At 72.6% G+C, this 56940-nt stretch carries 47 protein-coding genes, 1 tRNA gene, 1 pseudogene and 2 riboswitches (2 of these 51 running past the window's edge); of the genes and pseudogenes, 30 read left to right on the plus strand and 19 right to left on the minus strand.

Annotation, left to right across the window (positions count from 1 at the left end):
* A protein-coding gene (locus AB0G56_RS14300; RefSeq protein ID WP_360968664.1) for a class I SAM-dependent methyltransferase crosses the window boundary here: on the minus strand, nucleotides 1-24 show its beginning. Its footprint begins 711 nt before the window's first position; 24 of the gene's 735 nt are visible here — the first part of the coding sequence; its start codon is at nucleotides 22-24; the stop codon falls past the left edge of the window.
* Nucleotides 18-1451 (minus strand): glycosyltransferase family 4 protein, encoded by a 1434-nt coding sequence (locus tag AB0G56_RS14305; RefSeq protein ID WP_360968667.1) that lies wholly within the window; start codon nucleotides 1449-1451, stop codon nucleotides 18-20. Before AB0G56_RS14305 ends, AB0G56_RS14300 begins: the two co-directional genes overlap by 7 nt.
* Before the next feature lie 279 nt (nucleotides 1452-1730).
* Between AB0G56_RS14305 and AB0G56_RS14310 the strand changes: the two genes are divergently transcribed.
* From AB0G56_RS14310 to AB0G56_RS14345, 8 genes are all read left to right on the plus strand, one after another.
* A complete protein-coding gene (locus AB0G56_RS14310) occupies nucleotides 1731-2348 on the plus strand; it encodes a TetR family transcriptional regulator (RefSeq protein WP_360968670.1) in 618 nt (205 codons plus the stop codon).
* An 88-nt stretch (nucleotides 2349-2436) separates the two neighbouring features.
* Nucleotides 2437-2613, plus strand: a riboswitch (TPP riboswitch).
* 41 nt (nucleotides 2614-2654) lie between these two features.
* Nucleotides 2655-3116, plus strand: a complete 462-nt coding sequence (locus AB0G56_RS14315) for a nuclear transport factor 2 family protein (RefSeq protein WP_360968673.1) — start codon at nucleotides 2655-2657, stop codon at nucleotides 3114-3116.
* A 122-nt stretch (nucleotides 3117-3238) separates the two neighbouring features.
* Nucleotides 3239-3310, plus strand: a riboswitch (cobalamin riboswitch).
* Nucleotides 3311-3441: 131 nt separating this feature from the next.
* On the plus strand, nucleotides 3442-4692 hold the full coding sequence (locus tag AB0G56_RS14320; protein WP_360968676.1) for a prenyltransferase/squalene oxidase repeat-containing protein: 1251 nt from the start codon (nucleotides 3442-3444) through the stop codon (nucleotides 4690-4692).
* A gap of 62 nt (nucleotides 4693-4754) precedes the next feature.
* Nucleotides 4755-5432 (plus strand): SCO2322 family protein, encoded by a 678-nt coding sequence (locus AB0G56_RS14325; protein ID WP_360969097.1) that lies wholly within the window; start codon nucleotides 4755-4757, stop codon nucleotides 5430-5432.
* Nucleotides 5425-6609 (plus strand): CbiQ family ECF transporter T component, encoded by a 1185-nt coding sequence (locus AB0G56_RS14330; RefSeq protein WP_360968678.1) that lies wholly within the window; start codon nucleotides 5425-5427, stop codon nucleotides 6607-6609. Before AB0G56_RS14325 ends, AB0G56_RS14330 begins: the two co-directional genes overlap by 8 nt.
* Nucleotides 6606-8402 carry an ATP-binding cassette domain-containing protein gene (locus AB0G56_RS14335; RefSeq protein WP_360968681.1) on the plus strand — a complete coding sequence of 599 codons (1797 nt, stop codon included), beginning with the start codon at nucleotides 6606-6608 and terminating at the stop codon, nucleotides 8400-8402. Before AB0G56_RS14330 ends, AB0G56_RS14335 begins: the two co-directional genes overlap by 4 nt.
* Nucleotides 8399-9319: an ECF transporter S component gene (locus AB0G56_RS14340; protein WP_360968684.1), complete on the plus strand. Its 921-nt coding sequence runs from the start codon at nucleotides 8399-8401 to the stop codon at nucleotides 9317-9319. The genes AB0G56_RS14335 and AB0G56_RS14340 overlap by 4 nt, the downstream gene beginning before the upstream one ends.
* Before the next feature lie 287 nt (nucleotides 9320-9606).
* Nucleotides 9607-10023, plus strand: a complete 417-nt coding sequence (locus tag AB0G56_RS14345; RefSeq protein WP_360968687.1) for a transglycosylase SLT domain-containing protein — start codon at nucleotides 9607-9609, stop codon at nucleotides 10021-10023.
* 137 nt (nucleotides 10024-10160) lie between these two features.
* Here AB0G56_RS14345 and AB0G56_RS14350 read toward each other — a convergent pair whose 3' ends face one another.
* On the minus strand, nucleotides 10161-11453 hold the full coding sequence (locus AB0G56_RS14350; RefSeq protein ID WP_360968690.1) for an alpha/beta hydrolase: 1293 nt from the start codon (nucleotides 11451-11453) through the stop codon (nucleotides 10161-10163).
* A gap of 104 nt (nucleotides 11454-11557) precedes the next feature.
* Between AB0G56_RS14350 and AB0G56_RS14355 the strand changes: the two genes are divergently transcribed.
* Both AB0G56_RS14355 and AB0G56_RS14360 read left to right on the plus strand, forming a co-directional pair.
* Nucleotides 11558-12259, plus strand: coding sequence for a YoaK family protein (locus AB0G56_RS14355; RefSeq protein WP_360969100.1), 702 nt, complete (start codon nucleotides 11558-11560; stop codon nucleotides 12257-12259).
* 94 nt (nucleotides 12260-12353) lie between these two features.
* Nucleotides 12354-12700, plus strand: a pseudogene (locus AB0G56_RS14360) (transposase); the annotation flags it as partial.
* 36 nt (nucleotides 12701-12736) lie between these two features.
* On the opposite strand, the gene AB0G56_RS14365 reads toward AB0G56_RS14360, so the two are convergent.
* Entirely contained in the window at nucleotides 12737-13015 is a 279-nt protein-coding gene (locus AB0G56_RS14365; RefSeq protein ID WP_360969151.1) for a hypothetical protein, read from the minus strand.
* On the minus strand, nucleotides 13015-19107 hold the full coding sequence (locus AB0G56_RS14370; RefSeq protein ID WP_360968693.1) for an RHS repeat-associated core domain-containing protein: 6093 nt from the start codon (nucleotides 19105-19107) through the stop codon (nucleotides 13015-13017). The genes AB0G56_RS14365 and AB0G56_RS14370 overlap by 1 nt, the downstream gene beginning before the upstream one ends.
* Nucleotides 19108-19907: 800 nt before the next feature.
* On the opposite strand from AB0G56_RS14370, the gene AB0G56_RS14375 reads away from it, so the two are divergent.
* Together AB0G56_RS14375 and AB0G56_RS14380 are read left to right on the plus strand one after the other, a co-directional pair.
* A complete protein-coding gene (locus tag AB0G56_RS14375) occupies nucleotides 19908-20765 on the plus strand; it encodes a hypothetical protein (RefSeq protein WP_360968696.1) in 858 nt (285 codons plus the stop codon).
* Nucleotides 20735-23182: a hypothetical protein gene (locus AB0G56_RS14380; RefSeq protein ID WP_360968699.1), complete on the plus strand. Its 2448-nt coding sequence runs from the start codon at nucleotides 20735-20737 to the stop codon at nucleotides 23180-23182. The genes AB0G56_RS14375 and AB0G56_RS14380 overlap by 31 nt, the downstream gene beginning before the upstream one ends.
* A gap of 82 nt (nucleotides 23183-23264) precedes the next feature.
* Here AB0G56_RS14380 and AB0G56_RS14385 read toward each other — a convergent pair whose 3' ends face one another.
* The 4 genes from AB0G56_RS14385 to AB0G56_RS14400 all read right to left on the minus strand — a co-directional run bounded on the left by AB0G56_RS14385 (nucleotide 23265) and on the right by AB0G56_RS14400 (nucleotide 25686).
* On the minus strand, nucleotides 23265-23834 hold the full coding sequence (locus AB0G56_RS14385; protein WP_360968702.1) for an isochorismatase family protein: 570 nt from the start codon (nucleotides 23832-23834) through the stop codon (nucleotides 23265-23267).
* A gap of 220 nt (nucleotides 23835-24054) precedes the next feature.
* Entirely contained in the window at nucleotides 24055-24621 is a 567-nt protein-coding gene (locus AB0G56_RS14390) for an isochorismatase family protein (RefSeq protein ID WP_360968705.1), read from the minus strand.
* On the minus strand, nucleotides 24618-24878 hold the full coding sequence (locus AB0G56_RS14395) for a DUF397 domain-containing protein (protein ID WP_360968708.1): 261 nt from the start codon (nucleotides 24876-24878) through the stop codon (nucleotides 24618-24620). Before AB0G56_RS14395 ends, AB0G56_RS14390 begins: the two co-directional genes overlap by 4 nt.
* Nucleotides 24859-25686, minus strand: coding sequence for a helix-turn-helix transcriptional regulator (locus tag AB0G56_RS14400; RefSeq protein WP_360968711.1), 828 nt, complete (start codon nucleotides 25684-25686; stop codon nucleotides 24859-24861). The genes AB0G56_RS14395 and AB0G56_RS14400 overlap by 20 nt, the downstream gene beginning before the upstream one ends.
* 144 nt (nucleotides 25687-25830) lie before the next feature.
* Here AB0G56_RS14400 and AB0G56_RS14405 point away from each other — a divergent pair, with 144 nt between their 5' ends.
* The gene (locus AB0G56_RS14405; RefSeq protein ID WP_360969103.1) at nucleotides 25831-26220 is read left to right on the plus strand and encodes an ATP-binding protein; all 390 of its coding nucleotides are present in this window, start codon (nucleotides 25831-25833) and stop codon (nucleotides 26218-26220) included.
* On the opposite strand, the gene AB0G56_RS14410 is transcribed toward AB0G56_RS14405, so the two are convergent.
* Entirely contained in the window at nucleotides 26214-30383 is a 4170-nt protein-coding gene (locus AB0G56_RS14410; RefSeq protein WP_360968714.1) for a S8 family serine peptidase, read from the minus strand. The genes AB0G56_RS14405 and AB0G56_RS14410 overlap by 7 nt on opposite strands.
* 153 nt (nucleotides 30384-30536) lie before the next feature.
* On the opposite strand from AB0G56_RS14410, the gene AB0G56_RS14415 reads away from it, so the two are divergent.
* Nucleotides 30537-31511 carry a helix-turn-helix domain-containing protein gene (locus AB0G56_RS14415; protein ID WP_360968717.1) on the plus strand — a complete coding sequence of 325 codons (975 nt, stop codon included), beginning with the start codon at nucleotides 30537-30539 and terminating at the stop codon, nucleotides 31509-31511.
* Nucleotides 31512-31540: 29 nt separating this feature from the next.
* On the opposite strand, the gene AB0G56_RS14420 is transcribed toward AB0G56_RS14415, so the two are convergent.
* A complete protein-coding gene (locus tag AB0G56_RS14420) occupies nucleotides 31541-32560 on the minus strand; it encodes an aldo/keto reductase (RefSeq protein WP_360968720.1) in 1020 nt (339 codons plus the stop codon).
* 155 nt (nucleotides 32561-32715) lie between these two features.
* Between AB0G56_RS14420 and AB0G56_RS14425 the strand changes: the two genes are divergently transcribed.
* Complete coding sequence (locus AB0G56_RS14425; protein WP_360968723.1) at nucleotides 32716-33312, plus strand: helix-turn-helix domain-containing protein; 597 nt, start codon at nucleotides 32716-32718, stop codon at nucleotides 33310-33312.
* Between the two features lie 29 nt (nucleotides 33313-33341).
* Here AB0G56_RS14425 and AB0G56_RS14430 read toward each other — a convergent pair whose 3' ends face one another.
* Both AB0G56_RS14430 and AB0G56_RS14435 read right to left on the minus strand, forming a co-directional pair.
* The gene (locus tag AB0G56_RS14430; RefSeq protein ID WP_360968726.1) at nucleotides 33342-34940 is read right to left on the minus strand and encodes a glycosyltransferase family 39 protein; all 1599 of its coding nucleotides are present in this window, start codon (nucleotides 34938-34940) and stop codon (nucleotides 33342-33344) included.
* A 1-nt stretch (nucleotide 34941) separates the two neighbouring features.
* Nucleotides 34942-36975: a phosphatase PAP2 family protein gene (locus AB0G56_RS14435; protein WP_360968729.1), complete on the minus strand. Its 2034-nt coding sequence runs from the start codon at nucleotides 36973-36975 to the stop codon at nucleotides 34942-34944.
* A gap of 691 nt (nucleotides 36976-37666) precedes the next feature.
* On the opposite strand from AB0G56_RS14435, the gene proP reads away from it, so the two are divergent.
* Both proP and AB0G56_RS14445 read left to right on the plus strand, forming a co-directional pair.
* The gene (proP, locus tag AB0G56_RS14440; RefSeq protein WP_360968731.1) at nucleotides 37667-39034 is read left to right on the plus strand and encodes a glycine betaine/L-proline transporter ProP; all 1368 of its coding nucleotides are present in this window, start codon (nucleotides 37667-37669) and stop codon (nucleotides 39032-39034) included.
* Nucleotides 39035-39291: 257 nt separating this feature from the next.
* Nucleotides 39292-39963: an O-methyltransferase gene (locus tag AB0G56_RS14445; RefSeq protein WP_360968734.1), complete on the plus strand. Its 672-nt coding sequence runs from the start codon at nucleotides 39292-39294 to the stop codon at nucleotides 39961-39963.
* 37 nt (nucleotides 39964-40000) lie between these two features.
* Here the strand turns inward: AB0G56_RS14445 and AB0G56_RS14450 are convergent, their stop codons facing one another.
* The gene (locus AB0G56_RS14450) at nucleotides 40001-40393 is read right to left on the minus strand and encodes a hypothetical protein (RefSeq protein ID WP_360968737.1); all 393 of its coding nucleotides are present in this window, start codon (nucleotides 40391-40393) and stop codon (nucleotides 40001-40003) included.
* A gap of 150 nt (nucleotides 40394-40543) precedes the next feature.
* Here AB0G56_RS14450 and AB0G56_RS14455 point away from each other — a divergent pair, with 150 nt between their 5' ends.
* Together AB0G56_RS14455 and AB0G56_RS14460 are read left to right on the plus strand one after the other, a co-directional pair.
* Nucleotides 40544-40978, plus strand: coding sequence for a DUF1992 domain-containing protein (locus AB0G56_RS14455; RefSeq protein ID WP_360968740.1), 435 nt, complete (start codon nucleotides 40544-40546; stop codon nucleotides 40976-40978).
* 41 nt (nucleotides 40979-41019) lie between these two features.
* The gene (locus tag AB0G56_RS14460; RefSeq protein WP_360968742.1) at nucleotides 41020-41610 is read left to right on the plus strand and encodes a GNAT family N-acetyltransferase; all 591 of its coding nucleotides are present in this window, start codon (nucleotides 41020-41022) and stop codon (nucleotides 41608-41610) included.
* 130 nt (nucleotides 41611-41740) lie between these two features.
* Here the strand turns inward: AB0G56_RS14460 and AB0G56_RS14465 are convergent, their stop codons facing one another.
* On the minus strand, nucleotides 41741-43699 hold the full coding sequence (locus AB0G56_RS14465; RefSeq protein WP_360969106.1) for a DHA2 family efflux MFS transporter permease subunit: 1959 nt from the start codon (nucleotides 43697-43699) through the stop codon (nucleotides 41741-41743).
* Between the two features lie 435 nt (nucleotides 43700-44134).
* Between AB0G56_RS14465 and AB0G56_RS14470 the strand changes: the two genes are divergently transcribed.
* From AB0G56_RS14470 to AB0G56_RS14485, 4 genes are all read left to right on the plus strand, one after another.
* Entirely contained in the window at nucleotides 44135-45496 is a 1362-nt protein-coding gene (locus AB0G56_RS14470) for a peptidoglycan-binding domain-containing protein (RefSeq protein WP_360968745.1), read from the plus strand.
* A gap of 214 nt (nucleotides 45497-45710) precedes the next feature.
* Entirely contained in the window at nucleotides 45711-46235 is a 525-nt protein-coding gene (locus AB0G56_RS14475) for a hypothetical protein (protein ID WP_360968748.1), read from the plus strand.
* A 203-nt stretch (nucleotides 46236-46438) separates the two neighbouring features.
* Nucleotides 46439-47581: a histidine kinase gene (locus AB0G56_RS14480; RefSeq protein ID WP_360969109.1), complete on the plus strand. Its 1143-nt coding sequence runs from the start codon at nucleotides 46439-46441 to the stop codon at nucleotides 47579-47581.
* Nucleotides 47578-48261 (plus strand): response regulator transcription factor, encoded by a 684-nt coding sequence (locus AB0G56_RS14485; RefSeq protein WP_360968751.1) that lies wholly within the window; start codon nucleotides 47578-47580, stop codon nucleotides 48259-48261. Before AB0G56_RS14480 ends, AB0G56_RS14485 begins: the two co-directional genes overlap by 4 nt.
* A 156-nt stretch (nucleotides 48262-48417) precedes the next feature.
* Here AB0G56_RS14485 and AB0G56_RS14490 read toward each other — a convergent pair whose 3' ends face one another.
* Together AB0G56_RS14490 and AB0G56_RS14495 are read right to left on the minus strand one after the other, a co-directional pair.
* The gene (locus AB0G56_RS14490; RefSeq protein WP_360968754.1) at nucleotides 48418-49077 is read right to left on the minus strand and encodes an HAD-IA family hydrolase; all 660 of its coding nucleotides are present in this window, start codon (nucleotides 49075-49077) and stop codon (nucleotides 48418-48420) included.
* A 385-nt stretch (nucleotides 49078-49462) separates the two neighbouring features.
* Nucleotides 49463-50041, minus strand: a complete 579-nt coding sequence (locus AB0G56_RS14495; protein WP_360968757.1) for a TMEM165/GDT1 family protein — start codon at nucleotides 50039-50041, stop codon at nucleotides 49463-49465.
* Nucleotides 50042-50427: 386 nt separating this feature from the next.
* On the opposite strand from AB0G56_RS14495, the gene AB0G56_RS14500 reads away from it, so the two are divergent.
* The 3 genes from AB0G56_RS14500 to AB0G56_RS14510 all read left to right on the plus strand — a co-directional run bounded on the left by AB0G56_RS14500 (nucleotide 50428) and on the right by AB0G56_RS14510 (nucleotide 53132).
* Entirely contained in the window at nucleotides 50428-51099 is a 672-nt protein-coding gene (locus tag AB0G56_RS14500) for an HNH endonuclease family protein (RefSeq protein WP_360968760.1), read from the plus strand.
* Nucleotides 51100-51714: 615 nt separating this feature from the next.
* Nucleotides 51715-52167 carry a DoxX family protein gene (locus AB0G56_RS14505; RefSeq protein ID WP_360969112.1) on the plus strand — a complete coding sequence of 151 codons (453 nt, stop codon included), beginning with the start codon at nucleotides 51715-51717 and terminating at the stop codon, nucleotides 52165-52167.
* A gap of 335 nt (nucleotides 52168-52502) precedes the next feature.
* Nucleotides 52503-53132: a VTT domain-containing protein gene (locus tag AB0G56_RS14510; RefSeq protein WP_360968763.1), complete on the plus strand. Its 630-nt coding sequence runs from the start codon at nucleotides 52503-52505 to the stop codon at nucleotides 53130-53132.
* 126 nt (nucleotides 53133-53258) lie between these two features.
* Here the strand turns inward: AB0G56_RS14510 and AB0G56_RS14515 are convergent, their stop codons facing one another.
* A complete protein-coding gene (locus AB0G56_RS14515; protein WP_360968766.1) occupies nucleotides 53259-53495 on the minus strand; it encodes a DUF2277 domain-containing protein in 237 nt (78 codons plus the stop codon).
* Nucleotides 53496-53592: 97 nt separating this feature from the next.
* Nucleotides 53593-54123 (minus strand): GNAT family N-acetyltransferase, encoded by a 531-nt coding sequence (locus tag AB0G56_RS14520; RefSeq protein ID WP_360968769.1) that lies wholly within the window; start codon nucleotides 54121-54123, stop codon nucleotides 53593-53595.
* Between the two features lie 114 nt (nucleotides 54124-54237).
* On the opposite strand from AB0G56_RS14520, the gene AB0G56_RS14525 reads away from it, so the two are divergent.
* From AB0G56_RS14525 to AB0G56_RS14540, 4 genes are all read left to right on the plus strand, one after another.
* Nucleotides 54238-54606: a hypothetical protein gene (locus tag AB0G56_RS14525; protein WP_360968772.1), complete on the plus strand. Its 369-nt coding sequence runs from the start codon at nucleotides 54238-54240 to the stop codon at nucleotides 54604-54606.
* A 77-nt stretch (nucleotides 54607-54683) separates the two neighbouring features.
* Nucleotides 54684-54755: transfer RNA gene (locus tag AB0G56_RS14530), tRNA-Val, on the plus strand.
* Between the two features lie 393 nt (nucleotides 54756-55148).
* Nucleotides 55149-55919 carry a DUF4097 family beta strand repeat-containing protein gene (locus tag AB0G56_RS14535; protein WP_360968775.1) on the plus strand — a complete coding sequence of 257 codons (771 nt, stop codon included), beginning with the start codon at nucleotides 55149-55151 and terminating at the stop codon, nucleotides 55917-55919.
* Between the two features lie 314 nt (nucleotides 55920-56233).
* On the plus strand, nucleotides 56234-56940 hold the 5' portion of the coding sequence (locus AB0G56_RS14540; protein WP_360969115.1) for a hypothetical protein. 589 nt of this gene lie beyond the right edge of the window; only the first 707 of its 1296 coding nucleotides appear in the window; it begins with the start codon at nucleotides 56234-56236; its stop codon lies beyond the right edge, outside the window.

The following is a 56940-nucleotide window of genomic DNA, read 5'->3' on the forward strand; positions in this document are numbered from 1 at the left end:
CCGGGAGAAGTCGACGGTCAGCACGTGGCCCTGCTTTCGTATGCGTCTGCTGCTGGTGCGTCCGGTGCCGCCGCCGCTGGTGCGTCGTGGGCGGCGGCGGGCGCGGAGCGGTACGGGGACGGGGACCTGGGCGCGGGGCGGGCGGCGCCCTCGATGGCCTCGCGGTAGCGGGCCACCGTGCCCTCGGCGGCCCGGGCCCAGGTGAAGTGGCGCAGCACGCGCTCGCGTCCGGCCCGGCCGAGCCGGTCCCGCAGCGCGGGGTCCCCCAGCAGCCGGGTCAGGGCGGCGGCCAGCTCGCCCGCGTCGCCCGGCGGCACCGCCAGGCAGGTCTCCCCGTCCCGCCCGGCGACCTCGGGGATGGCGCCGCCGGTCGTGGCGACCAGCGGTGTTCCCGTGGCCATCGCCTCGGCGGCCGGCAGCGAGAAGCCCTCGTAGAGCGACGGCACGCAGGCGACCTCGGCCGAGCGGACCAGGTCGACCAGTTCGGCGTCCGAGATGCCCTTGACGAACTCGACGGCGTCCTTCAGGCCGTAGCGCTCGACGGCCTGGGCGACCGGCCCCTCGGCGGGCTGCTTGCCGACGACGACCAGGTGCGCGCTGGGGTGTTCCGCGCGGACCTTCGCCAGTGCCTCCACGAGGAAGACGAGGCCCTTGAGGGGTACGTCCGCGCTGGAGGTGGTCACGATCCGGCCCGGCACCTGCGGCACGGACGGGTCGGGCGAGAACAGGTCGGTGTCGGCGCCGATGTGGACGACGTGGATGCGGTCGGGGCGTACGCCGAGGTGGTCGACGATCTCCTGCCGGGACGTGCCGGAGACGGTGAGCAGGGACGGCAGGCGGCGCGCGACCCGCTTCTGCATCCGGGTGAAGGCGTACCAGCGCCGCACCGACCACTGCCGCTGGCGGGTCGTCGCGGCGTCCAGCTCCAGCTGCCGGTCCACGGTGATGGGGTGGTGGACGGTGGTGACCAGGGGGGCGCCGACGTCGCCGAGGAGGCCGTAGCCGAGGGTCTGGTTGTCGTGGACGACGTCGAACTCGCCGCGGCGGGCGCGCAGGTGGCGGCGGGCGCGCAGCGAGAAGGTCAGCGGCTCGGGGAAGCCGCCGGTCCACATGGTGGCGACCTCCAGCGCGTCGATCCAGTCGCGGTACTCGCCGCGCTTCGGAGTGCGGAAGGGATCGGGCTGGCGGTAGAGGTCGAGGCTGGGCAGTTCGGTCAGGCGCAGCGTGCCGGCGTGGTCGTCGTCCTCGTCGAGGACGGGGTACGGCTGGGCGCCGATGACCTCGACGCGGTGGCCGAGGCGGGCCAGTTCGCGCGAGAGGTGGCGTACGTAGACGCCCTGGCCGCCGCAGAACGGGTTCCCCTTGTAGGTGAGGAGCGCGATCCTGAGCGCTCGGCCGCCGTCCTGGGCGGGGTCCGCCGGGGACCCGGCCCAACTGGCCTCAGCGGTCACTTAGGGCCCCCTTCTGACTGCACCGTCCCGCGAGATTACGCCGGGACGCTAATCTAGAACAAGTTTCAGACTTGATCGTCTTGATCGTTCAGGAGGCTCCGAATCTACCGGCAGGTAGCCGCGCTGTGAGCCGGGGAGCGGGTGATTCGCGCCACGGCTCGGGCCATGGCCCCGGGCCGCGCGCTGCCCGGTCCGGCCGCGGCCGTGCGCTCCCCCGGCCGGAGTCCTGCCACGCCGTCCGATCCCCCGCCCTCGACCGACTGCCACGGAGCGCGACCCATGCCTGCGCAAGCCAGTACCTCCCGGTCGGACGCGCCGCCGCTCACCGAGCGGCAGGAGGCGCGCCGCCGCCGCATCCTGCGCGCGAGCGCGCAGCTGGCCTGCCGGGGCGGCTTCGACGCGGTGCAGATGCGAGAGGTGGCGGAGTCCTCGCAGGTGGCGCTCGGCACGCTGTACCGGTACTTCCCGTCCAAGGTGCACCTGCTGGTCGCCACGATGCGGGACCAGCTGGAGCGGCTGCACGGCACGCTGCGCAAGCGGCCACCGGCCGGTGACAGCGCGGCCGAGCGGGTGGCGGAGACGCTGATGCGCGCGTTCTTCGCGCTCCAGCGCGAGCCCGAGCTGGCGGACGCGATGGTGCGCGCCCTGACCTTCGCGGACCGCAGTGCGAGCCCCGAGGTCGACCAGGTCTCCCGGCAGACCACGACGATCATCCTGGACGCGATGGGCCGGGACGACCCGGGTCCGGAGCAGCTCGCCGTGGTCCGGGTCGTCGAGCACACCTGGCTCTCGGCCCTGATCACCTGGCTCTCGGGCCGCGCGTCCATCGCGCAGGTCCAGGTCGACATCGAGACGGTGTGCCGGCTGATCGACCTGACCGAGGGCGAGCGCGAATAGCCGGTATGCCGATGTATGCCGATCAGTCGGATTTTCCCGGCTTCAGGTATTGCGTCAGGCTGTGCGCGTTCTATCCTGGAAGTGCCTACGAGGCGAGTGAGGGAGTCCGACCGGAGTAGCCGACTTCCGCGAGACGCTACGGCATCCGCTGGGGCCGACGTCGACGGTAGGGCTGAGAGGCCGGAAGGTTCGCAGCAGAACCGGAAGGCGACCCCCATCACCTGATCCGGACCATACCGGCGAAGGGAACCCGTCTCGTAGGTTTTTCGCGCGCCCGCGCCCATGCGCGGCTGCTATGCAGGGCCCATGGACATGGCCCCTCTTGAGCGCCTCCGCGCCGAACGCGCCTGCGAACGACTGATCGTCGACTTCGTCCACCGCCTGGACCTGGGCGATCCGGCCTCCGTGGCCGAGCTGTTCGTCCCGGACGGGGTGTGGCAGTGGCCGCCGCCCGGGGACGGCAGGCGGGTGGAGGGGCGTGACGCCCTGCGGACGTACTTCGGCTCCCGCCCGGCGGGCCGGCTCTCGCGCCGCGTGATGTCCAACGTCCTCGTCACGGTGGCCTCCGCGGACACGGCGACGGCCACCTCGTACTTCACCACCTACCGCGTCGACGGCCACAGCGCCGCCCGCGGCATGGTGCCGCCCGGCCCGCCCGTCCAGGTCGGTGACTACGCCGACGTCTTCCGCCGGACCGGCGACGGTGAGTGGCTGCTGGTCTCCCGGACCCTGCGCCTGCCGTTCGGCGGACCCACCCCGGGTCTGTAGCCACAGCGCCCGGGCCCGTAGCCCCAGCGCCCGCCGGCCCGTGGCCGCAGGCCCCCACGGCCACCCCGTGGCCGCCGCCGGCCGGGCCGGTAGAGTGGCCCGGTCGTTTCACGCCTGTCCGGGGGGAAGCCGGTGCGAATCCGGCGCTGACCCGCAACCGTAGACCGCCCACGTGGCGGCGAGCCGGAATGCCCCGGGCGCGCGCGTGAGCGGCTCGCGTACGCCGGCAGCCCGCCGCCGTACGGCACCGTCGAGGGATACGGAGCCGAGCCGCCGGGGTGTCCCGTGCTGTCCGGCTCCCCACAGGGAGAGGCTTCCGCCGATCATGAACATACGCCGCAGCGCAGCGGCCCTGGCCGCCGTCGCCGCCGTCGCCGTGATCGGTGTCCCGGCGCAGGCCGCCGTCGCCGACTCCTCCCCGTCCCCCTCCGCCTCCCCCGCGCTCCCGCCGGGGCTGTACGGAAGCACCGACCCGAAGTACGACGGCGTCTGGCGGCAGTCCCTCGCGCTGCTCGCGCAGCACACCGTGGGGGTGCGGCCCGCCGCGCGGGCCGTGGACTGGCTGGCCGGGCAGCAGTGCGCGAGCGGCGCGTTCGCGCCCTTCCGCGCCGACCCGGCGCACGGGTGCGACGCCAGGACGGCCGTCGACTCCAACAGCACGGCCGCCGCCGTCCAGGCGCTCGCCGCGCTCGGCGGCCACGACGCGGTGACCGGCAAGGCCGTCTCCTGGCTGAAGTCCGTGCAGAACAAGGACGGCGGCTGGGGGTACGCGCCCGGCGGGCCCAGCGACGCCAACTCGACCTCGGTCGTCGTCGGCGCCCTCGCCGCCGTGGGCGAGAAGCCCGCGTCCGTCGTCAAGGACGGCAAGTCCCCCTACGACGCCCTGCTGAAGCTGGCCCTGCCGTGCACGGGTGACGGTGCGGGCGCGTTCGCCTACCAGCCCGACAAGCACGGCAAGCTCGCCGCCAACGCGGACGCGACCGCCGCCGGTGTGGTCGCCGCGCTCGGTCAGGGACTGGCCGCCACGCCGCAGAGGAAGACGGGTGACGCGGCCCGCTGCACCGGCTCCGGTACCGCCACCCCGGCGCGGGCCGCCGCGGGCGGCGCCGCCTACCTCGCACACGCCGTCGCCAAGGACGGCCACCTCACCTCGGCGCTCCCCGGCGCCACCGCCCAGCCCGACTACGGCAACACCGCCGACGCGGTCGTCGCGCTCGCCGCGCAGGGCGGTGCGGGACAGGCGCGGAGGCCGCTGGAGTGGCTGAAGAAGAACGCCGGGAGCTGGGCGGCGCAGAGCGGTCCGGCCGCCTACGCCCAGCTGGTCTTCGCCGCCCACGCCACCGGCACCGACCCGCGCGCCTTCGGCGGCCTCGACCTGGTCAAGGCGCTGAACGCGACCGGCCCGGCGCCGCAGCAGGCCGCGACGGGCAGCACGAGCGGCGACGCGACGCAGAAGAGCGACAGCTCGTCCCACACCACCTGGTGGATCGTCGGCGGGGTCTGCCTGGTCGTCGTCCTCGGCGCCGCCGCCTGGCTGGGCACACGCGGCAGCCGCGCCAAGAGGCAGCAGCCGTGACACACCGCCGCCTCCGCGCCCTGCCCACGCCGACCGCCGGCTCCCCGCTGTCCGCACTGTCCGTGGTGTCCGCGCTGCTGCTGGCCGCCGTGGTCCTGCTGTCGGCGGCCGTCGCCCCGGCCCAGGCGGCCGGGTACCGCTACTGGTCCTTCTGGGACCGCGACGGCGGCAGCTGGACGTACGCCACGCAAGGGCCGTCCACGGCCCGGCCCGCCGACGGTGACGTGCAGGGCTTCCGCTTCGCGGTGAGCCAGGACTCGAAGGACGCGGCCAAGCCTCGCGGGACGGCTGACTTCGCGGCCATCTGCTCGGGCACCCCGGCACGGGGCGGTGCCAAGCGCGTCGCACTGGTCCTCGACTTCGGCGTCCAGGCCGATGCCCCCTCCGGGGAGACCCCGCCCGCGCCCCGCACGGCCTGCGCCCTCGTGCCCTCCGACGCCACCACGGCGGACGCCCTCGCGGCCGTCGCCAAGCCCCTGCGGTACGACACCAACGCGTTGCTGTGCGCGATCTCCGGATACCCGCGCCAGGGCTGCGGCGAGCAGGTCGCGGCGGACGGCGGAGCGAAGGCCACGGGCAGCAAGCCGACCCCGGACACGGCCGGCACGGCCGGCACGGCCGGCACGGCCGCCAAGAACGGCGACGGCGGCCCGTCCGTCGGCTTCATCGCGGGCGGCGCCCTGATCGTCGTCCTCGCCGGGGCGGCCCTCTGGCAGGCCCGGCGGCGCAGGAATGCGTGACGGGACCGGGACCGGTGGCGCGGGCGCCCACCGGACCGGCCCACGCGCCCACCGGACCGGCCCCCGCACCCGCCTGGCCGGTCCGCGCATCCACCGCTCCGGACCCCGTGTCCACGCGGGGGCCTGGTGGCTGTGGGCGCTGGCCCTCGGCACCGGCGCCACCCGCACCACCAACCCGCTCCTGCTCGCCCTGCTCCTCGCGGTCTCCGGCTACGTCGTGGTGACGTGCCGTCCGAACACCCCCTCGGCCCGCTCCTACAGCGCCTTCCTGCGGCTGGCGCTCGCCGTCCTGGCCGTCCGGCTGTTCTTCGCCGTGGTCCTCGGTTCGCCCATCCCCGGCACGCACGTGCTCGTCACCCTCCCGGAAGTCCCGCTGCCGCACTGGGCGCAGGGCATCCGGCTGGGCGGCCGGGTCACGGCCGAGGGACTGCTGTTCGCCCTCTACGACGGCCTGAAGCTGGCCGCGCTGCTGATCTGCGTGGGCGCCGCCAACGCGCTGGCCGCACCGGCCCGGCTGCTCAAGTCCCTGCCCGGTGCGCTGTACGAGACGGGCGTGGCCGTCGTCGTCGCGCTCACGTTCGCCCCGCACCTGGTGGCCGACGGACGCAGGCTGCGGGCCGCCCGCAGGCTGCGCGGCCGGCCCGACCGGGGCGTGCGCGGCCTGCTGCACGTGGGACTGCCGGTCCTGGAGGGCGCGTTGGAGCGTTCGGTGGCGCTCGCCGCCGCGATGGACGCCCGCGGCTACGGCCGCACCGCCGAGGTCGCGCCCGCCGTGCGCCGCACCACCGCCGCCCTCACCCTGGGCGGCCTGCTCGGGGTCTGCGCGGGAACGTACGGGCTGCTCACCGCCGAGGGCGGCAGCTACGGGCTGCCGGTGCTGCTGGCCGGGCTCGCCGCCGCGCTCGCCGGGCTCTGGCTGGGTGGCCGGCGCTCGGTGCGCACCCGCTACCGCCCCGACACCTGGAACCCGCGCTCCTGCCTGGTGGCCGGCTCGGGCGTGGCCGTGGCGGCACTGCTGACGCTGGCCGCCGCCCGCGACCCGGAGGCCCTGCACCCGGGTGGGGTGCCGCTTCTCGCCCCCACCCTGCCGGTGTGGCCCGCGGCGGCCGTGCTGCTGGGCCTGGTCCCCGCGTTCGTGGCACCCGCGGACGCCGCCTCGCGCAAGGAGACGCCGTGATCCGTTTCGAGGACGTCTCCGTGACGTACGACGGGGCCGCCGAACCCACCGTCCGCGCCGTCGACTTCGAGGTGCCCGAGGGCGAACTCGTCCTCCTCGTCGGCCCGTCCGGGGTCGGCAAGTCCACCGTGCTGGGCGCGGTGAGCGGGCTCGTGCCGCACTTCACCGGCGGCACCCTGCGCGGCCGGGTCACCGTGGCCGGCCGCGACACCCGCACCCACAAACCGCGCGAGCTGGCCGACGTCGTCGGCACGGTCGGGCAGGACCCGCTGTCCCACTTCGTCACCGACACCGTCGAGGACGAACTCGCCTACGGCATGGAGTCGCTGGGGCTCGCCCCGGCCGTCATGCGGCGCCGGGTGGAGGAGACCCTGGACCTGCTGGGCCTGGCCGGGCTGCGCGGCCGCCCGATCGCCACGCTCTCGGGCGGCCAGCAGCAGCGGGTCGCGATCGGCTCGGTGCTCACCCCGCACCCGAAGGTCCTCGTCCTGGACGAGCCGACCTCGGCGCTCGACCCGGCCGCCGCCGAGGAGGTCCTCGCCGTCCTCCAGCGGCTCGTGCACGACCTGGGCACGACGGTCCTCATGGCCGAGCACCGCCTGGAACGGGTCGTGCAGTACGCCGACCAGGTCGTCCTCCTGCCCGAGCCGGGCGCCGCCCCGCTGCTGGGCGCCCCGGCGGACGTCATGGCCGTCTCGCCGGTGTGCCCGCCGGTGGTGGAGCTGGGCCGGCTGGCGGGCTGGGCGCCGCTGCCGCTGACGGTACGGGACGCCCGGCGCCGCGCGGCGGACCTGCGCGACCGCCTGAACGGCCGCGCCCCCGCGCCCGCCCCGCTCCCGCCCACGGCACCCGGGGCATCCGGCACGCCCGGGTCACCCGGCACGTCCCGGGCGCACGGCACACCTGAGGCGTCCGGCTCCGCAGCGCCCGTCCCGGCCCGCCGGACGGGGCTCCGTACGCTCCTGCGCGGCCGCGCGACGGCGAAAGCGACGGCGACGGCGACGACGACGACAGAACCGGCCGCCGGTGCCGCCGGTACCGTCGTCGCCGCCGACGTCCGCTCCCTCAGCGTCCGCCGTGACGGTGTGCAGGCGCTGCGCCACGTCGATCTGGCCGTCTCGCCCGGCGAGACCGTCGCGCTCATGGGCCGCAACGGCGCCGGCAAGTCCACCCTGCTCGGCTCGCTGGTCGGCCTGGTGGAGCCGCGCGGCGGACAGGTCCGCGTCGGCGGCACGGTCCCGCACCGCGCCTCGCCGCGTGAGCTGGTGCGCCGGGTCGGCCTGGTCCCGCAGGAGCCGCGCGACCTGCTGTACGCCGACACGGTCGCCGCCGAGTGCGAGGCGGCCGACCGGGACGCGCACGCGGCGCCCGGCACCTGCCGCGACCTGGTCCGCGAACTGCTGCCCGGCGTGGCCGATGCCACCCACCCGCGCGACCTGTCCGAGGGCCAGCGGCTCGCGCTCGCGCTCGCGGTGGTCCTGGCCGCGCGCCCGCCGCTGCTGCTCCTGGACGAGCCGACCCGCGGCCTCGACTACGGCGCCAAGAGCCGCCTGGTCGCCGTGCTGCGCGACCTGGCGGCCGAGGGGCACGCCATCGTGCTGGCCACGCACGACGTGGAACTGGCCGCGGAACTCGCCCACCGGGTCGTGCTGCTCGCCGAGGGCGAGGTGATCGCCGACGGCCCCATGGCCGAGGTGGTCGTCTCCTCCCCGTCCTACGCCCCTCAGGTCACCAAGATCCTCGCTCCGCAGCGCTGGCTCACGGTCTCGCAGGTCCGCGAGGCGCTGAAATGACCACACCGGCCCTGCGACCCGCCGCGCGGCCGGGCCGCCAGGCGCGCGCCGTCCGGCTCGGCCCCCGCTCGCTGGCCGCCCTCGCCCTGGTCAGCGCCGTCGGTGTGGCCGCTTTCACATGGCCCTTCCTGGCCCCGCCGACCGCCCAGCTCAGCGCGCACGCGCAGGACGCCCCCTGGCTCTTCGCGGGCCTGCTCGTCCTGCTCGTCGCCGTCGTCGCCGCGACCATCGCGGAGTCGGGTCTCGGCCCGAAGGCGGTCGCCATGCTCGGCGTGCTGGCGGCGACCGGGGCCGCGCTGCGCCCGATCGGGGCCGGGACGGCGGGCCTGGAGCCGATGTTCTTCCTGATGGTGCTGAGCGGGCGCGTGCTCGGACCGGGCTTCGGGTACGTGCTGGGCTCGGTGACGATGTTCGCGTCCGCGCTGCTCACCGGCGGGGTGGGTCCGTGGATGCCGTTCCAGATGGTGGCGATGGGCTGGTTCACCATGGGCGCCGGTCTGCTGCCGGGCCCGGACCGGCTGCGCGGCCGTACGGAGCTGCTGATGCTGGCGTTGTACGGGTTCGCCGCCGCGTTCGCCTACGGCACGGTCATGAACCTCGCGGGCTGGCCGTTCATGGGCACCCTCGCCTCCTCCATCGCCTTCGACCCGCACGCCGCCGTCCCCGCGAACCTGGCCCGTTTCGTCGCGTACTGCCTGGCCACCTCGCTCGGCTGGGACCTGGGCCGGGCCGTCGTCACGGTCGTCCTGACGCTCGTGGTGGGCCCTGCGGTGCTGCGGGCGCTGCGCCGGGCCACCCGCCGGGCCGCCTTCGAGACGCCGGTCACCTTCGACGCCCCGCGGGCCGCCTCCGGCGGTGAACCGCCGGTGAGTCCCGCCGACCCCTCGGTGACGGCCCCGGTGAGGCCCCCCACATGACGTGGCTCACCTACGATGCCGGACCGTAGCCCCGACCCTCTGTCATGCACGCGGCTTTACGCGCGTCCACCTGGGCTTTGAGACGCCGCTCACATGCGGACGGATCACCCAGGATGCGACGACCACTAGTAAAAGGGCTTCTTGCGGACGGATTTCGCGCCTGCTTCTCTGGACGACGTCGCCAGGAGCCGACGGTCCCCCGGGGTCGCGGCACCAGGCAGCTCCTCCCCCGCTCCCACGGGCTCCGGCTGCCGGCGGCCCCCTGTCCCCGACGCAAGAGGTTCTCCGTGTCCGTCTCCTTCATCAGCCGCATCGCCACTCCGAAGAAGGCCCTCTCCACCGCCGCCGTGGCCGCCGCCACCGTCGGCATGGCCCTCACCGCCGCCCCCGCGCACGCGGCCACCACCGCCTCGGGCGGCGACGCGAAGACGATCGCGCACCAGATGATCCCGGACGACGCCCAGTTCAACGCCTTCAGCCACATCGTCGAGCACGAGAGCGGCTGGAACCCGCACGCGACCAACGCCTCCTCCGGCGCCTACGGCCTGGTCCAGGCACTCCCGGCCTCGAAGATGTCCTCGGCCGGCGCGGACTGGAAGAACAACCCCAAGACCCAGATCAAGTGGGGTCTCAACTACATGAACTCCCGCTACGGCAGCCCGGCCGCCGCCTGGAACTTCTGGCAGGCCAACGGCTGGTACTGAGCCGACCGCGCGGTGTGAGCCCCCGGGTGCGACCCACCCGGCGCGGGCCACCCGCACGCGCAGTCGTGAAGGCGGCGGCCCCGATCCCCGGGCCGCCGCCTTCACCATGTCCGCACGCGTGGTGCCTGCCCCGCGGTCTACCTCGTGCGGCCGTCCTCCAGCGAGCCGAACCACCGCGCGATCTTCGGCAGCGAGGCGTATGCCGAACCGCCGTGGTCGACCTGCCCCTGGTCCATGACCGGGGCCGTCACCCCGTGCCCGGCCAGCGCGCGGGAGCAGCTGCGGGCGTTGCCGATGGGCACGTCCGTGTCCCCGCTCCCCGCGTACAGCCGCACCGGCACGGCCGGCTTCCAGTCACAGGTGCCGTCGTTGGCCTTCAGCGCCTGTGCGAGTCCGCCGCTCGGGTGGGTGAGCTGCGCGTAGAAGCGGTCCGTCAGCAGTTCCCGCACGTTCGGCGCGAGCTGCGGGATCACCTCCTCCTCGGTGTGCCGCCCGTCGAAGAGTGCTTCGACCCGGTCCGCGTAGGGCGCGCGGAAGGCCTCGGCGGGGTCCTTGTAGATGGGGTGCAGCCGGTTCTGCGCGACGAGGAAGTACGACATGTAGAACACACCGCTGATGTCGTTGACCCGGCCGTCGGTGAGCGCCGGCGTCTCCGTGCCCGCCAGGTCGTAGGGCCCGCTGACCGGCGCGAGCGCCCGCAGCCGGAAGTGCCGGTCGGCGCCCTCCTGGAGGGCCCGGCCGAGCGCCATCGCGACCTGCCCGCCCTGCGAGAACCCGGTCACGTACACGTCCCCGGTCACCGTCCGCCCCAGCCCGGCCGCCGCCGTGCGGGCCGCCCGCAGCATGTCCACCGAGGCGGTCACCGCCGAGCGCGTGTCCATGTACGGGTGGACGCCCGGCCCCTTGCCGAGCCCGAGGTAGTCGGGTGCGGCGACCGCGTGCCCGGCCGACGCGAAGAGGTACGACTGCGCCCGTCCGTCCTCCGCCACGGACGGTGCGTAGTCCCGGTCGACCATGGTGCCGTGCGTGTCCGAAACCAGGCTCAGCCGCCGCCCGCCGCCCTCGGGGAGCGTGAGCAGTCCGGTGGCGGTGGTGGGGCGGCCGTGGGGGTCGACGGTGCGGTACGTCAGCCGGTACGCCCGTACGCCGTACCGGACGGTGCCGGTGTCCATGGGCAGGGCGGCCAGGTACCGCACGACCCCGGCGCGGCTGTGCGCGGCGACCGGGACGACTGACAGCAGCGTGCCCCGGCCTCTGCTGTCGGCGTGGGCGGAGGTGACGGACGGGGCGGTACCGCCGGTGGCCGTGGCGGCGGTCGCCGCGGGGGCGACGGCGAGGGAGGCGAGCAGCAGCGCGGCCGAGGCGGCGAGCCCGCGCCGCACCCGCCAACCACCCTGCGATTCACACGTGTTGTTCATGTGCTTCGTCATGTCCCAGACGCTACGGACACGCGGGGCGCCCGGACATCCGAGACTCCCCCGCCTCCATGGTGGACTTGATGACACCCCTGCCCGTCCAGGTGACCGGAGGTTCGATGACAGCGGAGGGCGCACAGGACGCGCGGCCGGAAGACGCCGACCCCGAGGCGCGGGGGCTGCCCCTGGTGCCGGTGCTGCTGGGGCTGACCGTGGTCAGCGGGATCATCGACGCGGTGAGCTATCTGGGGCTCGGGCACGTCTTCACCGCCAACATGACCGGGAACGTGGTCGTCCTCGGCTTCGCCGCCGCGGGTGCCCCCGGCTTCTCGGTGCCGCACACCCTCACCTCGCTGGTGTGCTTCCTGGTGGGCGCGCTGACCGGCGGCCGGGTAGCGGTCCGCTACGGCGGCGGCTCGCGCCGCACCTGGGCACGGGTCACGCTGGCCGCGGAGGCGGTCCTGGTCGGGGTCTCGGCGGTGGTCGCCTTCGCCGCGCCGGGCGCCACCGGCACGACGTACGCGCTGATCGCGCTCACCGCCTTCGCGATGGGCCTGCGCAACGCCACCGTCCGCAAGCTGGGCGTGCCCGACCTGACGACGACGGTCCTCACGATGACCCTGACGGGCCTCGCCTCCGACTCCCGCGCGGGCGGCGGCTCCGGCCACCGCTCCCCACGCCGCACGGCGTCCGTGTTCGCCATGCTGGCGGGCGCGGTCCTCGGCGCCTGGCTGGTCGTCCACCGCGACCTGGGCACACCGCTGCTGATCGCGGGGGTGGCGGCGGGGGTGCTGGCGGTGGTTACTTCGGGGCGGGAGTGAGGCCTCGTCAAACGTCGGTACTGGGGTCGGCGCCCTCTGAGGCACCCCCTGGACCACCGGAACGGCCCCGGAACTCAGCGGCCTCAGAACGCGTTTGAGGCTGCCGCCACGCGAGCGCAATCGCCGCGATCCGTGCGGACAACGCCTCGCCAAGACCCCGCTGCCGCAGCGAGCCCCAACCCTGGCCAGCCGGTTCGACAAGCATCGCGACATGATCCTGCCCTTCACCCACGACCTGACGATCCCCTTCACGAACAACCCGGCCGACCTGGAGGTGAGGGGCTCGAAGGTCCGCCAGCGAGTCTCCGGCTGCTGGCGGACCCTGGAACATTCACCAACTTCGCCGTCATCTGGACCTACCTGTCCACCGCCGCCAAGCACGGCCTCGACCACCTCGACGCCCTCACCCGGCTCCTCACCACCGGCCCCTGGCTACCGCCGACTCCCCGTTCGCGCTTGAGCAGACGCATCCACGGATCACTCGTGGCGGGCGAAGTCCGGCACGCCCTCGACCGACGCCGGATCGTCGATCGACCGTGTCGGAGCACCTTCCGGTGCGCGAACCCGGGAGACAGAGATGCCGTGCAGGCAAGCGCCACACCACAAGAGCACGTACCCAACCCGGGTCTCGGGCGTGACGATATACCTGACCTCAAGCCGGTCCTGGCCGCAGTCCGGACACGAGACCAGGCCCACCTCACCCTGCCTGTCGGCCACCTGGCCCAGGGCCCGAAGCCATGCCGCGCGATCAGCCATCAGCCCACCTTCCCGTTGAAGAAGTTCCAGAACTGGTCCTCCGAGCCGTAGGCAGCCCGCTCCCAAGCGGCCTCCTGTTCAAGCGAGGACGCGTGGCCGTACAGCTGGCTCTGCATGACGTGCATTCGCTCGTGACCAATCGTTCGAACAAGATCCTCGGTGGAGGAGAAGGCGTCCGGATACAGCGTGATCGTCCCATCCGGCGATGTATGACCGTACAGGCCGCGCCCGATCAAGTCCTTGTCGCGATTGATCTTGACCTTGACGCCGTCGAGGCCCACTCCAGCGTCCCGGGCCACTTGATTGACCACGCGCTTCTGCATGGGAACCTGGAGATCAGAGAAGACTCCCGTGTTGGAAGTTCGCCGTGCCAGCCCTGCTGATTCTCTACTTACAGAAGGCACAGCTCCGCCAAACTTGGCCAGCCCGTAAAACCCGAAACTTCCCCCCAACATTCCCGATGTTATTGCGGTTTTAAAGAGTGCATTCCTTAGACTGCAAATCCATTCCGCCTCACCATCGCATGGAAAATCGGGAATTGTTACGGTGGCCACCGCTTCGGGAGGCGACGTGTCTATGATATTTCCTACGCCCTTCCCTATCGCGCCGGTGCAGGCGGTCTTCACCATGTACCCGAAGTCGGCGCAGTCGACTGTCGCCTCAGTTCCCTTGTCCGATCCCTTGTGATTGCCAGAATTTCCGTTACCGGTGCCGCTGTTTCCGCTGTTTCCGCTGTTTCCGTCCTTGCTGGGGTCGTAGGCCCAGGGGGCTGCCTGGGTGGTTCCGTCGTCCTTGATGATCCAGTCCGGCGTTCCGTTCTTGCCCCAGCCGTTGTCGAGGCCCTCGCCCGTGGGGTCGCTGTAAGTGGTGGGGTTGTGGGCGCTGTAGGCGTAGCCGCCGATGGTCTGGGGTTTGTCGAGTTCGAGGAGGGGGTCGACGCTGATGAAGCGGCCCGTGGTGGGGTCGTAGTCGCGGGCGCCGATGTGGGTGAGGCCGGTGGTGGGGTCGGTGTCGCCGTTGATGAAGCCCTTCTGGCCGGGCCAGAAGGTGGGGGCGGCGCCGCGGGGGGCTCCGTAGGGGAGGGTCTTGCGGCGGTTGGTGGCGAGGGTGCTGGCGGAGATGGAGAGGGTGTTGGTGCCGTGGGGGTCGGCGATGAGGAGCCGGACTCTTCCGTCGCTGCTGGTGCGGACGGCTGAGCCGCCGGGAACGGTGTAGTAGCGGGTGCCGGCCAGGGCGTCGGTGGATTTGGTGAGGACGAGTTCCTGTCCGCCGGGCAGGTAGAGGGTGGTGGCGGTGGGTTCCCGCTTGAGCAGGCGGGTGCCGTCGGCGTCGTAGAGGAATCCCGTGGTGGCGCCGGAGACGGTAGAGGTGGCGAGTCTGCCTTCCTCGTTCCAGGTGAGGTCCTGGGCGGGGCCGCCGGCGGGCGTCTTCTTGGTCAGGTTGCCGGTCGTGTCGTACTGGTAGGCATCCGCCCCGGTTGCTCCTCCGGTGGCGGTGACGGTGCGGACGGCGTGCGGCTGGGCGGCGCCGACGGTGGTGGGGTAGCTGTACGCCCGCGTGGTGTCGGCGGTGACGGGGCCGGCCTTGTGCTGGGTCTCGGTGGCCCGGTCCCCGCTGTCGGTGAAGGTCCAGCTGGTCCAGTAGGGATCGGTGGTCCCCAGCTTCGGGGTGCCGGTGCCGTTGACGGGCTTGGTGGCGCAGCCGTCGCCCGTGGTCCAGGCCTCGCTGAGGCGGCGCGCCCAGTCGTAGGCGAAGCACTGGTCGTCGACGACCGTGCCGTCGCTCTGGTCGTCGCGGACCCGGGTGAGGTTTCCGACGGTGTCGTAGGAGTACTTGATGTTCGACAGAGTCTTCGGGCCGGCGGCCTGGCGGTCGGTGATCGAGGTGGTCAGGCGCTGGGTGACGAGGTCGTAGCCGAGGGTCTGGGTGACGAGGGTGCCGAGGTTGCCGAGCTGGGCCTGGGCGAGCTGGCCGAACGGGGTGTACGTAGCGCCGCGCAGGTATGCCTGGTTCAGGGTGCTGTCGACGATGGAGAGCTGGTCCTGCACGTAGTGGTCGGTGACCGTTTCCGCGGGCAGGGCGGTGGTGGCGTTGGTGTTGGTGGTGCTGTAGGCGGTGGTCGCGGGCAGGCCGTTGACGGGGGTGGCGGTGGTGGCGACGGTGTAGGTGCCGGCGAGCTTCTCCTCCCCGGCCACGGAGGGCACCGTCACCTTGGTGCCGGTCGGCTTGCCTGCGGCGTCGTAGCCCGTGACTTCCGTCTTGTAGGCGGCGGCAGGGGTGACGGACGTGTCGTAGCGGACGGAGGTGGCCGGTAGTCCCTTGCCGCCGGTGACGTTGTCGTAGGTCCACTCGGCGAGCTTGGTGCCGGTGGTGGAGCCGAGGCGCAGGCTCGTCTTGCGGCCGAGTTCGTCGTACGTGGTGGCCAGGGTGGTGTGGCGGGCGTCGGTGACGGTCGCGACGCGGCCGTCGTCGCCGTAGACGGTGGTGCCGGCTCCCTTGTCGGGGTCGCTGGAGGCGATCTGGCGTCCGCGCAGGTCGTAGGTGTAGGTCCAGCTGTTGCGGCCGGAGGCGTCGGTGACCTTGGTGAGGTTGCCGACCGCGTCGTAGGTGTAGTGGGTTGCTTCGTAGTGGTCGGCGGACGCGCCGATGGCCGGGGTGCGGTCCTTGTACTCGCGTCGCTCGATCGTCCGGCCGCGGATGTCGTTGACGGCGAGTTCAGCCGTGCCGCCCGCCGGAGGCAGTGTGGCCGTCCAGGTGTCGCCGTAGGTGGTGGTGGTGCGCCACTTCTCCACATTCAGGGAGAGGGTCACCGCGGCCGTGGGGCGGCCCCGGCCGTCGTACTCGGTGACCGCCGAGGCGGGTATCTGGTTGGGCGTGACGCTGAGCAGCTTCGTGGAGACCGGCTGGTCGTTGTAGAACGGCGCGTCGGTCTGGAAGGCGCGGCCGTGGGTGTCGTAGAAGGTGTCGGTGACGGTACGGCCGGTCACGCCCACTGCGTCGGTCTGGGTCTGGCGTTCTCGCAGCAGGGAGTCGTAGAGGGTGACGGAGGTGCCCCAGGTGCCGTCTTCCCGGCGCTGCTTGCTCGTCACGGCCGACGGCGCGGTCGCGGAGATGGCGTAGGTGAAGGTGGCGTTGGGGTCGTCGGTGGTGGCCCGGCCCGCGCTCCATGCGCTGGTCAGGCGGCCCAGGCTGTCGTACTGGCTGGTCGCCGTGCGCCCGTTCGCGTCCGTGGTGGTGAGAGTCAGACCGCGCAGTCCGTCGAAGCTGGTGGTGGATGCCTGCTTCTTGACGTTGGTGACGGTGACGGTGGTGGGCTGCGCGCCGGTGGCCGGCGTGTAGGCGGTGGTGACCGGCTGGTCGTCCTGGCCCTTGCTCGTGGTCACACGGCCGTACTGGTCGTAGGAGGCCTGGCTGGTCGTCTCCCAGAGCAGCGAGCCGTCGGTGTTGAGCTTCGACGCCTGTTCGGTCTTGGTGACGTTCACCAGACCGGCCTTGGGCGCGGTTCCGGGTGCCTGGCCGTCGTAGGAGGTGCGGGAGGAGCCGGTGATCGCGGTGTTGAGAATCCCGCCGTCGCAGCGCGAGTAGGTGACCGTCACTGTTTCGCTGGGATAGGCGATCAGCCAGTTGGTCTCGTCGGGGGTGACGTAGGTGGTGCGGGTGCACACCGGTTGGACGCCGTGGCCGCTGTCGCCGCTGTCGCCCTGGGAGGTGACCAGGCCGTAGACCGGGTCGTAGGTGCGGGTGGTGGTCAGGGTGCGCCACGTCGTGCCGTCGTCGAGGAGCGTGGAGGCCTTCTCGGTGGCCGTGCCGGAGAGGTGGGCGACGGCGTCGGGCAGGGCAGGCCCGGCTGTTCCCGGTTTGTCGGGGTCGGTGATCCCGGTGATGCGCTGGGTGGCGGTGGCGTCGGATTCCCAGGGGACGTAGGTGGTCTTGGCTACGACCTTGCCGTCGGTGCCGTCCTTGTCGTAGGTACGGGTCTCGGCTGTCCGGCCGGCGAAGTCGTTGCGGTCGGTGATCCCGTTGACCTTGGGCACGTTTCTGGCGCTGCCGTCGGCGAGGGTGTCGCCCGCCATGCCGAGGAAGTAGCTGGTCTCGGTCTTGGTGCGGTTGGTCGTGCCCGTGAGCGTGCGGACGGTGCCGTATCCGCGGAAGTCGCTCCAGCTGCGGTGCTTGTCGAGCGTGAACTCGCCTTCGTCACGCCGCCAGTTGGGACCGTCGGCGTACTCGTAGGTCGTTGTCTTCGAGGGCGACCCGGAGCCTGCGGTGGTGTCGTCCTCGATCACCTGGGTGACCACGTACTTGTGGAACCAGTCCTTGACCGGGTCGACGGCGCCGTCCGGTGTCCACCAGGACGGGTAGCAGCGCTTGGTGTTCTTGTCCGGGGCGGGCAGGTTGCTCGTGGTGCACTCGGTGGGGCTGTAGGTGACCAGCGTGTCGGCGCCGGTCTCATTGGTGATGCGGTTGATGCGGTACTTGTTCAGCGGCGGCCGGCCCTCGGTGGAGTCGACCCGGTTGGCCATCAGGGTGTGGCCGAAGGTGATGGCCGGTGTGGACAGGTCTGCCAGGTCGCCGGCTTTGGCGGTGTGCTGGACCGAGTCCAGCCACAGAGTGGAAGTGGAGACGTCACCGGTGCCGGGGTAGGACTGGGAGAGGGTCCAGGTGTCGACGGGCTGCATCGTGCTGCCCTGCAGGGCGAAGGTGTTGACCGCTTTCAGGCGCTTGCGCGACCAGAACGTAGGAGCGGCCTCCAGGCACTGCTTGCCGGCCTTGCAGTCCAGATCGACCGGTACGTCCGGCCAGTTGGCGGCGTGGTCCTTGTCGAAGGTGCAGTCGGACAGGCACCGGTCCGCCACATCGAACTTCACCTGGCCGGCCGGGTTGGCGGTGGTGAGGGCCTCGCCCGCGCGCAGGCCGTAGTCGATGCGGGTCAGGTAGCCGCCGCGGGTGTAGGCGACCGGATCGTCGATCTTGTTGTTCTGCGCGTAGTAGCCGGCCTCCTTGGCGTAGTACAGGGCCATGGCGTCGTTGTGCGGGTCCACGACGTAGTCGAGGTTCCAGCGCCATCCCTGGACCTGCACGGAGGACGCGAAGTCCGAACCGTGGCCGGGTTCACCGCTGTGGTTGCCGTAGACCGGGACGGTGAAGACGGAGTTCGTCTCGCTCTTGCCGCTGCTCCAGCCGGGCAGGCGGTTCTTCCCGAACCAGTACTGGGTGCCGTCGACCGTGGTGAGCTTCCAGTACTCGAAGTCCCGGTCGCCGTTCACATCGTTCGGGGCGGTGCCCTTGATCAGCTCGACGCGGGAGCCGTCGTCGTCAGCCGGCTTCCACACGTTCTTGCCTGCGTCCCACACCAGAGGCGTCGACCTGCCGTTCAGGGACATGGTCGCGTTCTGGGACTTCCAGCACAGATCACCGACCTTCTCGGTGTTGTTGCCGCCCTTCTTGTCGTTCTCGCACGGGGCGTAGGTCCGCTCGATGTATCCGGGCGAGTACTCCCATCCCTCGCCGATCCACGAGGTCTGGTTGTTGGTGGAGGAGGTCCGGCCGTCCACTGCCGAGGAGTTGTAGGAAAGCCCGACCTTCGGCTGCAGACCACCCGGCACAGACGGCACGGTGAAGGGGATGTTCCAGCCGAACCCGCCGGAGTTCCCGCCTGCCGACCACGATCCGGACGCGGTCAGCGAGGTCGCCTTGAACGACCCTTCCTCACCGGTCGCACCGGCCTCGGCGGCGAGCACCACCGTGCTCTGCGCGGAGGCCTTGCCGGATGCGAGGGAGGACGAGCCGGATGCCTTCTGGGCGGGGGGAAGGGCGACGGTCGCGGTCAGGGTGTGAGACTTCGCGTCGTTGTCCGTCGCCAGCGGCACGCCCTGGCGGCATTTCGCCGCCTTGGGCGTCGTCAGCGCACAGGCGGGGAGCTGTACCAGACGCAGACGTGAGGCCCAGTCCGCGCCGTATGCAGCGGTGATGCCCGTGTAGTCCACCTGGACGTCGGCCGCCCTCGTCGCGGCGGAGGCATCTGTGGGCCGGAGCGACAGCAACAGGCCCTCGACACCGACTCCTTGGGTGGTCTTACGGTCGGCGACCGTCACATGCAGACGATTCGGTGCTGTGCTGCCAGCGGTCCGGGTCGCTTTGCTGCTGCCCGAGACGGGGTGGGAGGGCCGGCCGACACGCACCGGAAGCGAGCCTGCTTGTACACGGCGGACACCGCTTTTCGCCTTCCCCCCCGCGGGGCCGGTGGGCAGTGACACGTCCGCTTCCCCCGCGGCAGGCCAGACGGCTTTCCCCGGTGGGCGCCAGACGTTCAGATCGGACTGCGAGCGCACCACCGTGCGGTGGGTGACCAGGTCCTTGCCCGGCACCGACACGGGCTTCGGCACGGCACGCGGCGAGAAGGGGGCAGCGGGCGCCGCCCAGCTCGGGGCTTCGAGCAACGTCACGCACAGGACCACGGCGAGCAGACCGGCCAAGGCGGTCGCAAGGCGGTGCGTCCGCAACAACCGATGAGCCGAAAACGGCATGCCAAAGCTGCGGCGGAACGCCACGGAAATCCCCACCCTCAGACCTGCTCGCTACAAAGATCAGTCACAGGAAAACCGATTAGGTGCCCCCTCCACAAGAGGAAAGGGAACGACTTTGAGACAGTCACCAGGAGACCCGTTGACCAAAGCAATCTTCATACCAACAACACATGTCAATGCCCCCTGACCAGGAGCAATGAAGGGCAAACGAGACACATCTTCACAAAAGGTAGGCATGTGGAGGAGATGTGAATACTTGTTCTGCTCGCCTGCGCTTAAACAGTGGGAGAGGTTTTAAGAACGAATGCATCTCAAATCGACTGCGGTTTTCGCGTACTCTCCGGGGCGTGCTTCCCGAAAGGAATCTGATGAAATATCCTCAGCCCATAGGGTGCGGGAGGAGGCGTCTGACAACGGCTCTCCTGGCCCTGTCGTTCTCGGCGGTGGCGGGCGTCGGCGTTCAGGCCTTCCCGGCCGCAGCCGCGGCCCCCGCGGTCGCGGAAGACGGTTCTCCGTCTGCGCCGGCGACCGCCTCCGAGAACAAGGCGGCCGGCCTCGCCGCGAAGACCGGGCAGCCGGTCGAGATCCTGGACCGGCGTGAGGAAGACGCCGAGACGTTCGCCAACCCCGACGGCACCACCACGCGCCGCCAGTACTCCACTCCCGTGTGGACCCGCTATGAAGGCGTGTGGAAAAAGGCCGACGCCACCATGGTCCGGCGGCCCGACGGCACGGTCGGCCCCGCCTCACCGACCTTCGGGATCACCTTCTCCGGAGGCGGCACCACCCCGCTCGCCTCCATGTCCAAAGACGACAAGCGACTATCCCTGTCCTGGCCCACAGCCCTGCCGCAACCCGTTCTGGAGGGCAACACCGCCCTGTACAAGTCGGTTCTGCCGGATGTCGACCTCAAGGTCATCGCAGACGTCGACGGGTTCGCCGAAGACCTGATCATCAACACCCCGCAAGCCGCTGCCGATCCCGCCGTGCAGAGCATCAAGCTCGGCATCAGCAGCGTGGGTGTCACCCTCGCCGACGACGGAACCGGCAGTCTGACCGCCACCGACGCGGACGGAAACGTCGTCTTCAGCGCCCTGCGCCCCAGAATGTGGGAGCAGCCGGCCACCACCTCGACGGCCGCGAAGAAAACGCTCGCCGCGTCGAGCGCCGCCGGGGACTACCCAGTTCCGCCCCCGTGGGCGTCGAGGTCTCCGGCAACACGCTGACCCTGACACCGGATCCCGCCCTGCTCGCCACCGCCGATCAGTTCCCGCTCGTGGTGGACCCACCGTTCTCCGGCGGCAAGCGCAAGAAATGGGCTGTGGTGTACTCCGCCACCCCCGGCGCCGACTACCCCAACGGCTCGGGGTGGAACTCCGACAACCCCAGTGACGAGCCACGGGTCGGGTTCAACGGCACAGGCCGGACGCGCTCGTTCTTCGCGATGGACACCAAGGGTCTGGCGGGCGCCGATATCCTCAAGACCACCTTCGCCGTCGTCGAAACCCACTCCTGGGGCTGTGACGCCTCGCTCGCCGGGCCGACCGAACTGTGGTCCACCGGCAGCATCGACACCACCCCCACCTGGGACAGCCAGCCGAGCTGGGCGGACAGACTCGACTCCGCCTCCTACGCCCACGGCAACCCCACCTACTGCCCCGGAACGCTCGGTCACGACTACCACTCGACAGCACTGACCGACTACGTCCAGAAGGCGGCCGACAACGGCTGGAGCGCACTCACCTTCGGCCTCCGTGCCGAAAGCAGCCACGAAGGTGATCACGACAGCTACAAGCGCTTCACCAACAACCCGGCCCTGGAGATCACCTACAACTTCAAGCCCACCGTCGACGACCACGACGCCTACGAGGGCACATGGAGCCCCGGCGGAGACGGCAACAAGCCGGTCCCCTGCAACGGGCTGATCGGCAACAGCGGCATCGCCCTCACCGCGAAGCTCACCGACAGGGACGGCGGGAAGGTCACCGGCGAGTTCTCCGTGGCCAATTCAGCGGGCACGACAGTAGCTACGGCCACTGACAAGGTCTCTACCGGCCAGACCGCCTCGGTCACCGTGCCAGCCTCCAAACTGACCAACGGCTCCTACACCTGGAAAGTCCGCGCCAAGGACGACGAGAACACCACCGGCAGCTACACCGCATCCTGCGGTTTCACCGTCGACCGCATCGGGCCGTCCGACGCCGTCAAGATCACCAACACCGACGGCACCCCGGCAGACGAGACCACCGACACCTACACCGCACGCAAGCCCCTCCAGTTGCAGCTCAACAACACCGCCAACGACCTTGCGGGCTTCTGCTGGAACACGGACCAGTACATCTCCGTCTCCAGCACCCGCTGCTCCAACGGCAACTGGGTCGACGTGGGCGCCGACCACCACAGTGCGCGCATCACCATCACCCCCAGCGGTACACCGAACAGCACCCTGCACGTCCTCGCCTACGACAAGGCCGGCAACCACTCCCCCTACGACCGGGCCAGCGACGCCGTCATCCTCAGCACCACCCCCTCCGACTTCGTCTACGCCCCCGGCCAGAAGCCCGGCACCGACGGCCTGGCACACACAGACCTCCCCGGTGACCTCACCGGTGACGGCCACACCGACATGATCGCCATCGACAACACCGGAAAACTCCGCCTCTACGCGGGCGACGGCACCGGCAAAGTCTCCCCCGCGGACATCGTCGGAACCGGCGGCTGGAGCAACGCCCTCATCGCCCACCGCGGCGACCTCCGCGGCTTCACCGGCCCAGGCACCGCACCGGACGGGTACGAGGACTTCGTGGTCCGCCTGAGCGACAACAAGCTCTACGTCTACGGCGGTGACGGACTCGGCCGACCCGCCTACGACACCAGAACCGAACTCGTCCACCCCAATATCGACAGCGCCCCCGACTGGCGTCGCATCCGGCAGATCGTCACGCCCGGTGACATCGACCAGAACAACACATCAGGCCACGAAAACGGCAACGACCTCATCACCGTCGAGTGCACCACAGACGCCTGCACCGACGCCCAGCTCTACCTGTACACCGGCAACACCATCGGCGGCGGTGGACAGGACCAGACCGAACCGTTCGACCTCAACAACCGCACCGTCATCGGCACACGCGGCTGGAAGGACTACACCAACCTCGCCCTCGGAGACCAGAACGGTGACGGCGTCCAGGACCTGATCGCCCGCAATCCCGACACCGGCGAACTCTTCCTCTACCCCGGCGAACTCTTCCTCTACCCTGGCCGCATCACCGACGGGACCTACTCCCTGGGCACACGCGTCCTGTACGGAACAAGCGGCTGGGACCGACGCCCGCACCTCGCCTCGCCGGGCAACGTCCAAGGAACCGTGACCACCGGCACCTACAGCGACCCCGACGCAGGCGCCGACATCACCTACCACCAGTACCAGCCCACCACCGGAGAAACCTACGGCGACGTCTGGGCGACCACACCCGCCGACCCGAACTACACCGTCAGCTACACCGACAGCAACGGCACCGAGCAGACCACCACATGCCCCACCGGCTGCCTGCTCTTCTACCCTGGCACAGCCACCACTCTGCGGAAACCGAAACTCGTGGGCACCAGCAGCTGGGACACCACCATCACCGGCGTCTTCTGACCCGGCGGCCCTCCGGTCGCAGTGATGGCGGCCGGAGGGGGCGGCAACGGTGCCGTGGGGCGGGGAGTGATCACGCGGGCGGTCACTCCCGGCCCGCGTCGCCTCCGAAGTCCACGTCCGCGGTGTCCACAGTTCCGCCCGTGCGGCCCGGGGCCGCCTGGCGGCTCCAGTACAGGTTGGTGTGGGCGATCACCTGTTCCACCGGCGGAGCGCCCCGGTCTGTCTTGTCCCAGGCGGTGTGCGCGTCACCGACAAGGATCGTGTCGTACCCGCGCACGAACGCGCCGTGCAGCGTGGAGCGGATGCAGGCATCGGTCTCCGCGCCCGCCACGATGAGCCGGCCGACGCCGAGGTCCGACAGCACGGCTTCCAGGGTGGTGTCCTCGAAGGAGTCGCCGTAGTTCTTGTGGATGAGGGGTTCGCCCTCGGCCGGCTTCAGCTCGGGGACGATCTGCCAGTCGTCACTGCCCTTCACCAGCCCGTCGTCGGAGTGCTGCACCCACACGACGGGTACGTCGGCCCTCCGGGCTCGCTCGACCAGGGTGGCGATGTTGGCGACGACCGCGTCACGGGCGTGCGCGCCGCCGACGACGTCGACCTGGACGTCGACGACTAGCAGCGCGGTACCGGGGCGGTTCGGGAGCGTCGTCATCGCTGCCCCGCTTCCGAGGGCCGGCCCACGAAGGGCTTACACCAGTTGCTCTCCAAAGCGGTCCTCCATCACGCGTCGGATCGGCGCCGCCGAGTCCTTGAAAGGGCGCGGCGGTCTGGAGGTGAGCGTAGTGGAGGCCCGTCATCGGCGTGGTGCGGATCGGCTGTTCACACCCACCGCAGACCGCGACTCGTCGGCGCCGACAGGTGGGGCAGCGCCATCACTGGCCCGCGCCGCCCCCGAAGTCCACGTCCGCGCTGTCCACGGTCCCGCCCTTGCGGCCCGGTGCCGCCTGGCGGCTCCAGTACAGGTTGGTGTGCGCGATCACCTGCTCCACCGGCGGAGCGCCCCAGCTCGTCAGGTCACCCGTGGTGTGGGCGTCGCCGACCAGGACCGTGTCGTACCCCCGCACGAACGCGCCGTGCAGCGTGGAGCGGATGCAGGCATCGGTCGCCACGCCGGTCACGAAGAGCCGGCCGACGCCGCGCTCCGCCAGCACGGTCTCCAGGGTGGTGCCCTCGAAAGAGTCGCCGTAGTTCTTGTGGACGAGGGGTTCCCCCTCCGCCGGCTTCAGCTCGGGGACGATCCGCCAGCCGTCGCTGCCCTTCACCAGCTCGTCGTCGGAGTGCTGCACCCACACGACCGGCACGTCGGCACTCCGGGCGCGCTCGACCAACGTGGCGATGTTGGCCACGACCGTGTCCCGAGCGTGCATCCCCTTCACGGCGTCCACCTGGACGTCGACGACGAGCAGCGCGGTACCGGGCCGGTTCGGGAGCGTGGTCATCGCTGCCCGGCCTCCGAGGCCCAGCCCACGAAGCTCGCGAACGCCCCGGGCCGGAAGGTGAGCACCGGCCCGGCGGCCACCTTCGAGTCGCGTACGGCGACGGTGGTGTGGGGGGTGTCGGCGACCTCTACGCAGTCGCCACCTTGGTCGCTGCTGTACGTGGACTTGCGCCAGGCCAGGGACCCGAGCGGCGCGCACTCCACGCAGTTGCCGCCCTGGTCTCCGCTGTAGCTGGACTTACGCCACTTGCTTCCCATAGCGGTCCTCCATCACGCTCCGGATCAGCGCCGCCGAGTCCCCGAGGGAGAGTGCGGCAGCCTGGAGGTGATCGTAACGGAGCGAACAGTCGTTGACAGTGTCCGGGTTGGCGGTCGGATGCCCGCTGCCATAGCTCTCCGTGTAGACGATCGTCGGATCGCTCGCGAAGCGATAGACATCGAATGAGCCTTGCAAACCCGCGTGTGCCCCGGACGAGAAGGGCAGGATCTGGACGTTGATCCGAGGGTTGCCCTCGAACGCCAACAGGTGTGCGAGTTGCTCTCGCATGACTTCCCGCCCACCGATCCGCTGGCACAGCGCGGCTTCGCCGAGCACCACCCAGAAAACCGGCGGCCGTTCCCTCTCGAAGATGCGCTGCCGAGCGAGCCGGACAGCTGTGCGGTCGTCGAGGTCGGTCTGGTCGAGTGCTCCGAGCACGGTACGCGCGTAAGTCCTCGTCTGAAGGAGACCCGGCACCATGTAGGGCTCGAAGGAGTAGATCTCCGTGGCCCTCCCCTGCAACTCCGCCACCTGCTGGAACCAAGCCGGAAGCTGGCTGCGCATCACCAGGATGACGAGCCGGGACAACGTCCCGCCCGTCCCCAGTGCCGCGTCCACCCGTTCGCTGAACTCCTGCGTCGGCAGCTTCCGGGCCGTCTCCACCTGTCCCACCAGCGACGCCGTGTAGTTGACGATCTCCCCCAACTGCCGTTGGGTCAGGCCCGCCGCCTCCCGCAGCCGCCGTAGCTCGTAGCCGTAGTAGTCGAGCGGCGAGGCGCCCGGGTCGAGGACATTGATGTTGGTCACGCACGGTCCCCTTTCCACGGGACGCCCACGGGCGGACCCGTTGTGTTCGTTCAGTGGCACAGCGTAGTGACGGCACGTCAGTCTCGTCCCGTGAACGACTACTTCCCCTCGGTACTGGCGGGTCCCCGCTCCGCCCAGTACCGCATGACCTTCACCGCCGGTGAGCATTCGGCGCGGCACATCCGCCGTATCGTCCGCTCGTACCTGGCCGAATGGGACCTTGCCGAGCTGGCCGACGCCGTGGAACTGGCCGTGACCGAGCTGGTCGCCAACGTCGTACGGCACGTCCCGGACCGCCGCTGCACGCTGCTGTTGCTGCGGCAGACGGCCGGGATCCGGGTGGAGGTCGCGGACAGCTCGCCCGAACTGCCCGCGACCCCGGTCGGCTTGTCACCGGACGCGGAGGGCGGGCGCGGTCTGCTGCTGATCGACGCGGTGGTGGACAAGTGGGGCGTGGAGCCGGATCGGGAGGGCGGCAAGACCGTGTGGTTCGAGTGTGGTCCCGCCGCCCTCCCGCCCCGCTCGACTCAGTAGCTGAACTGCTGGATCTGCGCGTCGTACGGGCCGAAGGTCCAGCCCGTCCGGGTCGCCGGGTCGAGCTGGACGGCGTTCTGCGTGCCGCCGTGGCCGGAGGCGAGGAAGCCGGTCAGGGTGCGGATCACCTGGCCGGTGGTGAGGTCGACGACGGCCAGTTGGCTGGTGGCGTTGTTGTCCGCGATCACCATCGCCTGGGAGCCGAAGAAGGCCTTGCCGACCGGGGTCGGGAAGGAGACGACGGCGATCTTGTGGGTGCCGTCCACGGCGAGTGCGAGCGGCTTGCCCCGGCGTACGGCGATCGAGTCGCCCGCGGTGCCGGTCTGCTCGTCGAGGGCGCCGAGGGTCGCCGTCGGCACGATGTTGACGCTGACCATCGTGGCGGACAGGTTGTACAGCGACCCGGCGCCGTCGGAGGCGATGCCGTGGCTGCACGCGGAGGTGGAGCCCGCCTTGGTGGCCGTGCGGGTGTCGAGGTCGACGCGGGCCACCGTGGCCAGGCCGAGGCAGTTGTAGGGGCCTGCGGGGCGGGCCAGGAAGACGTGTCCCGAGGCGTTGTCGACGGTGAGCAGGCCGTAGGAGCCGGGGGTGGTCCCGTCCGGGTCGGCCGGGACCGGTTCCGCGGCGATGCCGGTGGCGAGGTCGACGGGCAGGACGACGTCCTTGCCGGACCGGTGCAGGAGCAGGGCGCCCCGCCCGTGGACGGTGTCCACCCGGCCCATGACATAGGTGTCGTCGGGGGCGGACAGCACGGTCGTGCCGAGGAGTTGGTCCGTGGCGGTGTTCCAGGTCTCGACGCGTACGCCGGCGCCGGGCGCCGTGCGGTGCACGAGCAGGGTTCGGTCGGCGGTGGCGCCGAGGACCTCGTAGGAGGACTCGTCGGAGTGGTCGGCGGTGATGACGGCTCCGTACCGGCCGCTCGTCGTGGAGTAGTGCCGTACCTCGGTTCCGGAGTCGGTGGCCAGCGCGGCCACGGAGTGCTCGCCGGCCGCGGCGAAGCTCAGGACGCCCGCGCCGCCGGGGGCGAGTCCGTCGTCGTAGGTCAGCGTGGACTGCGGCGAGGCCTGGCCGACGACCTGCCCGCGCCCGTCCAGGGCGAGGACGCGGACGCCGTACACGTCCGAGCTGGTCAGGCCCAGTTGGCCCGCGTCCAGGCGGACCGTGCCCGAGCGGCCGGGCAGCGTGCGGTGCAGGACGGAGGGGGTGTTCACGCCGTCGTGGTCGAGCCGGGTGCCGTTGGCGTTGGTGAAGGTGTTGACGGCGCCGTAGAGAGTGGGGCCGGGGGCCGAGAACTCGACCTGGGCCGCGTGTGCCCCGTGGACGGCGGACACGTCGTAGCGCAGCGTGAGGGCGGAGGCGGCGCGGCTGACCTCGGCCGTGTGGCCTGTGGTGCCGTTCGCTCCGGTGAGGGTGGGGGCCGCCGGGCGGTCGGCGGCGGTGGCGCCGGTGACCCGGATCGGCGCGAACTCGCCGTAGACGGAGAGCCGGGGGTTGTCCTGGCCGAAGCCCGACTGGACGACGCCGACGCCGTAGAGGCCGCCGCCGCCCGCGAAGGCCTCGGCCGGGATGGTGACGGTGCCCTTCTTCTCGGTCAGCTCCTGGTTCCAGGCGGCGCTGAACACCGGGGCGAGGACCGGGTTCCAGTGGCCGACCGTGGAGACCACCAGGTGCGGCGAGGAGGTGTTCGCGACGCCGGTCAGGTCGTAGGAGACGGTGACGGACCTGCCCGCCGGGACGGTCGCCGGGGCCTTGGGGGCCGGGGCCTCGGTGAAGGTGCCGTCGCTGGGGCCGACGGTGAGGGTGCGGGTGGCGGTGGCGCGGGTGCGGCCGTCCTCCAGGACCCGGTAGGTGACGGTGACCTGGCGGTCGGTGGTGGCGGTGAGGGGCAGGCCCGCGGCGGCGAGGAGCTGGGCCGGGGTCAGCCGTATCGCCGGGGTGTGCGAGCGGAAGGTCTGCTTGCCCACGGTGAGCGCGTACGTGGCGTGCGGGCCGGCGCCGGTGACGTCACCGGCGATGGTGACCGGGCCGACGAGCCCCTCGCCGTCGCCGCCGGACGCCCGGTCGCCCAGGTCGATGCGGTCCTGGTCGGTGGTCTCCAGGAACGAGCCGCCGAGGCTGTCGCGGGTGACGCGGTGCGCGACGGACAGCCGGACGACGGCGGGAGCGCGGTGCCGCGAACTGCCTTTCCCGGTGGCCGCGTCATGCGTGTCGGTGCCGAGTACCTTCTGCACGGCCGCCGTGACGTCGATCTGCGGGCCCACGTGCAGGGTCCGGTCGATCTGCGGCGGGGTCGGGACGGGCCGGCCGGTCGTTTCGAGGACCTGGCGCACCGCGGCCGGGCTCAGCCGGTGCCCGGCGAGGCGGCCCGCCTGGAGCACCACGGCCGCCGCGGCGGCGATCTCGGGCGCGGAGGCGGAGGTGCCGCCGCTCAGTGACACGGCGACGTCGTGCGCGCCGCCACCGCCCGGGTGGGAGAAGGCGAGGATGTTGTCGCTGGGCGCCGAGAGGTCGACGCGGCTGCCGAAGCCGGAGGAGAAGGAGCCCTCGCCGCTGATCCGGGTCTCGGCGGTCGTCGCCGGTCCGTCGGTGCCGCCGGCGAGGATGTCGTCCAGGGTGGTGCCGCCCGCGGCGATCGCCCCGCTGTCGGGGACCCGGGTGGGCGTCGTGGACCGCGCGTCGTCGTCGATGTCTGTGGCCCGGCGGTCGTCGCGGGCCAGGTCGGTGGGGGTGCTGCCGCCGTCGGGGCCGACCGCGGCCGGGGTGTAGAGGCGGGTGCCGTCGTTGGAGGAGATGGACACGACGACGCCCTCGCGCACGATGGAGGCGACCACCGAGCGGATGTACGGGTCGTCCTCCAGGTAGCGGCCGGGGAAGCCCTCGGTGTCGGTGCCGAAGCCGAGGCTGGCCGTGATGACGTCGGGCCGGGGCTTTTGGTGGGCGGCGGCCAGCAGGGTGCCCGCGAGCTGGTCCATGGTCGGCTGCTCGGGCACGACCAGGCGGTAGCCGGCGCCCGGGGCGATGCCCAGCAGGTCGGTGTAGCCGCTGCCGGTGGCGCCGGGTCGCTGGCGGTCGTGGGCGAGCGGGGACATGACGCTGAAGTCCAGGAGGACTTCGCCGAGCGTGGCGTCCTGGCCCTTGGTGGCGGCGCCGCCATCGAGCCCGCCGGAGGCGCGGGCCACGTACGCCGGTATCAGCGGCATCGACGGGAGGTCGAGGTAGCGCTGCCCGTCCTTGAGCACCGTCGTCGGGCCGTTGGCCTTGACGTAGTCGTCGCCCGCGTCTGCCATCGCCTGGTCGGTGAGGTCTCCGATGGAGACGTTGGTGACGATCTCGCCCTGGCCGGGCTGCTGTCCGTGCCGTCCCTGGAGCAGCGCGAAGGCGCCGACGGCGTCGACTCCGCCCGCGTTGAGGAAGGCCTGTGCGGAGTTGGTGAGCGTGTCGTTGGCGGGGACGCCGGGGACGGGCGCTCCGGAGGTGCCGGCTCCGGCGGCGGGCGCTCCGGAGGTGCCGGCTCCGGGGGCGGGGGCTCCGGAGGTGCCGGCTCCGGCGGCGGGGGCTCCCGGGGTGCCGTTCGCGGTGGCCGTGCGGCCGGGGGCGCTCGCGTGTGCCGTCTTCGGGAACGCGCGCAGCGTCTGCGCGGGCAGCGCCTTGGCGCCCGTGTTCATGGTGTTCACGTAGCGGTCGGGCTCCGCGTGGGCGACGCCCGGGGTGCCCTGGAGCGCCCGCGCCACGGCCACCGAGTCCTGCCGGCCGGTGTGCAGCACGTAGGAGCGGGCGAGCGAGGAGTCCGCGTGCTGCGCGAGCGGTTGCAGTGAAGTGGCGTCCACACTGCGGAACTTGGTGTTCAGCGCGGCGCTGCTGGTGCGCGCGGTGCGGGCCGCGACCCGGGTGCCGGGCACGGCGGCGCCCGTCACGGTCGTGCCCTCGTCGAGGGTGACCAGGACGGTGCCGGGCACCACGCCCTGGCGTTGCTCCGGTGGTTCGGGGGGCGTTCGTTGCGTGCCGGTCAGGGCGAGCGGCGGACGCGCGGCGGGGGCTGCCGCCGGGTGGGTCGCGGCCTGTGCGGGCAGCGCGAGTCCGACGGAGGCGACGGTCAGCACCAGCGCGCAGGAGACGCGGACGGTACGGCGGCGGTGGCTGCCCGGGGGGTGGGCACGGGGCATGGGGCACCTTCCGGTGGAGGGAGGAACGCCCTGCGTACGGCGGGGCGTGGGGCCCCTCGGAAGATGTCAACCGGTGCGGAAGAGGCGCAAGATGAGGACGATGGCCTGATTCCGCCACGTGGCGGCCGGTGGCCAAGGACGACCGGAGCGGACATGGAACTTGACGTTGTCGGACTCACCGCGGAAACGGAACTGCTGTACACCACCCTGGTCGGACGGCCCCGCAGCACCGCCACCCAACTCGCCGCGAACTGCGGTCTGTCCGTGAGTGCGGTGGGACGGCTCCTGGCCGCGCTGGTCAGGGACGGGCTGGCGGTACGGTCGGCGGGCCGGCCGCCGCTGTTCACCGCCGCCGCGCCGGACGTCGCCGTCACCGCGCTCATCCAGGACCGCGAGCACCGCCTGGACGCGGCCCGTTCCCTGGTGCAGCGGCTCACCGAGACCCACCGGGAGGCGCGGCGCATCAACTCGCCGGACATCGCGGTGGAGTTGCTGAGCGACCGGGACGACGTCAGCGCGGCGGTCCGCCGCCTCTACGACGGCTCCCGGCGGCAGGTCCGCGCCTTCGACCGGCCGCCCTACATCGACCGGCCGGGCAGCAACCTGGAGCACCAGGTGCAGCGGCAGCGCACCGGCGTGACCCACCGGGTGATCTACGACCGGGCGGCGGTGGCCTGGCCCGGGCGGCTGCTCGACGACATCCTGCCGAGCCTCCGGAGCGGCGAACAGGCCCGGGTCCGCGCCGAGTTGCCGCTCAAGCTGCTGATCGCCGACGACCACACGGGGATCATCCCGCTCAGTCTCGCGCCCGGCGGCCACTCGGCGGCGTACCTGGTGCACCGCTCGCCGATGCTCTCCGCCCTGGAGGCCCTGTTCGAGGCCGAGTGGGAGCGGGCGGCGCCGCTGACCGACACGCCGCGCGCCGCCGAGCGTCCGGGCGGCCCGGACGCGGAGACCCGGGCACTGCTCGCGCTGCTCACCTCGGGCGCCACGGACGCGGCCATCGCCCGTACGCAGGGCTGGAGTCCGCGCACCACACAGCGCCGTATCCACCGGCTGATGGCCGCACTGGGCGCGGCCACCCGCTTCCAGGCCGCCGCGCTGGCCGCCCGCAGGGGGTGGCTGTGAGGCGGCGGGCCCGGGGGCAGGTCTCCGGGTCAGCGGCGGCGCAGCGAGGCGTCGAGCAGGGACGGCGGGGTGTCGAGCTTCTCGTGCGGGGCGAGGTCGGTGCCGGGGGCGACGATCTCGTCGACGGCGTCCAGGACGTCGGCGGGCAGCACCGTGTCCGCGGCGGCGAGCTGCGCGCGCAGGTGGTCCAGGGTGCGGGGGCCGATGAGGGCGCTGGTCACGGCGGGGTGGGCGGTCACGAAGCCGAGGGCGAGCTGGATCAGGGTCAGGCCGGCCTCGTCGCCGACCCGGGCGAGCCGTTCGACCGCGTCGAGGCGGGCCCGGTTGGCGGGGGCGGTCAGGTCGAAGCGGTCCGGCAGGAAGCCGGAGCGGTGGGTGGTGATGTCGCGGCCCGCCCGGACGGCGCCCGACAGCCAGCCGGAGGCCAGCGGGCTCCACACCAGCACGCCGAGTCCGTACTCCTCGGTGACGGGCAGGACGTGGGTCTCGATGCCGCGTTGGAGCAGGGAGTAGCTGGGCTGCTCGGTGACGTAGCGGCTCAGGTGGTGGGTACGGGCGGCCCACTGCGCCTGCACGATGCGGTGAGCGGGGAACGTGGACGAGCCGAAGTAGCGGATCTTTCCGGCGCGTTGCAGGTCGGTCAGGGCCGAAAGGGTCTCCTCGTCGCTGGTGGCCGGGTCCCAGCGGTGGAGCTGGTAGAGGTCCACGTGGTCGACGCCGAGGCGGCGCAGGCTGTCCTCCAGCGCGGTGACCAGCCAGCGGCGGGAGCCGCCGCGGTGGTTGCGCTCCTCGCTCATCGGCATGCCCGCCTTGGTGGCGAGCACGACGTCGTCGCGGCGGCCGGCGATCGCCTTGCCGACCATCTCCTCGCTCTCGCCGGCGCTGTACATGTCGGCGGTGTCGATGAGGTTGATCCCGGCTTCGAGCGCGGTGTCCACGAGGGCGGTTGCCTCGTCCTGGGTGGTGCGGCCGATCCGGCCGAAGTTCATGGCGCCGAGCGCGAGGGCGCTGACCTGTACTCCGGTACGGCCCAGGGTGCGGTACTGCATGAGCTGGTTCCTCCGCGGGTGGGATGGGGCGTGGGTGGCCGGGGGGCTGCCGTTCTGGCATCATGAAGAAACGGAACAACGCTCCGGTAAGCCCGCCAGGAAAGATACGGAACGCTGTTCCGGTTTGGCAACCCCGCAGGGAAGGACACGGCACGGTGAGCGACAGGGACGAGGGCACGGATACGAGTACGGGCGCGCGGGCCAAACGGTCGGACGCCCGGCGCAACGAGGAGACGCTGCTCGACGCCGCCGCCGCGGTCTTCGTCACCTCGGGCGTGGAGGCGCCGGTACGCGACATCGCGGCCAAGGCCGGCGTCGGCATGGGCACGATCTACCGGCACTTCCCCACCCGCGCGGACCTCGTCGTCGCCGTCTACCGGCACCAGGTCGAAGCGTGCGCCGAGGCGGGCCCCGCCCTGCTGGAGAGCAGCGGGAGCCCGCACGCCGCGCTGGGCCGGTGGATCGACCTCTTCGTCGACTTCCTGGTCACCAAGCACGGCCTCGCCGCGGCGCTCCAGTCCGACGACGCGGGGTTCGAGACGCTGCACGCCTACTTCCTCGACCGTCTCGTCCCCGTCTGCGGCGACCTGCTCCGGGCCGCGGCCGACGCCGGCGAGATCCAGGCCGGCCTGTCGGCCTACGAGATGATGCGCGGCGTCGGCAACCTCTGCATCGGCGCGGAGAACGACCCCCGCTACGACGCGCGCCGCCTGGCCCAGCTGCTGGTCAGGGGGCTACGCCGAGCGAGCTGAGGGGAGCTGGGCGACGGCGGGGCCCCTCTTCACCGCGTGCAGTGCCCGGCGCGGACGTAGACGATCACCTGGGCGCCGTGGACGCGGGTGCGGGCGCAGACCTCGAAGCGGCGGCGCAGAACGTCCCGCTTGACGGCCTCCCGCGGAAACGGGTCAAGGGGCTGTCCGGCCGGGTCGGCGAGGGCGATGACGCGGTCGGCCGCGAGGAGGCGCCGCCGGATCGTCCCGGCGGGCAGTTCGGTGCCCTCCAGCGTGCCCGAGGCCGCGGGCGGGGCGGCGAGGGCCAGGTCGTCCAGGCGGCCGTAGAGCGCGGGGCGGGACAGCAGCCACTCGCGACGCCGGGCGGGCATGAACAGGACGGCGTCCCCGGGGCGGGCCAGGCGCCCGACCGCGCGGGAGACGGCGACCGCGTCGTCCTTGCGGCTCTCGGGGGAGCGGACCGCCAGCGACCAGGGCAGCAGGACCGCCACCGCCGCCGCGGCCGACAGGCAGACCACCAGGGCGCGGGGCGCCGGGGCCGACCGGAGGCGTGCGGCGAGCGCACGGTCCAGGGCGGCGCCCGCCAGCAGGGCGGCGCCCGTCATGCCGTAGATCACGTACCGGTCGACGTACCAGGGCTTGACCAGGGACACCGTCATCAGGAGCCCGGCCGGGGCGACCGCGAGCCACAGCCCCAGCCACACGAGGAGCGGGCGCCGTCCGGCGTCACCGTCGTCGCCGCCCGTGTCACTCGTCGCGCAACCTGTTCCGCCCACGCCCCTCATGCCACCCGTGCCGCCCCGGCCCCTCATGCCATCGGTGCCGCCCATGGCACTCATGCCACCGCTGCCGTCCCGCGCCGTTCGCCGCAGCAGCAGCCCGGCCAGCAGGGCGCAGGCCACCGCGACGGCCGCGTACTGGAGCCACATGGCCGGGCTCGGGCGCCCCAGCCAGCCCAGTTGCCGCTCCGCCTGGCGGGCGCTCACGGCGGCCAGGGGCAGCAGGACGACGATGACGGCGGCCGACGCGACCGCCCAGCGGCGCCACACCCGGCGCGGCACCCGCAGCCGCCACAGCGTCAGGCCGTGGGCGGCGAGCGCGAGGACGGCGAACTCGTGCAGCCGGCAGGCGAGCGCCAGAGCCGCCGCGTACCCCGCCCACCAGCGGCGGCGCGTCGAGTCCAGGGCGCGCACGAAGAGGTACGTCGCCCAGGTGACCGCCGCCGTGACCAGCGCGTAGGACCGGCCCTCCTGCGCGTACTGCTGGGTCACCGGCAGCAGGACGAATACCAGGCCGGCCAGGACGCCGGTTCGGCGGCCCGCCAGCCGGGCGCCGATCACCCCGACGCCCGCCGCCGCCACCGCCGTCGCCAGCACCGAGGGCAGCCGCAGGGCCGTGAGGCCGCCGTCCCACAGCGCGAACACGGCGTGCATGAGGAGGTAGTAGAGGCCGTGCACGGCGTCGATGTGGCCCAGCAGGTGCCACAGCTCCCGCGTCGAACGGTGGGCCACCTGGTACGTGACCGACTCGTCGCGCCACATGCTGCCGTGCCGGCCGATCCCCCACAGTCCCACGGCCACGGCGGCCCCGGCGGGCACCACCGCCGGGGCCGCCGCCCGCGCCGTCCGGCGGCCCCCCTCGCGCGCCATGTCAGCGCACGACCGGTACGGGTCCGGTCTTCTCGGGGTCCGCCACCGGGTGGGGCGCCGCCACCGCGCGGGGGCCCGACAGCAGGTGGCTCAGGGCGAAGCCCGCGCAGACCACCGTGGCACCGCCCACGGCGTCGAGCACCCAGTGGTTGGCGGTGCCCACGATCGCGGACACCGTGAACAGCGGGTGCAGCAGGCCGAGGACCTTCATCCACCACTTCGGCGCGACGACGGCGATCACCAGGCCGCACCACAGGGACCAGCCGAAGTGCAGCGACGGCATCGCGGCGTACTGGTTGGTGAGCGCGGTCATCGCGCCGTAGTCCGGCTTGGCGAAGTCCTGCACGCCGTGCACCGTGTCGATGAAGCCGAAGCCCGGCATCAGCCGGGGCGGGGCCAGCGGGTAGAGCCAGAAGCCGAGCAGGCCGAACAGGGTGGCGAACCCGAGGGCCGTGCGCGCCCACCGGTAGTCCACCGGCCGCCGGACGTAGAGCACGGCGAGGACCGCCAGCGGCACGACGAAGTGGAACGTCTCGTAGTAGTAGCTGAGGAAGTGGTCCAGCCAGGGCAGGCGGACCATCGCGTGGTTGGCCCAGTGCTCGATGTCGATGTGCAGGGCGTGCTCGACGGAGTGGATCTGGTGGCCGTGGCGCTCGGCGGTGGCCCGGCCCCCGCGGGCGACCAGCCGCACCTGGGAGTAGGCGGCGTAGGTGATGCGGATCAGGAGGAGTTCCAGGAGCAGGTTCGGGCGGGTCAGGACCCGCCGCAGGAACGGCGCCACCGGGACGTGCCGGAAGCGGGCCGGGACCGGGTCCGCGTACCGGGTGGGGGCCGGGGTCCGGAAGTACTCCGAGGCGCGGGACAGGAACGGCACGAAGGTCGCCGCCGCCAGCGCGGCCACCAGGACCGCGCTGTCGCGCACCGGGTCCAGGACCGCCATGCCCGGCAGCATCGTCCTGGCCGGCAGCGTCATCACCAGGACCACGGCCACCGGCCACACGTACCGGTCGCAGGCGCGCCGTCCGGCCCGTCCGGCGACCGCGAGCAGCACCCACAGCAGCTGGTGCTGCCAGGCGGTGGGCGACACGGCGATCGCGGCGCAGCCGGTGACGGCGACCGCGAGCAGCAGCTGCCCGTCGTGGGCGTAGCGCACGGCCCGGCGCAGGGCGAGGACGGCGACGGCCGCGCCCAGGACCAGGAAGAGGCCGATCTCCAGCGGCCCGGCCAGGCCGAACCGCAGCAGCGCGCCGTGCAGGGACTGGTTGGCCGGGCCGTCGGCCCGGCCGCCCAGGCCCACGCTGGCGATGTGGTGGATCCAGTACGTGGCGGAGTCGTGCGGCATGGCCGCCCAGGCGAGCGCCGTGCCCACGGCGAAGGTGGCGCCGGTGGCGGCGGCGGCCCGTCTGCGTCCGGTGCACCACAGCAGGGGGACGAGCAGCAGCATCGTGGGCTGGAGGGCGGCGGCGAGACCGACGAGGAGCCCGCAGGTCCGCTGCCCGCGGACGACGAAGAGGCCGAGCAGCACCAGCAGGACCGGCAGGACGCCCATCTGCCCGAGCCAGAACGCGTTGCGCACCGGCAGCGACAGCATGAGCAGGCTGATCGCGACGGGGGCGGCCGGCAGGGAGGCGCGGCGCCCGGCCGGGCGGGGCAGCGCGCGGGCGGCGATAAGGCCGATGGCGACGACCAGCAGGAGCGTGCCGAAGATCCAGCCCCAGCCGAGGGCGTCCTCGGCGGCGTTCGTCAGCGGCTTGAGGACAAGACCACCGAAAGGAGTGCCGGTGAACCGGGTCGAGTCGTACAGCGACCCCTTGACGTCCAGGACGCCGCCGGGGCCGACCCAGGTCTCCAGGTCCGTCAGCCGCTCCCCGCGCGGGGTGGTGAGAACGGCGGCCACCTGCCGTATCGCCAGGACCCCGGCGATCAGCCAGAGGCCCAGGCGGGCCGCGCGCAGACGTGCCCCGACGGGTGCGGCGGCCGCCGCCGCACCCGAGAAGGCCGCCACCGGTCCGCCGCTGTGCTCCGCATCCGCCACGCCCCGTCGGCCTCCCGCCCCGTTGGTCCCGCCTGCCGTGCGCGGGCACTCTCTTCCGTCCCGGCTCTTCCGTCCCGGTCTTCGGTCCCGGTCTTCTGGCCCGGTTTTCTGTCCCGGTACGCACCCTATGAGGCGCGCGACTCCGAGGTAAAAGACGCCGTGCGTCCCGGTTTCGCCTGCCACCGGCGCGTCCGTTGGCCGAATGACGACGGGTGGGCGGTCCCGGGCCATGGATCGGGGCCGCAGAGCGCGACAAGGATCACAACGCGGGGCCGTGCGGAACGCTCGGCAGCGGGCATACGTACCTGCGTATCAGGCATTTAGATGCGCTGTGCATCGAAGTGTTCACGATACGTAGGGGGACCAAGCGGTCGTATGGTCGATTTCAGGCCCGCCGCATTGGTCGCTTTTCGGCCACGCAATGTGCGGCCGGTTCCGGCCGCAGCGCTTGCGGACGTACGACCGGGCCCGCGACCGTGCGGGCCGGCTTCGGTCCGTACCCCGTGCGGGCCGGCTTCGGTCCGTACCCCGTGCGGGCCGGCTTCGGTCCGTACCCCGTGCGGGCCGGCTTCGGTCCGTACCCGTGCGGGCCGGCTTCGGTTCGCGCTCGGCGCGGGCCGGTTCGACCCGCCGACAGCGCCGCCGCGTGGGTCGTGTCCCTGCCCCCGTCGAAAGGTAGGCGAGCGAAGCCTTGTCGGCTGCCACCCTCACCGCGCCCCGTTCCGTTTCCCTCACCAAGAACCGCTCCGACGCCACCGTCACCGACCCGGCACTCGTCCGGCGCGCCGTGAAGGCCGCCGCGCTGGGCAACGCGATGGAGTGGTTCGACTTCGGTGTCTACAGCTACATCGCGGTGACCCTGGGCAAGGTCTTCTTCCCGTCCGGCAATCCCACGGCCCAGCTGCTCTCCACCTTCGGCGCCTTCGCCGCGGCCTTCCTGGTCCGACCCCTCGGCGGCATGGTCTTCGGCCCGCTCGGCGACCGGATCGGCCGCCAGAAGGTGCTGGCCGTCACCATGATCATGATGGCCGCGGGCACCTTCGCCATCGGCCTGATCCCGTCGTACGCGACCATCGGCGTCGGCGCCCCGATCCTCCTGCTGGCCGCCCGGCTGGTGCAGGGCTTCTCCACCGGCGGCGAGTACGCGGGCGCCTCCACCTTCATCGCCGAGTACGCCCCCGACCGGCGGCGCGGCTTCCTCGGCAGCTGGCTGGAGTTCGGCACACTCGCCGGGTACATCGGCGGCGCCGGCCTGGTGACCCTGATGACGGCGTTCCTGTCCTCGGACGACCTGACGTCCTGGGGCTGGCGGATCCCGTTCCTGATCGCGGGCCCCATGGGCATCATCGGCCTGTACCTGCGGATGCGCCTGGAGGAGACCCCGGCGTTCGCCGCCGAGGTCGAGAAGGCCGAGGCCGGCCGCCCCAAGGTGCCGCTGCGCGAGATGGTCGCGAGCCAGTGGAAGACGCTGCTGCTGTGCATGGGCCTGGTGCTGGTCTTCAACGTGACCGACTACATGCTGCTGTCGTACATGCCGAGCTACCTGACCAGCCAGCTCAAGTACGACGAGACGCACGGCCTGCTGGTCGTGCTGGCCGTGATGGCGCTGATGATGATCGTCCAGCCGTTCGCCGGCGCCCTCACCGACCGGGTCGGCCGGCGCCCGGTGATCGCGGCGGGCTGCGTGGGCTTCCTGTTCCTGTCGATCCCGGCACTGGTGCTGATCCGCCAGGGCAGCCTGCTGGCGGTGGGCCTGGGCATGGCCGCGCTCGGCCTGCTCCTGGTCTGTTTCACCGCGGCGATGCCGTCCGCCCTGCCGGCGCTGTTCCCGACCCGGGTGCGCTACGGCTCGCTGTCGATCGGCTTCAACATCTCCGTGTCGCTGTTCGGCGGCACGACCCCGCTGGTGGTCACGGCCCTGATCGGCGCGACCGGCAACATGATGATGCCCGCCTACTACATGATGGCGGCCTCGCTGATCGGCGGCGTGGCGGTGTGGTTCATGAAGGAGTCGGCCGGACGCCCGCTGCCGGGCTCGCCGCCGGCGGTGGAGTCCTGAAGGCCCTGAGGGCGAGACTCTGACGACGAGGCTCTGACGGAAGGGGTGGACGCGGCGGTGCCGCGTCCACCCCTTCCGTCCGTTCGGATCCCCTTCCGTCCGTTCGGCTCCCCCTTCCGCACGTCCGGGCCCCTGCGCGCCCCCGAGCCGATCGGCGGAAATTCCCCGAAACTGTTCCCTGCGGTCACCGCGCCGGGGCTATATTCGTTAGCACCGCTAGTTAGCGCATCTAACTAGGCACACGAAAGGCATGGTGCATGAGCGACTCGCAGCTCTGGGACGACGTGGACGCCTACTTCACCGCCCTGCTCTCCCCGGAGGACGAATCCCTCCAGGCCGCGCAGCGCGACAGCGACACGGAGGGCCTGCCGCACATCAACGTCACGCCGAACCAGGGCAAGCTGCTGCACCTGCTCGCACGCGTCCAGGGCGCCCGCAACGTCCTGGAGATCGGCACCCTCGGCGGCTACAGCACCATCTGGCTCGCCCGCGCCCTCCCCGCCGACGGCCGCCTGGTCACCCTGGAGTACGACGCCCACCACGCCGACGTCGCCCGCCGCAACATCGCCCACGCGGGTCTCGACCGGATCGCCGAGGTGCGGGTGGGCCCGGCCCTGGAGTCGCTGCCCAAGCTCGCCGACGAGAACCCGCCCCCCTTCGACCTGGTCTTCGTCGACGCCGACAAGGTCAACAACCCGCACTACGTGGAGTGGGCGCTGCGCCTCACCCGCACCGGCAGTCTGATCATCCTGGACAACGTGGTGCGCGGCGGCCGGGTGACCGACGCGGCGAGCACCGATCCGAGCGTGCGCGGCACCCGGGCCGCCCTCGAACTCATCGCCGGGCATCCCCGCCTGGACGGCACCGCGATCCAGACGGTCGGCAGCAAGGGCTACGACGGCTTCGCGATCGCCCGCGTGCTGGACTAGGGTCTGCCGCTCCCCGTTCGGACCATGCGGGTCGGATTCACACGTCGTGGTAGAAGCCCACGTTCAGGCTGCGCGGGCTGGTGCGGTCGTGGACCACGATCTCGCCCGCGCCGCCCCGGGGCAGCGCCGCCGTCGCGCCGTAGGCGAGCGGCCGCGCGGCCGTGCCGATCGTCAGGCGGACCTCGGAGGACGGCTCGGGCCGCGAACCGCGCAACCAGGTGACCTGCCAGGATCCCTCCGGACCGCAGCGGAACTCCAGGTGGACCCGGGAGACGAACAGCCAGTCGTCGGGCGTCACCAGGCGGCACACGGCTCGATCCCGGCCGACGCGCAGCACGGCACCCGGGTCGCTGGGCGCGTCGGCCATCAGCATGCCGGCCGTGGCGCCCGCGTCCGTGCCGGAGACGGAGGCCATGGTGAGTTCGAGCACGTGCGCTCCTCGTGGTTCGGGGCGCGCCGGGCCGCAGCCTGTGCCGCGGGTCCGGCCGTGCGCGCCAACGCCTTTGGCGGAGCGCCCGGTTGACGCACCGCGGCGGCATGATAAATCGCCTGGGCGGGGCGCGTCCGGCACAATGTCCTCATGACCGAGCGAAAGCCACCGGGTGTGCCGTTCGAGTCGTGGGTCGAGAAGGAGATCCGTGACGCGCAGGGGCGCGGCGACTTCGACCGGCTGCCCGGGGCGGGCAAGCCCCTGCCGGACGACACCACGTACGACGAACTGTGGTGGGTCAAACGCAAGATGGCGCGCGAGGGCCTGTCCGTCCTGCCGCCGTCGCTCGCCCTGCGCAAGGAGGCCGAGGACGCGCTGGCGGCAGCGTACGCGGCGCCCTCGGAGCGCGTCGTGCGGAAGATCATCGCGGACATCAACACGAAGATCCTCGACATGATGCTCAAGCCACCGCCCGGCCCCCCGCTGGGCCTGAAGCGGTACGACGTGGAAGAGGTCGTCCGCGAGTGGCACGAGCGGCGCGGGCTGCGGGGCACCCGGACGGCGGGCGGACAGGGACGCGGATAACCGGTTGCGTGGCCCCCCGGCCCCACGCCGAGAATGTCCGCATGCCGCCCAGGACCGACGCCACGCCCCCGCTCCCGCGCCCGCCCACGTCTTCGGCCGGGGCCGCCTCCACCACCGCGGGGGCGAGCGCGTCCGGGGCCGCGTCCTGGACCGTGGCCCCCGAGCCGTACGACTCCCCCGTCGCCGTCGCGCTCTGGCGGGCGTACTACACCGAGGTCAGTGACCGCTGGTACCTGCTGCACGAGGGCCACCGCACCGACCCCGCCGAGCTGGAGCGCGAGATCGCCGCCCGCACCGGCTCCGAACTCGTCCCGCCCACCGGTCAGTTGCTGGTCGGCCGGTACGGCGGCCGGCCGGCGGGCACGGCGGGGGTACGGCTGCTGGACCCGGCCACCGCCGAACTGACCCGGGTCTTCCTGCACGAGCAGGTGCGTGGCCGGGGCGGTGCGGCGCTGCTGGTCGGCGCCGCCGAGGACGCGGCCCGTGCGCTCGGCGCCCGGCGGATGATCCTGGACACCCGCGGCGACCTGGTGGAGGCCCGCGCCCTGTACGCGCGGCTGGGCTACACGGAGACCGGACGGCACAACGACGACCCCTACGCCGAGCACTGGTACAGCAAGCCGCTCGCCTGAGCCCTGACACGCGTACCGGGACCTCTGCCGCGCCCTGACACGCGTACCGGGGCGTCTGCCGAGCCCTGACACGCCTACCGGGACCTCTGCCGAGCCCTGACACGCCTACCGGGGCGTCTGCCGAGCCCTGTCACGCGTACCGGGGCGTCTGCCGGGTGGCCGCCCGCTCCTCGTGCGGCCGTTCCGCGTCGGAGCCGCACAGCTCCCCGGTCAGTTCCCTCACCAGCTGCGCCAGGTCGGTCGGCCGGTCGGGGCCCCACCAGTCGCCGAGCAGGTCGGCGAGCGACTCCTCCCGGGCCCGCGCCAGCCGTTCGGCGACCTCACGCCCCTGGCCGGTCAGGACGAGGTCCAGACCGAGCCGTTCGGCCAGGTGCCGTTCCTCGACCTGGCGGGCCGCCTCCAGGATCACCGTCAGGGGGACGGGCACCCGCTCGGCCAGCAGGGCGGGCTCGACCCAGCCGTACCGGTTGATCCGCAGCACCAGCCAGCTCGTCGCGGGCAGCAGGTCGTACCCCGCCCGCGCGGTGATCGTCCGGTAGATCTCGCGCCGCCCCTCACGGGTGCCCAGCACGGACAGCGCCCGGCAGACCTCGTCGTACGAGGACCGTTCGACCGGGTTGGTGGCGAGGGTCTGCGTGCCGTCGGGGGCCGTGACGGAGCCGCGCAGCTTGTCCTCCTTCAGGAACCAGGCCAGGACGAAGGCGAGGAGGGCGACCGGAGCGGCGTAGAGGAAGACGTCGGTGATGGCGGAGGCGTACGCGTGCAGGGCGGCCGGGCGCAGGCCCGCCGGCAGGGCGGCGATGCCGCGCGGGTCCGATTTGAGGGTGGAGGCCGAGACGCCCGGCGGCAGGTGGGCGCCCCGGAAGGCGGTGGCGAGCTGGTCGGCGAGCCGGCTCGCGAAGACCGTGCCGAAGATGGCCACACCGAAGGAGGCGCCGATGGAACGGAAGAAGGTGGCGCCGGAGGTGGCGACGCCCAGGTCCTCGTAGCTGACGGCGTTCTGCACGATGAGGACGAGCACCTGCATGACGAGGCCGAGCCCCAGGCCGAAGACGAAGAAGCAGCCGCTCATCTCGGCGGTGGAGCTGTGCTCGTCGAGCCGGTGCAGCAGGAGCAGGCCGACCGTGGTGACGGCGGTGCCGGTGACGGGGAACACCTTCCAGCGGCCGGTGCGGCTCACGATCTGCCCGGAGCCGGTCGAGGCCAGCAGCATGCCGACCACCATCGGCAGCATGTGGACGCCGGACAGCGTCGGCGAGATGCCCCGCACCACCTGGAGGAACGTCGGCAGGTACGTCATCGCGCCGAACATCGCGAAGCCCACGACGAAGCTGATGACGGCGGAGAGCGTGAAGGTGCGGATGCGGAACAGCTTGAGCGGCAGGACCGGTTCCGCCGCCCGGTGCTCGACGGCCACGAAGGCGGCCACGAGGAGGACGCCCAGCACGGCGAGACCGATGATCTGCGGCGAGCCCCAGCCCCAGGTGGTGCCGCCCAGCGAGGCGACCAGGACCAGGCAGGTGGCGACCGACGCGATCAGCAGCGTGCCGAGGTAGTCGATGACGTGGTGCTGCGCCTTGCGCGGGATGCGCAGGGCGGTGGCGATCACGGCGAGGGCGACGACACCCACCGGCAGGTTGACGTAGAAGACCCAGCGCCAGCTCAGGTGCTGGGTGAAGATCCCGCCGAGCAGCGGCCCGAGCACACTCGTCGCGCCGAAGACCGCCCCGAACAGTCCCTGGTAGCGGCCGCGTTCATGCGGGGAGACGACATCGCCGACGATCGCCATCGACAGCACCATCAGCCCGCCGCCGCCCAGCCCCTGCACGGCACGGAAGGCGATCAGCTCGGGCATGTTCTGCGCCATCCCGCACAGCGCGGAGCCCACCAGGAAGATCACGATGGCGGTCTGGAACAGCTTCTTGCGCCCGTACTGGTCGCCGAGCTTGCCCCACAGCGGGGTCGCGGCGGTCGACGCCAGCAGATAGGCGGTGACCACCCAGGACAGGTGCTCCAGACCGCCGAGGTCGCTGACGATGGTGGGCAGCGCGGTGGACACGATCGTCTGATCCAGCGCGGCCAGCAGCATGCCGAGGAGCAGCGCGCCGATGGAGACGAGGACGTTGCCGGAGACGTGCTCGGACTCACCCGGCTCGGCACCGCGCGGGGACGGGGGCCGGGACGGCGGCGGGAAGTCGGATTCAGTGTCCGTCGGCGGCGGGGCGTCGGGGCCCGCACCCGTCGGCGGCGGGGAGCCGGGGCCCGCACCCGTCGGCGGCGGGGAGCCGGGTTCCGTACCCGTCGTCGTCGGCACACCGGGCGTCTCCGGCGTACCGGCCCTGCCCTGTCCATCCCCGGCCATGGAGACCTCCCGACGCTCTCGTGACATCTCCCATCGTCATCGGTGTGTCCCGTTATGGCCTGTCGAGTCCCCCCTTCGGGGCCGCCGTTCCGGGACTTAGGGGAGAAGGTGTGGAGAGGATCTGCATAATCCTTGGAGTCCGGACTGGGAGGGGACCGACGCGTGGAAGAGCCGAAGGGGCATGTCTGCCCGGAGTGCAATGCGCCCCGGAGCGCGGACGACTCCCCGTCGTGCGCCTGCGGGCAGCGAGCGGCCGACGCCCTGCGCGACGCGCGGACCGCGGAAGCGGCAGCGGCGGAGGACTTCGATCCGCTGCGGATACGGCCATACGTGGACTATGCGGACTACGGGGACTATGGGGACTACGACGGCTACGGGGACGGCAGGGGCGGCGGCGACGACGGCGGGGGCGGCGGGGGCCGGGGTGATGCCGGGGGTGGCGGTGTCGCCGAGGCCGCCCGCGCAGGCTCGGCGTCCGCGACGGCGACGGGCGTGGACACGGGTACCGGCGCGGGCCCAGGCCCAGGCGTAGGCGCGGGCACAGACGGGGGCGTCGGCGCGGGCGGGGGCGTCGGCGCGGGCGCGGGCGCGGGCGGGGGCACAGACCGGGACGCGGAAACCCGGCAGTGGCCCGCTCCCGCGGCCGGCCCGGGGGCGGAGGCGCCGACGCGGCCCGTACCGGCCGTGGAGGCCACGATGCCGCTGCGTACGATCGCGCTGCCCACGCCGCTGACGTCACGGGCGGGCGAGCCCAGCGCATCCGACCTGAACCTGTTCGACTCGGGCGGCACCCGCAGCTTCGACGCCGTCGCCGCAGACGGAGAAGGCGGCGGAGGCAGAAGGGGCGGAGAAGGACAGGAGGGCGGCGCGGGCATGGACGCGGCGCCTGGTGGGGCCCGTCGCGGACGCCGCCGGCCCGCCGCCCTGCTCGCCGTCTCGGCGGCCGTGATCGCGCTCGCGGCGGCGTGCGCGTACGCAGGTGGACTGTTCTCTTACGAGTCCCCGGCCCGGGACGGCGCCGCCCAGGGGGTACGGGAGAGCATCCCCGACGCCCCGACGTCCGCCGCGCCCACGGCCCCGCCGACGAGCGCCGCGCCCGTGCCCTCCGCCACCGTGTCCATGTCGGCGAGCGCGTCGCCGTCCGCCACCGCGAACCCGTCCACGTCCCCCTCGCCCTCCTCGACGAGCGCCTCCCCGTCGCCGTCCGGGTCCCCGGGCGCCGCCGCGCCGGGGCTCGCGCCCACCGCCCCGGCCCAGACCACCCCCGCGTCCCCCCGGGCCACGCGGACGCCAGGGCCCCCCGCCACGCTGCGCCGGGGCGACCGCGGCCCCGAGGTGAGCGGACTGCAGGAGCGCCTGGCGCGGCTGTACCTCTACACCGGCCGGATCGACGGCTTCTACGACCAGCACGTGGAGGACTCGGTACGGACCTACCAGTGGGCCCGCGGCATCACATCGGACGGCCTCGGCGTCTACGGCCCGGCGACACGGGCGAGCCTGGAGGCGGAGACGTCGCACCGGTGAGACTCAGGACTCGTCAGACCTGGTGAGGCCGCGTCGGGCCCGGTCGGGCGCGGTGAGGCCTCGTCAGACCCAGTCAGGACTCGTCAGGCCTGGTCAGGACCGGTGGGGTGAGGGCGGAGCAGGGGAGGGTGAGACCGGGGGGCGGTGGATCTCCACCCCCGATTCCACCCGTGGGTCCAGGTGCCGCGGGCCTCTTCGCAGCAGTCTTGAGGGCATGACAGCGACCGAGTGGATCACCGACATCGCCCTCATCCTCGTCGTCTTCCGGCAACTGCGGGAAGACCGGCTCGACCTCAAGACCTTCCTGATCCCGCTGGGGATCGTGGCCTACGTCGCCTACTCCTACCTGGACGGCATCCCCACCGCGGGCAACGACCTGGTGCTGGTCGCGGTCCTGATGGGCGTGGGCGCCGCGCTCGGCATCGCGGGTGGCGTCTACACGCGGATACGGGCGGTCGACGGGCACCTCCTCATCAAGGCCGGGGCGGTGTCGGCGATCCTGTGGGTCGTGGGCATGGGGGCCCGGATGGGCTTCCAGATGTGGGTGGAGCACGGCGGCGGCGCCGACGACGTCGCCCGGTTCAGCGTCGCTCACCACATCACCGGGGACCAGGCGTGGGTGACGGCGTTCGTGCTGATGGCCCTCACCGAGGTGGTCACGCGGGTGGCCACGATCTACCTGCGCAGCAGGACCCGGGCGGTGCCCCGTCCCGTGCCCGTCCTCGACCGTGCTGCCTGACCGTGCAGTATCTTCTGCCCGTGACCGCGACTCCGAGCGCCCCGCCCCCGGGGGAGGCCGCGAACCAGGCCGCGACCCAGGCAGCGGACCAGGCAGTGGAACAGGCCGCGACCCGGGCGGTGGACCAGGCCGCGGCCCAGGCGGTGGACCAGGCGCCGGGCCCCCGACCCCTTCCCCTCCGGGACCCGCGACCGGTTCCCGGGCTGGACCCGCGACCGGTTCCGGGACAGGACCCGCGCGCTCAGTGGGTACTGACCCTCGCGGTCGTGGTCGCCGGGATCGTCACCGTGCGGCCCGTGGGCCTCAGCGGCCAAGGTCTGGCCGTCGCCCTGCTCCTCGTGGTCAGCTCCGCGGCACTGCTGGCCCGGCACCTGCCCGAGCACAGGGTCCCCCAGCGCTCCGCCCTCGTCTGGCTGACGCTCGGCGTCCTCGCGGCGGCGGCCCTGATCGGCGTCAGCCGCTCCGGAACGGGATATCTCTTCGCCTACTTCCTCGCCGGGCACCTCGGATACCGGCTCGACACCAGACCGGCCCTGGTGCTCGCGGCGGTGTGCAGCCTGCTCTGCGGCGCCGTCCTCTATGCCCGCCCCGGGCCGGGCTACCCCCTGCTGCCCTGGACGGTCGGTCTCACCGCCGGCGCGCCGGTCCTGATCGGCATCGTCAATCGCGGTCAGCGCCGGGCCGTCCGGGCGGCGATCGAGGCGGCCGAGTCGGCCGAACGCGCGGCGCGCGCCGAGGCGCGGACCGCCGCGCTGACCGAGCGCAGCCGGATCGCCCGGGACGTGCACGACGTCCTGGCGCACTCGCTGGCCGGGATCAACATGCAGCTGGAACTTGCCGACGCGCTGCTCGACACCGGTGACCTGGAGAAGGTCCGGGCGGCCAACGACAAGGCCCACGACCTGGTCAAGGAGAGCCTGAGGCAGGCGCAGTGGACCGTGCACGCGCTGCGCGAGGACTCGCTGCCCCTGCGGGAGAGCCTGGCCGCGATGCTCGCCTCGTCGGGCCACCGTGACGTTCTCACCGTCACAGGGACCGTCCGTGCGGTGCCGCCTCAGGTGACCCAGAACCTGCTGCGGATCGCCCAGGAGGCGCTGACCAACGCCGCCCGGCACGCGCCCGGAGGAGTGGTCGGCGTGGAGCTGGCGTACTCCGCCTCCTCGACCACACTGATGATCCGCAACGGCCCCGCCACCCGTGAGGGGAACTCCGGGGTCGGCAGCGGGATGGGACTGATCGGAATGCGCGAACGCGTCGCCCTGCTGGGCGGGACCGTCGCCGCGGGTCCGGTCACCGAGGGACCGCATCAGGGCGGCTGGCAGGTGGAGGCAGTGATCCCGGGATGAGTGAACCGATCGAGGAACCGCGGCGGTTGAGGGTGGTCGTCGCCGACGACCAGGCCGCCGTCCGGGAACCGCTCGCCGCGGTGCTCGCGCTGTCCGAGGACATCGAGGTCGTCGCGGCCGCCGCGAACGGGAGCGAGGTGCTGACCGCCGTGGCGGCCGGGCCGGTGGACGTGGTGCTGATGGACCTCAGGATGCCCGTGATGGACGGGACCGAGGCGACGCGCAGGCTGGGCGAGGCGTACCCGGACGTTGCGGTGGTCGTGCTGACGACCTTCGCCGACGACGACTCGATCCTCGGCGCGCTGGGCGCGGGAGCCCGCGGCTATCTGACCAAGAACGCGGGGCGCCTGGACATCACCCGGGCGATCCGGGCCGCTGCCGCCGGTCAGTCGGTGCTCGACCGCGAGGTCCAGGACCGGCTGCTGGCCACCGTCCGGACCAGGGCACCGGCGTCTGCGTCGGCGTCGGCGCCGCTCCGGGCCCTGCCCGACGACCTCACCCCCCGCGAACGCGAGGTGCTCACGCTGATCGGCCAGGGCCTGCCCAACCGGGGCATCGCCGAGAAGCTGTTCATCAGCGAGGCCACGGTCAAGACCCACATCAACAACCTGTTCGCCAAGGCGGGCATCCGCGACCGCGCGGACGCCGTCCGCCGCGCCATCGAGGCAGGCCTGGCCTGATCCTTCGTGGAGCTGGAGCCAGACCTGGCACGAACCTGCGTGGAGGCAGGCCTGGCCTGATCTCCCGTCGTGGCAGACCTGGCCTGATCCGCCGTCGAGGCAGGTCCCCGGTCCGGCCCACCGCCGAGGCGGGCCGGGGCCGACCTGGCCCGGGCCTCACCCCACGTGCAGGCGGACCGCCCCGTCCCCCACCGGCTCCACCCGGAGCCGCGTGAGGTCGCGCACCACCGCGTCGGGACCGTGGGCGGCGGCGCGCGGGCCGACGCCGATCACCCGCATCCCGGCGGCGCGTCCGGCGGCGATGCCCGCGCCGGAGTCCTCGAAGACCAGGCAGTCGGCGGGGGCGATGCCGAGTTCGGCGGCGCCCTTCAGGAAGCCCTCGGGGTCGGGCTTGCTCGCACCGACGGACTCGGCGGTGACGCGTACGTCCGGCAGAGGCAGGCCCGCGGCGGCCATCCGGGCCGTGGAAAGACCGACGTCCGCAGAGGTCACGAGGGCGTGCGGCAGTCCGCGCAGCGCGGCCAGGAACTCCGGCGCGCCGGGGACCGGCACCACGCCGTCCATGTCCGAGGTCTCCTCGGCGAGCATGCGGGCGTTCTCCGCGATGTTCTGCTCGGCGGGCCGGTCGGGCAGCAGCAGCGCCATCGAGGCGTGTCCCTGGCGGCCGTGGACCACCTTCATCACCTCGTCACCGTCCAGTCCGTGCCGGTCGGCCCAGCGCCGCCAGATGCGTTCGACGACGGCGTCGGAATTGACGAGGGTGCCGTCCATGTCCAGCAGGAAGGCTCGGGCGGTGAGCACGGCGGTGGCCGTCATCGGCAGCTCCAAGGCGCGCGGAGGGGCGTGGGGGTCGGGCCCCGGGTGACCCGCCGGGACGTTCCGGGGGGACAAGGCGGCCCCGCCCGCCGGTCAGGGTGAGCGGGCGGGAGCCACTTTGTTCCCTCACGGTACAAAACAAACCCGGCATCCCGCCACCGCCGACCGGATCCTTCACCCGGAGTTCAGCTCCGCACCCGGCGCCGGCACCGGCCGCCCGGCCACCCGCAGCGCGCGAGCACGGCCGCCATACGGCCGTGGTACCACCACGGTGCCACAGCCCGGCCGTCGTACGGCCGCGGTGCCCCGGCCGTCGTACGGCCGGGCCCCGCCCCTGGCCGCAACCTCGGGCCGGCACCTCGGGCCGGCACCTCTGGCCGCCGCCTCAGGCCACCGCCTCCCACAGGCTCCACACGCCGAGCGCGAGCATCAGCACGGCCGCGACCTTGGTGATCAGGTTCAGCGGGACGCGCCGCATCAGCGCCTTGCCGCCGACGATCCCGAGCCCTGCGACCGCCCACAGGGCCAGGACCGCGCCCAGGCCGACGGAGACGGGGTCGTCGTAGCGGGCGGCGAGGTTCGCCGTCATGATCTGGGTGAGGTCGCCGAACTCGGCGACCAGGATGAGCATGAAGCCGGTCCCGGCGACCCTCCAGAAGGACTGGTCCCCGGGCTGCCGGATCTCCTCGTCGTCGTCGCCCTTCTTCAGCAGCAGCACGGCCGCGCCGCCGAGGAACAGCACGCCCGTCAGCGCGTGCACGATCCGCTGCGGCAGGAGCGTGAGCACACTGCCCGCCGCCACGGCCAGCACCACGTGCAGCAGGAACGCGGCGGCGACACCCGCGAAGACGTAGGAGGCGCGGTAGCGGGTGCCGAGCACGAGTCCCGCCAGGGCCGTCTTGTCCGGCAGCTCGGCGAGGAAGACGACGCCGAAGACGAGCGCCAGGACGCTGAGACTGATCACTGTCCCTCAATCGGTCGGGGCCACCCCGCCGAGAGTGCTGCGACCTGTGCGACCAGAGCCTCGGCAGGGCAGCACACGGATGCACCCGTGCCGTACGCACGGGCGTGCACTGCTGTGCCGAAGGTCTCGCTGGCCGGTCCCCGGATCCTGTCCGAGGCCTGCCTCCGGGCGCCGGCTCAGTCCAGCTGAGCAGTATGTCGACGGTCCGGCGAAGAGCTACTCCCCTTCTGCGCCGTCCATCGTACGCGACCGGAAGTTCCGTCGCGGACCTTGTCATGTCATGCACGCGTCACTACCTTCTCACCGCACGCACACCTCCCCGCAACGCGACGCGGCGAGCATTCCCACGCTCGCGCCCACAACCCCCACCACGCAAGGGAGTTCACATGGCCCGCAGGTCCCGCAGGTCGTCCCGGCCCACGTTCTACGCGCGTCGACGACTGGGCATACTCACGGCCCTCACCGGCCTCCTCGCCACCGTCGCCCTCATCGACCCCCCGGCCGCCTCCGCCGCCCTCCCCACCCCGGTCAGTGCCGCCACCGCCCGCGGCTACCTCGCCTCCCTCACCGTCGCGGCCGAGAACCGCACCGGCTACAACCGCGACCTCTTCCCGCACTGGATCACCATCAGCGGCACCTGCAACACCCGCGAGACCGTCCTGAAGCGGGACGGCTCGAACGTCACCACCGACTCCTCCTGCGCCGCCAAGAGCGGCACGTGGTACTCCCCCTACGACGGCGCGACCTGGACCGCGGCCTCGGACCTGGACATCGACCACCTCGTGCCGCTGGCCGAGGCCTGGGACTCCGGGGCGGGCAAGTGGACCACCGCGCAGCGCCAGGCGTTCGCCAACGACCTCACCCGCCCGCAGCTCATCGCCGTCACCGACAACGTCAACCAGGCCAAGGGCGACCAGGACCCGGCCACCTGGGTGCCGTCCCGATCGGCGTACGTCTGCACCTACGTCCGCGCCTGGATCCAGGTGAAGTACTACTACGACCTCTCGGTCGACTCGGCGGAGAAGAGCGCCCTGCAGGGCTACCTCGCGAACTGCTGACGCGCCACCGCCCCCCGCCCCCTGCCCCGGCCCCACCGGAGCCCGCCTCTCCGCCCGCCCGCGGACCCTTCCCGCGCCCGCCCTCTTCCGCCGCGCACGCCCGCACGGGCCGCAGCCGGAGGAGGGCGGGCGCCGTTCGTCCGTGGCCGATCCGCGCCCCACGCGACGCCCTCCGCACATGGCCGATCCGAGCCATTGACGGGCCGCCTGCGCGCCGGGCCGCCCTGGTTCGGTCATGTGTTCGTCAAGTCGACGACCCCCGGCATTCCCGCCCACAGCGTCCGGCGCTGCCCCGGGCGCAGGCCGGGCCTGCCGGCCGGGCACACCCGGGGCCCGTAACGGAGTCCCGTTCGGCCCCCGGTGCGCCGGGTGGTCCACCAGGTGGCACACCCCGTTATCCGCCAGGTTGTCCACCCCGTGGATGGTTCGCGCACTTCGCCTAATCCACTGCGTACCGCAGCAAACGGAACCGGAGCGGCACCGCGAGCATGGCCAGATGTTGAACTTGCAAGTATAGATTAGGTCGACCTAACCTAGGTCACCCGTTCGGACCGTCCCCCGGCCGGCCCCCACCCCGGGCCGGCCCGACCGAAGGAGAACCCCCACATGACCGGCCTGACCGGACGTCTCAACTCCGCGCAGCCCTACGCCCTCGGCCTGTTCCGCATCGTCGTGGGACTGGTCTTCTTCTGCCACGGCGCCGCATCCCTGTTCGGCGTGCTCGGCGGCGCGGCGGGCACCCACGGCGGCACGCTCTCCGCCGGCACCTGGCCGGGCTGGTACGCGGCGGTGATCCAGCTGGTCGGGGGCGCCCTGGTCATGCTGGGCCTGGGCACCCGCGCCGCCGCGTTCATCGCCTCCGGCTCCATGGCCTTCGCCTACTTCGACGTCCACCAGAAGGCGGCGCTGTGGCCCATCGAGAACGGCGGCGAGATGCCCGTGCTGTTCTGCTGGTCCTTCCTGCTGCTGGTCTTCACCGGCTCCGGTGCGTTCGCCCTGGACGGACTGCTCGCCCGGCGCTCGGCGCAGCAGCGGCCCGCTGCCGAGCAGACCCCGGTGGCGGTCTGACGGACGGGCGTCGGGGCTGCCGGCCGAACCGGCAGCCCCGACGCCCACCCACCTGCCCTCGCGTCCACCTGCCCTGCCGCCCATCTGCCCTCCCGTTCGCCTGCCCTCCCGCCCATCTGTCTGCCCTCCCGTTCGCCTGCCTTCCCGCCCATCCGCCCTCCCGTTCGCCTGCCCTTCCGCCCTCCCGCAGGACCCGTACGAACACGTGAGCCCCCGGTGAACCCCCTGTCACACCCCGGGCGTACGCTGTATGGCTGTTCACAGACCGCCCCTGCCGCTCCCCCGCGACATCGCGGCGCACGGTCCGGTCCACGGGGGAGTTCAGGGAGTTCGCGGTGCTGGAGAGTGTGGCGAGGGTGGGGGCGCTCACCGGCACTCCGTGGATCTATGTCGCGGTGACCCTCTCGGTACTGCTGGACGTCTTCCTGCCGGTGCTGCCCAGCGGCGTGCTGATCGTGACGGCCGCCACGGCCGCCGCCGCCGGCACGGGGGCCGCGGCCGGGCGCGTCCCGCACGACGTGCCCGACACCCTCGCCCTGATCCTGTGCGCCGCCACCGCCTCGGTGCTCGGCGACCTCTTCGCCTACCGGCTGGCCCGGCGCGGCGGCGAACGCCTGGACCGGGCCATCGCCCGCTCCCGCAGGCTCAGCACCGCGCAGGAACGGCTCGGCGCGGCCCTGGCCCGCGGCGGCGGCGGTGCGCTGGTGGTCATCGCCCGGTTCGCCCCGGCCGGCCGCTCGGTCGTCTCCTTCAGCGCGGGTGCGACGCAGCGCCGGGTGCGTGAGTTCCTGCCCTGGTCCGCGCTGGCCGGCCTGTCCTGGGCCGCCTACAGCGTGGCCCTCGGCTACTTCGGCACCCGCTGGCTGGGTGCCGCCTGGCTCGCCACCGGTGTCTCGGTGGCGGCCCTGTTCGCGGCGGGCGCCGGGGCGGCGTACCTGATGCGCCGCACCCCGCGGCATCCGTAGACGTCGTAGGCCCGGCCACCGCCCTCGCCCGGTCGCGACCGCCACCCAGGCCCCCACCGCCCGGTCCACTCCCCCGGCCACCGCCCGATCCATCCCCCGGACGATCCACTGCGCCGACCGGTCCGCTCACCCGGCCGCCGCTCGCCGTGTGCCCTGGCCCCGCACCTCCAGCCCCGCGAGCAGTTCCTCCGTGGCCGCCGCGATCGTGTCGACCGCCTGGTCGAAGACCTCACGGTTGTGCGCGGCGGGCGCGCGGAACCCCGAGACCTTCCGTACGTACTGCAGCGCGGCGGCCCGGATCTCCTCGCGCGTCGCCTCCTCGGGCAGCACGGGCGGGCGCAGCGTCTTGATACTCCGGCACATGACTCCAGTCTCCCCGCTGTGGGCCTCCGCCGTGCGGCGAAGGGAGCGCGTCCGCCTGCCCGGGGCACCCACGTGCGCCCCGGGGTACCTCGCCGGGTCAGTCCGCCGGTGCCGTCAGGTCGAGGCGCCAGTCGTTCGACGTGATCCAGTTGCCCTTCGGGTACTCGAAGGAGACCGGGCCGAGCAGGGTGAAGCCGGCACGGCGGCAGACCCCGTTGGAGGCGGCGTGGTCCACGCTCGGGTAGGCGTGCAGATACCGGTGCGTCCCGGCGGCGCGCGCCTCGGCGACGAGAGCGGACGCCGCGCGCGCCGCCAGCCCCCGCCCCTGGAAGGCGGGCGATATCGCCCATCCGGTCTCCCAGACGGTCCCGCCCCGCCAGGCCCGCTCCCAGAAGCCGATCGCACCCACGGTGCGCCCGTCGGCCGCCGACACCGCGCGGTACATCCGCCCGGCCGGCAGGGCCAGGTAGCGCCGGTGGCGCTCGGCGAGCTTCTCCTCGCTCTCCGGGCCGCCCAGGTGCGCGGTCATCTCAGGGCTGTTGTGCAGCCGCAGCAGCCAGAAGTCCTCCTCGCCCCAGGGCTCCAGGTGTACCGTCACCGCGTCCGCCGACCCGTCCGTCTTCTCCATGTCGCCACCGTAGGGCAGGGGTCTGACAACGGGCGGCGACCGGCGGGTTCTTCGAACGCATGAACCCCCCGGATCAAGTCGCGACCCAAAATCGAACAGGCGTAGCATTGCGCCGTGGCTACGCCCTATGACTTTCCGAGTGACCTCCTCGCCGGCCAGGAGGAGCTGCATCAGGTCCGGGCCGAGCTGTCGGCCCTGCTCAGACGGCTGCCGTGGTCGGTCGAGCCGCTGGACGGGTTCAGCGACGACAGCGGCTGGCGCAAGGTGGAGCGCCCCGCCTCCCCCGGCTGGTCCGCCGACGAACAGGCAGAGGTGGAGAAGCTCCGCCGCCGCGAGCACGAACTGGCGGTCTTCGTCACCACCCACCGCCACTGGTCCCAGTTCGCCGGCTCCGACGCCGTCACCGCCCGCAGCCGCCTCAAGCGCGCCCACGAGAACGCCGGACCCGGGGGCGCGGACGGGGACAGCGACGGCGGCGCGTGATCCGGTGCCGCCGGCCCGGGGCGCACAACGGGTTTGCGGGGCAGTCCCCCTGGCAGGGTAGGCTGTCCACTCGTCCCGGGTGCGTAGCTCAGGGGTAGAGCGCCTGCCTTACAAGCAGGATGTCGGCGGTTCGAAACCGTCCGCGCCCACCGGTCGCGACACGCGAGCGAAGGCCCAGGTCCACGGGGTTGCCCCCAGGACCTGGGCCTTCGGCGTTCCCGGGGCGTACGGGGGGCGGGGACGGTGAACGGGGACGCCGGGCGACGTACCGGAAGGCGCGTCGCCGTACCGGAACGCACGGCGCCGCACGCACGGCGCCGCACCGTGACGCCCGGGGGTTTTCCCCACCCCCGATCCGCCAGTGCGCCGGATTCCGCGCCCTGCCCCCTCCCCGTACGGTCGACGGTGACCACAGCGGAAGACACCACCCGCGCCCACCCGCGCCCACACCAGCACCGGCACCCGCACTGCACCCGCACCCGCACCCGCACCCGCACCCGCACCCACCAGTTCGCACCGGCCCGTCCCAGGGGGAGACCGCCATGTCCCGTACCGTTCCCGTCCGTGCCGCCGCCCTCACCGGCGTCGTCGTGGCCCTGCTCGCCACGGCCACGGCGTGCGGCGGCTCCGCGACGGACGACAAGGACCCCGAGCACCGCTCCTTCGCCCTGCACGGCCGCACCCTGACCGTGGACTCCGACGACTCGGCGCTGGAGATCGTCGCCGCGGACGGCAACGCGGCGGGGACCGTGCGGGTCACGCGCTGGTTCAAGGGGCACGTGCTGGTGGGCGACGACCCTCATGTGAGCTGGTCGATGAAGGACGACCGGCTGGTGCTGCGCCTGAAGTGCTCGGGGATCGTGGCCGACTGCGACGCCAAGCACCGCATCGAGGTCCCGCGCGGCATCACCGTGAAGGTGGAGGACAAGGACGGCAGCGTGCGGGCCAGCGGTTTCGAGGACCCGCTGACCGTCCGCGCCACCGACGGCTCGGTGCACGTCACCGACTCCACGGGCCCGCTGGAACTGCGGACCCGCGACGGTTCCGTGCACGCCGATGTCTCCTCGCGCCGGGTGCGGGCCACCACCACCGACGGCTCGCTGCACCTCACCCTGGGCGCGGTGCCCGACCTGGTCGACGCGAGTTCCTCCGACGGTTCCGTCACCGTCGCCTTGCCCCGGGCCCCGTACCGGGTGACCACGAAGACCCGCGACGGCTCCACCCATGTGTCGGTCCCCCGCGACGCCACCAGCCCCCATGTCGTCTCCGCGCGGACCTCCGACGCGAGTATCACGGTGCGTACGGTGAACTGACCGGCCCGTGTGTTCGTCCCGCACAGGTGGGAGAATGATTCCACGCCGATTCATGGCGGGGCGGACGACGGCACGGGGAGAGGGATGTGACGGCCACACCGGCGGCACGGGCGACACCGGCCACTCCGGCTGCACCGACTGCTCCGGTGGCACCGGCTGCTCCGCCGGGACCGGTGCCGTCCCGGCGGACCGGACCGGCCACCCCCCGACAGCCGGGACCGACGGCGTCCCGGCGGACCGGACCGGCAGCGTCCCGCCGCCCGCGGGCCCCGCGCCGGCGGCCCGGCCCCGGGCCCGCCGGTGACGTCCTCGCCCTGGCGGCCCTGCCGCTGCTCGCCGTGCTCGCGCTGCCCGCCGCCTTCGCCGGCGGCGGCACCCGGCGCTGGTTCGGCGGCCGGGCCGAGAGCCAGCGGGCCGAGGCGCAGGCGGCGAAGGACGCGGCGGCCTCCGCCTTCTACGAACTGGACACCGCCCAGCGCGACCTGCGGATCTCGATGGAGACCATCACGGCCGTCGACGACTCGCCGGCCGCCCGCCGCGCGGTCGCCGACTTCGAGGCGCTCGGCCGGCGGATCGACGAGGCCAGCCGGCGCTACATCCAGGCGGTCGACGCGACCGATCTGGACCGGGACGACCTGGAGGCCTCCGCCGCCGCCCGGGCGCGCACCGACCTGACCGCCGCCAAGGACGAACTGCTGGACGTCAAGCGCGAGCTGGACCGTTTCAGCAGTGGTCTCGGACCGCTGCTCGGCAAGGCCGAGACCCAGCTGGCCCGGCTCGCGCCCGCCGTGGAGCGCGCCCGGCAGTCACTGCTGGCCGCCACCCACGCGCTGGACACGGTCCGCGCCGCCGGGCTCCGGGCGGACGACCTCGCCACCCGGCTGGCCGCGCTCGCCCCGGACCTGACGAAGCTGAACCAGGGCGCTGGGCAGCACGGGGTGCAGGCGACCCTGGAGCGGGCCGAGCGGGTCTCGCGGGAGGCGGAAGCCATCCGGGCCGAGGCCGGGCGGCTGCCCGAGAA

Source organism: Streptomyces sp. NPDC021356 (assembly GCF_040641015.1).
Lineage (GTDB): Bacteria > Actinomycetota > Actinomycetes > Streptomycetales > Streptomycetaceae > Streptomyces.

What these genes read in the sequence shown, in the direction of transcription:
- AB0G56_RS14500 (WP_360968760.1), top strand. Translation starts at nt 50,428, where the DNA reads ATGGCCCGCAGGTCCCGCAGGTCGTCCCGGCCCACGTTCTACGCGCGT.
- AB0G56_RS14535 (WP_360968775.1), top strand. Translation starts at nt 55,149, where the DNA reads ATGTCCCGTACCGTTCCCGTCCGTGCCGCCGCCCTCACCGGCGTCGTC.
- AB0G56_RS14365 (WP_360969151.1), bottom strand. Translation starts at nt 13,015, where the DNA reads ATGGCTGATCGCGCGGCATGGCTTCGGGCCCTGGGCCAGGTGGCCGAC.
- AB0G56_RS14405 (WP_360969103.1), top strand. Translation starts at nt 25,831, where the DNA reads ATGACCTTCACCGCCGGTGAGCATTCGGCGCGGCACATCCGCCGTATC.
- AB0G56_RS14515 (WP_360968766.1), bottom strand. Translation starts at nt 53,495, where the DNA reads ATGTGCCGGAGTATCAAGACGCTGCGCCCGCCCGTGCTGCCCGAGGAG.
- AB0G56_RS14350 (WP_360968690.1), bottom strand. Translation starts at nt 11,453, where the DNA reads ATGACGAAGCACATGAACAACACGTGTGAATCGCAGGGTGGTTGGCGG.
- AB0G56_RS14315 (WP_360968673.1), top strand. Translation starts at nt 2,655, where the DNA reads ATGGACATGGCCCCTCTTGAGCGCCTCCGCGCCGAACGCGCCTGCGAA.
- AB0G56_RS14375 (WP_360968696.1), top strand. Translation starts at nt 19,908, where the DNA reads ATGAAATATCCTCAGCCCATAGGGTGCGGGAGGAGGCGTCTGACAACG.
- AB0G56_RS14330 (WP_360968678.1), top strand. Translation starts at nt 5,425, where the DNA reads ATGCGTGACGGGACCGGGACCGGTGGCGCGGGCGCCCACCGGACCGGC.
- AB0G56_RS14385 (WP_360968702.1), bottom strand. Translation starts at nt 23,834, where the DNA reads ATGACGACGCTCCCGAACCGCCCCGGTACCGCGCTGCTAGTCGTCGAC.
- AB0G56_RS14355 (WP_360969100.1), top strand. Translation starts at nt 11,558, where the DNA reads ATGACAGCGGAGGGCGCACAGGACGCGCGGCCGGAAGACGCCGACCCC.
- AB0G56_RS14410 (WP_360968714.1), bottom strand. Translation starts at nt 30,383, where the DNA reads ATGCCCCGTGCCCACCCCCCGGGCAGCCACCGCCGCCGTACCGTCCGC.
- AB0G56_RS14310 (WP_360968670.1), top strand. Translation starts at nt 1,731, where the DNA reads ATGCCTGCGCAAGCCAGTACCTCCCGGTCGGACGCGCCGCCGCTCACC.
- AB0G56_RS14415 (WP_360968717.1), top strand. Translation starts at nt 30,537, where the DNA reads ATGGAACTTGACGTTGTCGGACTCACCGCGGAAACGGAACTGCTGTAC.
- AB0G56_RS14485 (WP_360968751.1), top strand. Translation starts at nt 47,578, where the DNA reads ATGAGTGAACCGATCGAGGAACCGCGGCGGTTGAGGGTGGTCGTCGCC.
- AB0G56_RS14465 (WP_360969106.1), bottom strand. Translation starts at nt 43,699, where the DNA reads ATGCTGCTGGCCGCGCTGGATCAGACGATCGTGTCCACCGCGCTGCCC.
- AB0G56_RS14445 (WP_360968734.1), top strand. Translation starts at nt 39,292, where the DNA reads ATGAGCGACTCGCAGCTCTGGGACGACGTGGACGCCTACTTCACCGCC.
- AB0G56_RS14490 (WP_360968754.1), bottom strand. Translation starts at nt 49,077, where the DNA reads ATGACGGCCACCGCCGTGCTCACCGCCCGAGCCTTCCTGCTGGACATG.
- AB0G56_RS14430 (WP_360968726.1), bottom strand. Translation starts at nt 34,940, where the DNA reads ATGGCGCGCGAGGGGGGCCGCCGGACGGCGCGGGCGGCGGCCCCGGCG.
- AB0G56_RS14455 (WP_360968740.1), top strand. Translation starts at nt 40,544, where the DNA reads ATGACCGAGCGAAAGCCACCGGGTGTGCCGTTCGAGTCGTGGGTCGAG.
- AB0G56_RS14320 (WP_360968676.1), top strand. Translation starts at nt 3,442, where the DNA reads ATGAACATACGCCGCAGCGCAGCGGCCCTGGCCGCCGTCGCCGCCGTC.
- AB0G56_RS14520 (WP_360968769.1), bottom strand. Translation starts at nt 54,123, where the DNA reads ATGGAGAAGACGGACGGGTCGGCGGACGCGGTGACGGTACACCTGGAG.
- AB0G56_RS14390 (WP_360968705.1), bottom strand. Translation starts at nt 24,621, where the DNA reads ATGACCACGCTCCCGAACCGGCCCGGTACCGCGCTGCTCGTCGTCGAC.
- AB0G56_RS14475 (WP_360968748.1), top strand. Translation starts at nt 45,711, where the DNA reads ATGACAGCGACCGAGTGGATCACCGACATCGCCCTCATCCTCGTCGTC.
- AB0G56_RS14340 (WP_360968684.1), top strand. Translation starts at nt 8,399, where the DNA reads ATGACCACACCGGCCCTGCGACCCGCCGCGCGGCCGGGCCGCCAGGCG.
- AB0G56_RS14420 (WP_360968720.1), bottom strand. Translation starts at nt 32,560, where the DNA reads ATGCAGTACCGCACCCTGGGCCGTACCGGAGTACAGGTCAGCGCCCTC.
- AB0G56_RS14460 (WP_360968742.1), top strand. Translation starts at nt 41,020, where the DNA reads ATGCCGCCCAGGACCGACGCCACGCCCCCGCTCCCGCGCCCGCCCACG.
- AB0G56_RS14395 (WP_360968708.1), bottom strand. Translation starts at nt 24,878, where the DNA reads ATGGGAAGCAAGTGGCGTAAGTCCAGCTACAGCGGAGACCAGGGCGGC.